Genomic DNA, 57,671 nt, shown 5'->3' on the forward strand with positions numbered 1-57,671 from the left:
ATGCAACGGGCATATCCGATTGGCTCGGGTGATGTATTGCTGCAGAAGACACCGTTTACCTTCGACGTCTCGCTCTGGGAACTACTGTGGGGCATAATGTATGGCGCACGTGTGATCATGCTGGAGCCTGGACGTGAACGGGAGCCAAAGGCGATCATTGAGGCAATAGAGCGTCATGAGGTAACGGTTGTTCATTATGTGCCGTCGATGTTGGGAGCTTTTCTAAGCTATGTTGATGTCCACAATGCTGCGACTCGCCTGCGCTCACTTCGATATGTGTTTGCTAGCGGGGAGCCGCTAAAGCCGAGTCATGTTGAATGCTTCTATTCTCTGCTGAATATTCAAGCGACAAAACTAATCAATTTGTACGACCCGACCGAGGCCACAATTGATGTAACAGCATATGAATGTCCCGAGCATATAACTTCTGTGTCAGTGCCAATTGGTAAGCCGATTGATAACACTACCCTATGGGTGTTAAGTGATGGCAAGCTCCAGCCTGTCGGCGTGAAGGGAGAACTGTATATTGGGGGAGTAGCCTTGGCGAAGGGCTATGTTGGTAGCAAGGAACTGACGGAAGAGAGGTTCATCCCCCATCCTTACAACCCGCAAGAACGCTTATACCGTACAGGTGATATGGGACGCTGGCTGCCTAATGGGGATATAGAGTATCTGGGACGGATCGATGAACAAGTGAAGGTTCGGGGGTATCGGATTGAGCCCGCCGAGATAGAGGCTTGCTTGTGCGAGATTGAATTTGTAAGAGAAGCAGTCGTGCTGGCGAAGGAGGAGCGGCTAATCGGCTTCATCGTAGCTGATATCGAGCCAGATGTAATGATGGTGAGGATGTTGCTCTCCTTCACGTTGCCCGATTACATGATACCGGATCAGATCCTATTCATCGAGTCGATCCCACTGAACGCTAACGGGAAGACAGATAAAAGCAAGCTCATTCAGCTTAGCCTACCGGTAGAAGACAGGGCAAGCTATGTGGCACCTGAGAGCGAGCTGGAGAAAACGCTCGTCCTCATCTGGCAACAGGTTCTTGGTGTATCACCGATTGGAGTCACAGACAACTTTTTCGAGTTAGGTGGAACTTCCATTCAGGCTGTCCTCTTGGAGGTTGAGATGGAGCAACATGACCTTGACCCAGAGGATTTGATCGTATTTCGCTTTCATACTATTCGTGAGATGGCACATTATTTGAGCCACAGAGAAATCGCTCACGGATAAACACATGGTGGAGGGCGGCCATGGTCTGCTAGTGCCGTCTTCCACCTTTATCTTGCATTGCAGGGGGGGCAAAGTCGCTTGAAAAAAAGTCACAAACCGGGAGTGTCAGCTACACTAACCAGATTACTACGCTCATCTAGATCCTACTGGCCTTGGTATCTGGGCATCGTACTACTGTCTGTTTTGTTATCACTAATGACGCCTGCCTATGCTGAGTTGATGCGTCGGATTGTGAATACGATTATTGATCAGCAGTTGTCCGCGATGACCGTAGCCTGCTTGCTATTGGGTGTTCTGGCGCTGGCGGAAGCTGGAGGCAACTTTTTAAACGGATATGTTAATACCAAACTGCAAAATCGCTCTACCTTGCATTATCAGGCGAGGCTATTGAATAAGACAATGAAGATCCGCCAGAAGGAGCTAAACAACTATCATAGTGGCGACCTACTCTCCCGCATCCATGATGCTGCGCCGGAGGCACAGGCGGCTATCAATAACAAGACGATGGACCTATTTCGCAACTGTATGCAGCTTTTCTTTTTGCTGGCTTATCTATCTATCGTTCATGTCGGCCTAGCGATGGGGAGTCTGATCATTACTCTCGTTATTCCACTTTTCGCCAATCCGCTGGCCCGAAAAATGCGCGACACGTATACGAAGCGGCAGGAAGCGAGGGCACAGCAGGATACCTTTCTAATGGACAGTATACAAGGAATTGAAGTGATCAAGAGCTTCTCGGTGCAAGACAAAATGACGGCACTACTACGAAAAAAGTGGGACCACTACCTTATGTATCATTTAAAAGCACTGGCACTGGAAGCTGTATTTTACCGGGTGAATATATTTGTATATATACTCGGTTTGATGTACATTCTCGGATACGGTGGCTACTTGATTGTGCAAGGTAGGCTGGATGTTGGAGCACTTGCGGCGTTTTTGGTAGTGTTCGAACGTCTGTCCGGACCGATCTCCAATCTGTCCTCACTCTGGCCTCAACTACAGGTGGCAATTTCCAGCGCAGCGAGAACCTTTGAGGTGATGGATCTGCCCAGCGAAAAGGAGGCGGAGGCTACAGGGATGAATCCAGGATCAAACCTGAAGAGTGATATCCGTTTCGAGAACGTTTCGTTCCGTTATGCAGAAGGAGCCGAGGCTGCACTAAATGACGTCAGTTTCACGATTGCTCGGGGCCAAGTAACCGCGATTGTCGGGGAAAGCGGATCGGGCAAATCCACACTCACCAGTCTTTTACTGGGTGTGCATCTGCCCGATAAAGGACAAATATGGGTAGGTGATCACAATCTGGCTGAGATAGACTTGAGATACTGGCGCGGATCACTTTCCTACGTCTCCCAAGAACCATATCTTTTCACAGGAACGATTGGGGAGAATATCCGGTTGGGGATGCCTGATGCGAGCCATGAGGAAGTCAAGCAAGCGGCAAAGGCGGTCAACCTTCATAATTGGATAAGCAAATTGTCCGGTGGCTACGAGACAGTTATTGGCGAGCGCGGAGCAACCTTGTCTGGAGGCGAGCGGCAGCGCATTTCCATCGCGCGGGCGCTCATCAAAGACCCGTCGCTTTTAATACTGGATGAGCCGACCTCTGCTCTTGACAGTGAAAATGAACGCATGATTCAGGAATCAATCCAGCAAGCTGCCAAAGGGAAGACCGTAGTTATTGTTGCCCACCGCTTGTCTACAATTAAGGGGGCGGATCGTATTCTCTGCATGCATCAAGGTCAAGTCGTAAGTGAAGGGACTCATGAGGAATTGATGGAAAGCAGCAACTATTATCGCGAGCTGTACGAGAGAGGCAACCTTGAGCGGAAGGGGGGAGCAGTTTGAGTACAGAAACGCAAACGGAGCCAAAGGCAGTCTCGTCATTTTTTTCAATTATGAAATATGCCAAGCCGTATAAAATCGCTTTTATCTTTTCCGTGTTGTTGCTCTCGGCAGATATTGTTTACGATGTAGGCTATGCGTGGGTTCAACAACTGTTCATTGATGCCGCTGGGCGACGAGATCTGGATACGTTGTTGTTTCTGACGGGAGCAAGTTTGGCTGCGGGCATTGGGATTATCTTGTTCTTCATGCTTCAATTTTACCTGCGTAACTCAGTTCAATCGTGGATGCAACGGGATTTCTCGACGGATGTATTCCGGCAGATCGCCTCGCTTCCGTATTCATCACTAATCCGGTTCCATTCGGGCGATCTGGTCTCCCGCACGACCCGAGATGTCCAGCAGTCCAATGGGATGGTCGCTAACATTGTGTACGAGCTTACTTACAATGTTGCGCTGTTTGCGGTTGCCTTTGCTTATCTAGCTACGATGAACTGGAAGCTGGCGCTATTGGTCGTTCTATCCGCCCCGATAGTCTTTGCGGTTGGTAGATGGTTTGATCGTAAGCTGCGGACATATGGGAACCGACTTCAGCAAAAGGACGCCGAGATTCGGGGGTTTCTTCAAGAAATGTTGCAAGGGCTTCATATTGTGCGTATATTCCAGATGGAGTCGTCCTTGCTGGCCAAGTATGAAGAGAAGCGGCAAGAACAGAATCGTCTGCATGTTTCCAATATGTTACAGCGAACCTCAATGAACCAAACCGTGTACCTTACCAACCAACTTGTGATGATCTTATGTGTGTATTTCACAGCCTATACAGCGATTCAGGGAGCGTTGACAGCCGGTCAGGTACTAGCGTTTCTCGTACTAATCAGCCGTGTACAAAACCCGTTGCTTAGCGTCATTAACACTTGGGGAAACCTGCAACAGGGACTAGGCGCTGCGGAACGTATTTTTGCTCTCTTCAAACCTTCGGAGGAACGTAGGCAAGAGGGACCGGGGCAACCTGAGCAGAAGGACACTCATGAGACAGAGGAAGCGGTCAACGTACTGCAGCAGGGTACAGTTAGGGCAGTTGAAGTGGAGAAGGAAAGCGGGAAGCCTCTCGTTGTATTGAAGGAAGCCACAGTGTCGTTAGAACTAAATGAGGAGGAGAAAAACGTTCTGCTCGACGGAGTGAATCTGACAGTGAATAGAGGAGAGTTCGTTGCCATTGTAGGTCCGAGCGGAGCCGGTAAGTCAACACTGCTTAGGTTATGTAGCGGCTTGATTTCTCCTACGACTGGTGGGGCGATGATACTTGATAACCAATTGAATGCTCATCCAGATGTAACCGAGAAGCTTCGAAAGCTGAGTTATGTTCCGCAGACGCCCTATCTCTTTACCGGGACATTGAAAGAAAATATTCAGCTGGGACTGGAAGAGGCGAGTGAGGAGGATATCATCTGGGCGGCCCAAGCTGCGGGTGCTCATTCCTTTATCAAGAAACTGGATGGAGGTTATGACGCACTGGTAGGGGAGCGGGGAGAAACGCTATCCGGCGGGCAACGACAACGGATTACGCTAGCACGTGCACTAATCAGACGTCCAAAGTTATTACTATTAGACGAGGCAACTTCTGCACTCGATACACTCACAGAGGCACAAGTATTGAAATCTATTCTGCAGGCCATGCCTGACATTACGGTGATTGCGGTCACACATAGAGCATCCGCAGTCCAGTACGCGAGCAGAGTCATCGCTATGAAGCAGGGGCAAATTGTAGAAGACGGCACACATGCGGAACTACTGCAACTTGACGGAGTCTATAACGCTTTATTTCCCCATACTGAGGAGGAAAGCAATGGCAAACAACTTGTAAGATAACGGTATTAATGAGGATCTCGGATCATTCCGAGACAGCCTAACTTAACAAAATGGAACCAACAGGAGAGAGGCATAGCAAGCCGATACTAAACGTACGGGAAATTCAGCTAATGGAGTATTGACCTTATTTAATTCTTACGACAATGAAGTTATGCGTGGATTATCACAGCAATTGAAAAAGTCGATATTTGGGTATGATCCCCTTTTAGTAGACAAGAGAAAAAAGACGTCTGTTAAGATGGACTTAATCTTGCCTACTGCAGGGGATTTTCTCATGGCTAAAATAGAACAAACTTTCCGGCGGTACCTGATATGATAGAATTGAGCACAACCCTTAAAGTGGATTTATAAACGACGTAAGTTGGATGGCTCCGAAATTTTCAGAGCAAATACTTCATGTTTTGACCATATTGTATATGTTCATACCAATTATTAAAGATAAAATAGTATGTACCAAGGTAAACTTGTTAATTTGAAAACGTTTTAGTCTGAATAGAACAACAAGGAGATCTGATTATGAACATTGTGAATCCTATACCTTCGAATATGAAAGAGTTACTTGCTCACTATGATGCAAATGGACATCTAACCATGCAAGCTTCCTTAATCGGTCAGCGTTCTGTGGTGTATAGAATTAAAGACTATAGCCTGAAAGTGTATAGTACACGTGGAAAAATAGATGGAGAGGTGGAGTGTGCGGCGATATTGGAAATGCAAAACTATGCATTCGTTCCTAAGCTATACGCATATTCTTCAGGAAAGTATGTGCTCACCCAATGGGTGGAGGCGCTTAATCTGAGAGAGTATCGAGATACGTATGGACACATTCCACCTCAATTATTGAATGATATCCTCACAACAGAAATCGGGCAGATCCGAGCAGGCTATCAGGATTGGGATGTCATCCAGTATGAAAACTTGCTGTGGACGAAGTGTGGTGAAGTGAAAAGAAATGATTTCTGGTTATGTGAGCCTATAGGTTCTAAGCGAGAAGATGAAGAAGAGAAGTTCAATCGCAAAGTACAGCAGATTTACAATCAGGATTGGAGTGGATTCGAGCATATTCACAACTATTTCAACCGACATGGACTTACGTCCAAGGATATGCGAGAGGCGCTAGACCAATTTCTATCTCATAGAAATGGTTTATCCCTGATTGGATAATCGGCAAAAGATATAAAACCCCCAACGGTTTACTTATCGTCGAGGGTGAATGGACACTTATAAATATTAAGTGATTATTATGTTATGAATATCTTTGATATGAAGCTTTACTTATTGGGCTGCTAATTCTAATATTTCGTCAGCTACTTGCTCTGGATGGTACTGATGAATATAATGCTCAGAATCTTTCACCGTCACGTGTTTGGCTTGTGTTGACCAAGATGTGAATTCAGCTTGAGTTTGGTCCCAGATCGGTTCACTAGCTCCCAAATAATCTGCAGTTAGAATTGTCAGTGGTACAGATAGAGGCTTGGTGTTATTCATTACGACTGTTGCATTGGCATTCATCTCACGTAATTCATCTACGGTGTTGGCATTCCCATAGTTAAGCAGCAGAGCCGTTGTATCGACTTGTTTCAACTCATCAGGTACAAATTTCAAGTTGTTACGATTAGCACGGGTTGCTTCCAAGACAGGTTCGGATTGTAGAGACAATCGGAACAGCCCCGTTTGTATACGGAATTGATTCATAAAGCCACCAATGACATCGGCTAAATTATCTTCGTCTTTTGCATAATGCTCCGGGCTACCCCCATCGATCATCACAATGCCTTTTACTTCATTCGGGTACTTCTGAGCATATCGCAGCGTTTCAAGCGACCCAAGGGAGTGCCCGACGAGTATATAAGGTGGTTGTTGTCCAGATGTCGTTAATAGCTCATGTAATTCCTCCGCAATGGTATCCACATCTCGCTTTTTGTCGGTTACATCACTATAACCATAACCGAAGCGGTCATACACCGCGAACTTGGTGTAGGGAGATAATTTATCATATAAAGGATAATAATCTACATAGGGATTAGCCGTACCCCAACCGGATGCCATGACCACTGTAACATCACCTTGACCACCCGTATAGAGGTGCATATTTTCTCCATGTACTTTGTAGAGCTTGCCTGGGGGTGTGAAATTGTTCAAATCTTTTCTTGTCTCTACCTGCTGATAAACCACGCCTGATCCCAGAAGAAGCAGAATCAACGCAAGTCCCGCAATGGCTGTAATTCGTAGTCGTTTTCTCCATTTTTTCATGTAATCACATACTCTCTCGCTGTATTTTCCTCAGTATAACTGCCCAAGCTTATGTATATAAAAACACAGTCTTAATTCTAGCTTAACTGGATAGTTTATTTGTACTATTGTGAATGTTTGTTTAATTTCACCTACACTGCCAGCGTAATTAATGCACAGTAAAAAATACGCTTAGCTATAGCCTTAAGCTATAGCTGGGTATAATTTTATGGAATTACATGGCGCAAGCCTTTCTGTGATAACTTTTGATATAACAAATCGAAGTGCAGAGGGGGAATCTCACATGGTGAAAAGTAGTGTTCTTGGATATCCGCGTATTGGAGCAGATCGTGAATGGAAGAAAGCATTGGAAGCATATTGGGCAGGCAAAATTGACACCGAAGCTTTTGAAAGCCAGCTGCAAGCAATTCGTTTGAATCATTTGCGTAAACAGCAAGCAAAAGGTATTGATTACATTCCTGTCAACGACTTCAGTTATTATGATCATATATTAGATACAGCTACGATGTTTGGTTTGATCCCTGAGCGCTTTGCATATGAGGGCGGCAAAGTACCTTTGTCTGTGTATTATGGGATTGCGCGTGGAACGAAGGATGCCGCTGCCAGCGAGATGACGAAATGGTTCAACACCAATTATCATTACATCGTACCGGAATTGTCAGGCCTCACACCCGTACTTACGGAGAATAAACCATTAGAGGCGTACCGTGAGGCGAAGGAGCAATTAGGGATTGAAGGGAAACCCGTACTAGTCGGCCCACTTACATTTGTGAAGCTATCAAAAGGGTACAGTGCCTCTGAGGCGGGGACGTGGCTTAATCGCCTCTTACCTCTATATGTTCAAATTCTTCAAGAATTGCAGCAGGAAGGTGTGCAGTGGGTACAGATTGATGAACCCATCCTTGTTACACAAGTGAGCGATGAAGATCTGCAACATCTGAGAACCATCTATGACACATTACATGCATCAGCACCTGCAATCAACATTATGTTACAGACATATTTTGAAGCTGTGGAGCGTTATCAAGATATTGTGGCGTTGCCTGTTCAAGGTATTGGACTCGATTTTGTACATGGACGGCTCGGGAACCAACAATCGCTCCAATCGTTTGCTTTTCCTCAGGACAAGGTACTGGGAGCTGGTATCATCGATGGTCGTGGGATCTGGAGATCTTCTCTGCAAGAAAAGCTGGATCTTCTGAATGAACTGTCTGCTATCGTATCACCAGATCGCCTCATCATCCAATCCTCATGTAGCCTATTGCATGTTCCGGTAACAACGTATTGTGAAACTAAGCTTACATCTGAACTGAAAAATGCATTGGCATTCGCGGATGAAAAGCTCGATGAATTGGTTCTCTTAACCCAAGCGCTAACGTCAGGTATTGGAGCTATTGCTACACAACTGGATACGAGTGCACGTGCGATTCTGGCTCTTCATCAGTCCAATGAGCGCAATCGTAGTGATGTTCAGCAAGCGGTGGAGAAGCTCCGGGTACAAGAGCCCGTACGTTCTGAGCCATTTGCCCAGAGACATCTAGCACAACAGGAAAAATGGCAGCTGCCTTTGCTACCAACGACAACGATTGGAAGTTTCCCTCAATCTGCTGAGGTTCGGAAAGCGCGTCAGAGCTGGCGCAAAGGGGAGTGGAATCAAGAGCGTTACACGGATTTCATTCATCAACATATCGATACTTGGATCGGGCTTCAGGAAGAGATTGGCTTAGACGTGCTGGTGCATGGGGAATTCGAGCGCACGGATATGGTTGAATTTTTCGGTGAGAAGCTGGCTGGGTTCGCCTTCACGCAGAATGGTTGGGTGCAATCATATGGATCACGCTGTGTGAAGCCACCTGTCATCTTCGGAGATGTGGCATTTGACGGAAACATGACGGTGGAAGAGACGGTATATGCTCAATCTCAGACGAAGAAGCCGGTGAAAGGCATGTTGACTGGCCCGATTACCATCATGAACTGGTCATTTGTCCGTGACGATATCCCGCGAGAACATATTGCATACCAGCTGGCTTATGCCCTCAGACAAGAAGTCGAGGCGCTGGAACAAGCAGGCATCGGCATGATTCAGGTGGATGAACCGGCTGTGCGTGAAGGGCTACCACTTAAGGTAAATGAGCAGGAGGCGTATCTTGCTTGGGCCGTGAAGGCATTCAAAATCACGACTTGTACGGTGCATGAAACGACACAAATTCACACGCATATGTGTTATTGCGAATTCCATGACATGATTGGTTCGATTGAAGCCATGGATGCAGATGTCATTTCGATTGAAACCTCACGGAGTCATGGTGAATTAATTCATAGCTTTGAGCTGAACACATACAAGCTTGGCATTGGACTCGGCGTATATGATATTCATAGTCCACGTGTACCTAGTGTGAAGGAAATGACGGATATGATTCAGCGGGCTTTGCGTGTGTTACCGGCACAATTGTTCTGGATTAACCCAGATTGCGGACTCAAAACACGTGGTTATGACGAAACGGTTGCATCATTGCAAAACATGGTTGAGGCAACACGACTTGCTCGTGATACGTATGCTACGCTTGTGTAAGTACTACTCATACGGTTAGAAAAAGAAAGACTGACGCATGATTACTCTGCAATCATGCAATAACAACAAAAGCAGGAACAAGAACAACTGTAGCTCTTAATTGATTAGGCTACAGTTGTTCTCTATTCAGGACAATAAAAGAGACCACATTCAAGTACCTAACCATTGAATGTGGTCTCTTTCGATTTATTTAAATTACCGGTTCAATTATTCTGGCCGTTCACCAGCTAAGCGTCGAACCTCTTTCGCAGTCAGTGCTTTATTATAAATGCTGACCTGATCCATCTTGCCCTTGAAATACGGATCGGCAGTATATCGGCTCTTGCCTAAGTATGCGTCAGTAACTTGTAAATCTTTGGGGTTATAGGTGATGTCGGTACTACTCGCCACAGATTGGCCATTCACATACAACGTTCCTGTGTCACCCTGGAGTGTAACAGCAACATGAACCCATTGGTTGGTGGGCAATGCTTGGGATGCGATCAGACTTTGATCCTTACCCTCATTATGAATGGTGAATTGTAGCGCTCCGTTATGTTGAGAAGGCGTTAGGAACATATGACGCGTCAAGCCATTGCCGAAATCGAAAATCCGTTGCCATGGGTTACCACCATCCCAGTAGACCCAGCTGCTGAATGTGAAGTCTGTCGTATCTGTGATAAGTCCAGGTAATTCAATATAGCTGTTTTGTCCATTAAAAGCAGCAGCGAGGGTTTTCTTGTTACCTACGACTGAACTCTCCACGTGAAAGGCTTGTCCATGATATCCATTTTTGCTGGAATCCTGTGCAATTTTGGCGAGCTTACTGCCATCAAATCTGTATTCACCAAGTAAAGGCCCTTTCGCTTGCTCGGGTACGGTGATGTTAAACTTTTGGGTAGTAGATGCATTTCCTTTTGTGATGTTAGCCGTTAATGTTACTTTGGCATCGCCTTTGCCTGCACGGGGACGATTCACAACCCCGGTATTGGAGATCACACCTAAATTGGACGAACTCCATGTGATCTTACTATCCCGTGCACCTGATGTGGGAAGGGATACATTGAAGAATATATTTTTGGTGTCGCCAATATTCAAATCCTTTTTAACCGCATCAACAACGGCTCGATCCGTAAGCTCAACATCTTGACTTCCCCAGATCGCAACGCCTGTAGAGGAGAGGGCACTGAAGGTCAGAATCTCGCGCTGAAGATTCGGTTCCCACTCATAGGTAAGTACCCCTTTGTAAGTTACACCTTCTGTCGTGATGGTAATCTGATTGCGATGATCATCTGTAACACTCCATGTGCCTGTCACTGCGCCGCTAATCTGACCATTAGGAGAAAGGACAACATTTTGAGATGTTTTGATTGCAGATGAGATATCTTTTCCATGATTAATCCACTTATACTGACCAGCCACCGAATGACTTGGCATAACATTAGAAGCTTCGTCCAATCCGGCATAACGATACGGAGACACTGTTGGCCATCCATCGGCATTCATGTGCATTTCATGTACACGGACTTCATGCTGTTCCCCGCGTCCTGGGAAGCGAGAATGGAAGATCAAGAAGTGCTTGCCACTCTCAGGATCGACATAGGCAGAGTTGTGACCGGGTGATACGTAACCGATACCCTGACCTGTACCCGGATCACCGATCTGTCTTTGGAACAGGTAATTACCCATCAGCTTAACGCCGAATGGCTCAATAGATGCGTCATCGAAGAGAGGTTTGTCCTTATCTGCCTTAACTTGAATCATATCGTTCCCCGCAGCATCGTAAAATGGACCGTCCGGTGTCTTCGAGCGTGCTACCCGAATATTGTATCCTCCAACAGCGTCAAGTCCACCATAGGAGAGGAACAGATAATAATAGTCCGTCTCTGGGCTATATTGCATATAAGGTGCTTCAATGCGGCTGTGATTACCACCTGTCAGTTTTTTGCCATAACCTTGATTCGGCAGAGGTTTACCTGTCGTTTCGTCCATCTCCAGAATGAAAATTCCTCCGGAATATGAGCCATACACCATCCATAACTTGCCGTCTTTATCAAAAAACACATCGGGATCAACAACGTTGGGATGTTTCGTTGCATCATATATGGTACCATCCTCGCTAATCTGATCCCACATACCCGATTTCAGCAATATCCCCTGATCCTTATAAGGCCCTTCAATGTTATCAGCGACAGCAACGCCAAGTGCAGAACGAGGAGAGTCGCCTTTGCACGCATTGTAGTACATATAAAATTTGCCGTCAGCCAATTGAATAACATCGGCCGCCCATAGTGTATCCGTCTGCGCCCATGCTAGAGCTTCTCCAAACTCCTTCGTCACATTAGGAACGACTGGATTATTGTCCGTAACGCCTGATGCTACGGCCTCCCAGTTCATAAGATCTTTGGATTTAGCGACTTGTAAGTGTGAACCGAATACGTAATAGGTATCGCCAACCTTAATAACGGAAGGATCGTGAACAGAAACATCCGTAAATCCAGGTATCGAGTTAAGCGTAGATTGAGTAGTCAATTGTGGTTGGATCACGTCTGAGGTAGAGCTGTTCGCCATAGCTGAGCCTGGCAATAAACTTGGTGAAGTGAGTAGAGCAGCACTAAGTGCGATAGCCATATAACGCTTCATAAAATTCCCCTTTCATCAAACGCCGAATGATAGTTTATTTGTTCATTACCTATTGCCGAATACTTCAGCTACACCTCCTTGATAAAATTTACAATTAACCGCTTTCATTTGTTATAGTATCAATTAATTCATATATTTGTAAACTATAATGTTTATGACATATGGATTGAATATCCATCAAGAATTTAATCCCATTAATCGTTCAATATCCAGCTGAATGCGATATATTTTCATTTTATTATTGAAAAATGGGTTACAACTAGGTAGTATAACGTGTATGTATATTGTTTAGATGTTTATTAACTATTTTATATTTATATGAATTAAATTCCGGTTACATAGGAGGATTACCATGAGTACATTTAAGAATCAGATGATCGCACATTATACGTTTGATGAACCGACGAACATAGGTCAGGACGCCTCGGGCAATGGTCATGATGGAGTAGCTTTTGGAGATCAGAAGCCTAACATTTCTACCGTTCAAGGCAGAACTGCTGCTACGTTTGCAGGGGGAGCCAATGGATCATCTTATCTTCAGCTGCCTTCCAATCTACTCCAAGATGTAAGCGATAACACAGGGTTGACGGTTTCAACATGGGTTAACTTCGGCAAGGGTGCCAACGTGTGGGAACGAATTTTTGATTTTGGTAAAGGCGATCAAGGCCCATATGTATTTCTAACACGTCAGTTACGAAGCTCTCTGTATGCGGCTGACGATCTCGTGGCCGATCCAGGTCGTGGCTTCGTCAGTGGGGAATGGATGCATATTGCATTATCGATCTCGGGAACAGACAATGGCAAGCAGAGTAGTGCGGGGCCAATCGTTTATATGAATGGGGAGAAGGTTGCGGATGGCTCCATTAGCCAAACCTCTAGCGGGAATTATGCGAAGCTGCGTAAATGGTTTGATACCTTTAGCGATATTTCCAACTACAGCCAGAACTATATCGGACGTTCTCAATATGCGGCAGATGTTGACTTTGCTGGCTCGCTCTCCGATCTGCGTATATATCGCGCAGGCTTAACCATGGATGAAGTGATTGAGGTGATGTGTGAGTCACTGACAGATGAGGAGATTATCAAGCTCGCAGGGGATAAATATCTTTCGTTCCCGACCAGAATTATTACGAAGGATATTTCATTGCCCTTGAATCTACTGGGTGGCAAGGTGGATGTACAATGGCAGTCTAACCAGCCTGAGTTTCTATCGCATGATGGGAAGATCCAGACGGTTACTTCGCCGCAAGAAGTTCGTTTAAGCGCTTTGTTAACGAAGGGCAGCAGTACAATCAGCAAGCATTATGATGTTTCCGTTTTGCCTGAACATTTACCTCCATATTCCATCACCATTCATGGGGATCAGAAGGTCGCTGATATCAGTGAAGTGATGTATGGTTTGTTCTATGAGGACATCAACAATGCTGCTGATGGGGGCATTTACGCAGAACTGGTGCAGAATCGTTCGTTTGAATCGTTTGCCTTCGATACGTACTCACATGCATCTGGAGAGTGTGGTTGTTCGACGGGGCGTAATCGTGAGCCTTTGTTTGCTTGGTCCGGGGACACAGATCGTATGCTTGTACAGCACAACGGTGGATTGAATGAGCACTTTGGTGTAGATGATCCGGAGACGAATGCTTACTATGTGACTGTGCAAGATGGCGCTACCATTCGTAACCGTGGTTTCTCAGACTCCAATCAGCATTGCGCAATGTCGATCCAACAAGGGGAGCGCTATAACTTCACAATCTGGGCCAAAGCGGATGCTCCAGGCACGATAACCGTGCAGTTGCAGGACGCAGATCAACACTCCATCAGTGAACCCGTCGTTTTGCATGTAGAAGGGGGAGGTACGTGGAAGAAATATGGTGTAGGTGCGCAACAGGCTTCAGCCAACCTCGTCTTAACCGGAACGGCAACTGCGATGGGACAATTGGTACTGAGCTTTGCAGGTGAACTCTCCATCGACATGGTGTCTTTAATGCCACAGGATGTATGGGGAGCAGCTCCGAACGAACAAGGTGATTCCAGTTCTGCACATGCGAACTATAAGGGGAATCCAAACTACCGGCTTCGGAAAGATCTCATTCAGGCGCTTGTGGATCTGCATCCGACATTTCTACGTTTTCCGGGAGGCTGTATCTCAGAAGGCTCATTTATATGGGAGAATGTCTATGATTGGAAGGACTCCGTAGGTGAAGTTGAGCTACGCAAAGAGAACTACAATGTCTGGGGATATATGATGACCATGGGTCTCGGTTATATGGAGTATTTCCAACTAGCGGAGGACTTGAATGCTTTGCCAGTGCCGGTGATGGCTTGTGGTGTCCTTTGTCAGGCGCGTTCGGACTATGCTCATCCAGCTGGTGGTGCACTGCGGGAATATTATATCAAGAACTTTACGGATCTTATTGATTTTGCGCTAAGTGTTGATGTGGAGAATAATGAATGGGCTTCGCTACGTGCGCAGATGGGACATCCTGAGCCGTTCGATCTTCGTTACCTGGGGGTAGGTAATGAAAACTGGGGAACCGAGTTTTTTGCTAATTTTGAAGTGTTCAAAACATCCATTGATGCGTACATGAAGCTTCACTATCCAGAACATGAGCTGCATATCATTTCAACGGTTGGTGCTCAAGCGGATGATGATGCGTATCAGGAGGGATGGAAATTCCTAAGTGGAAATCTCACCGGGTCGGCACAAGTTGCATTTGCAGATGGTTCGGAAGTAATTACAGAGACAGTGAATTGGTATGAACATCAGCAGGATTACATGGATACGATTGCAGATGAGCACTACTATCGTTCGAATGAATATTTGCTGAACAATGCGGATCGCTATAATTACTATGATCGAGCTTACCATGCGGATGGTCGTATCGACTGGAAACAGACGTCCAAGGTGTTTGTAGGTGAATATGCATCGACAGATAAAAATACACTTGCTGGCGCTGTTGCTGAAGCTGCAGTGATGACCGGATTCGAAAATAATGCGGATGTCGTTCGCTTGGCAGCCTATGCGCCGTTATTTAATAAAGTGTTAACCGATGGAACCTATCGCTGGACACCGGACTGCATTTGGTTTGATGACGAGACGGTATGGTTCACACCCAATTATTATGTGCAGCAGCTCTTTGCGAAGCATGTAGGAAAAGAAGTGCTGGGTACTTCATTCAGAACGTACAACAAAGGCAAACAGCTAGAGCTGATCCCGCGTGGAGGAATTGAGATTGCGACGGGTAATGCTGATATCGTAGTTAAGAGCATTAAAGTCACTTCCAATCAAGATGGCAGCGTTCTGCTCGAAGAGGACTTTAGAGAACAGAACGAGCTTAGCGAAGTATGGTCACTTATTCCTGGATCGGTAGGATATACGCTGGAACCAGGTAACGGATTACGATTAGAGGCGCAGGAAAGCGGCCTAAACGGAATTTATTTGCTCAATGAGGAATGGACCAATTACCAAGTACAGGTGCAGGCTCGGCGAGTATCGGGTGAGGATGGTTTCTATGTTGGTGTAGGTCTAACCGATATCACACCTGAGAACAAAGATGTCACAGAGTATGCTATTGCGTATGATGGGCGTGCAACCGGAGTTAAAGTGTACAAACAGGGGATCGAAGGCTACACACTGGGCGATTATTCTTCCAGCTCGGCAGCAGGCAATCTCAGAGCTGCGAACTATGAACCACTAACGGATGACACACTGTATACGATCACAGTCAATTATGGTGGTGAGACGGGTGATCGACTCCTCTGCTCCTATACAGACGGACATACATCCAGCAAGACGCTCGACTACAAGTTAGAGGCGTATAATCGCGAGGTGTTCCACTCTGTTACGAGAGATGATGAGCATGTGTATGTGAAAATGGTTAATGCTGATCCTGTAGAGAAAGCAACGCAGCTTCAGCTCGAACACCTTCAAGTAGCATCAGAGGCAACATGGATTACAGTCAGTGGGGACGAGAGTTTAGTTCACATCCCGAATGTTAACCAAAAGAATGATGAGAAGGTCATCCCGGTCGAACAGAAAGTTAATCTACAGGGAGAGACCACCGTACTTCGCTTACCGGCGAATTCAGTGAACGTATTAGTTATGAAGCTCGTATAAACAGCTAAAACATAAGGCGATTCAACGTTAAATTATACCTCCATCGTGTAGAGAATAGGTTGTTCTTCTACGGATGGGGGTGTTTTTTATTTGTAAGTGATGAGTCAACAAAAGATACCTAAAGTCAATAGCCTACACTATGGTTCGATTCTGCCTACTCCTATAATTAAGCTGAAGGAGGAGACAGCATATGCGTTCCAACTACAGACAATTTATACGAAACATTCCGCTTCATCTTATGATTCTTCCGGGTCTGATCATTATTATTGTATTCGGTTACATTCCGATGGCAGGCCTGTCCATTGCATTCCAAAACTTTTCACCGATCGGTGGCTTCAAAAACACGAGTTGGGTTGGACTGGACAATTTCAGATATTTATTTGATCTGCCAGGTTTCAGTCAAGTGGTATGGAATACGGTATTTATTTCAGTGATGAAGATTGTGTCTGGTCTTGTCATTCCCGTCCTGGTTGCTTTATTACTGAATGAAGTACGGAAAACGGGCTTCAAACGAACAATTCAAACGGTGATCTACATGCCTCACTTTTTTTCGTGGGTTATCTTAGCAGGGATCATTGTTGATGTGCTGTCACCGAGCAGTGGTATCGTTAACATGTTACTGCGAGCGATCGGTGTAGAACCGATCCAATTCTTGGCCAGCAACGAATGGTTTCCCTACATACTCGTCATCACGGATCAGTGGAAAGAATTCGGGTTTGGTACAATCATCTATTTAGCAGCACTTACCAATATAGATAAGTCACTTTACGAGGCTTCTGTTATGGACGGTGCCGGGCGATGGAAACAGACATGGCATATCACGCTACCTGGGATTCGTCCAATTGTAATCCTGATGGTCACCCTTAGTCTTGGCAACGTGCTTAATGGTGGTTTCGACCAAGTGTTCAACCTGTACAATCCGCTAGTTTATGAATCAGGGGATATCCTGGATACGATGATCTATCGAATCGGCTTACAAGATGCGCAATATTCAGTTTCCACTGCATTAGGACTCATTAAATCCGTTGTATCTTTCATTTTTATCGGGCTTGGTTATTTCTTGGCTTACCGCTTAGCGAATTATCGGATTTTCTAGAAAGGAGGCAAGAACATGCATCATGCATCGAGAGCTTATCGCTGGTTTCTGGGATTCAATTACGTCATTCTTACGATTCTTGCCTTGCTATGTCTATTTCCGATCGTGAATATACTAGCTATTTCGTTTAGCTCTAGCGATGCGGTAAAAGCAGGCAGTGTGACCTTCTGGCCTGTGGATTTCACTCTATCATCGTATAAATACATTTTGGAAAATCAACAATTCCTTAATTCCTTCGGTACAAGTCTACTTCGCGTCGTGTTGGGTGTTTCCGTCAACCTGATCTTTACGATTCTGGTAGCTTATCCACTCTCTAAGGAAGCAACTAAATTTAGGGCAAGAACGGCATATGCTTGGATATTTGTCTTCACGATGTTATTCAGTGGAGGGCTTATCCCAGGATATCTCGTTGTGAAGGAAGCCGGGTTGCTCGATTCTATCTGGGCATTGATTTTGCCAGGTGCAGTTCCGATCTTTAATGTATTGCTAATGCTGAATTTTTTCAGAGGTTTGCCGAAGGAATTGGAAGAAGCCTCATGGATGGATGGAGCGGGACATGCACGAACGCTATGGAGTATCTATCTGCCTATTTCACTGCCAAGTATTGCAACCATTACGTTGTTCGGGATGGTCGGCCACTGGAATGCATGGTTTGATGGCATGATCTATATGAAGAGCCCGGAACATTACCCATTAGCTACGTATCTACAATCCATGCTGCAGCAAGTGACCATGATACAGAGTGAGATGATGACTTTGGAAGATGCAACCTTGCTCAGTCAAGTGTCGGATAGAACAACCCAAGCATCACAGATCTTCTTGTCTGTCATTCCCATCTTGCTTGTGTATCCATTTTTACAGAGATATTTTGTTCATGGGCTTGTTGTTGGAAGTGTGAAGGGATAAGATTTGTGAAGAGGAACACTGATGTGGAGGAGCCGATTGTCGGCTCCTTTTTTTCCTTGGAGGAAAGGAGAGAAGAAACATGCGAATCTTCAGTGGCAGATGGAAAAACCAATCCATTGTTGTCAAACTTATCGTGGCATTTGTGCTTGTTATTCTTCCGTTATACGGAATGAGCATCATGATTACACATTACAGCTCTACTCAGATGCAATCTGAAGTGGAGCGTGCTCATGAATCGAAGTTACACTTTTACCACAATCACTTACAGTTTGAGTTAGAACGTATGAGTGGCTTAGTCAATGAATTTTCATTTGATGAATTGATGTCTACACTAAGCACCCGTGCAGCCATTATGAGCAGGTATGAAGTAACGTCTAGTTTGAACGACATTCATCAGAAGCTCAGTCAGATTATGGTGACAAGCCCATACATAAGCGATGTTGTCTATTACGTGCCCACCTTACACAAGCGTGTAAGTGCCGTTGATGGTATTCGAAATGTAGAGGATCAGGAATGGCAGAACCTACTGACAACCATGGGTAACCTGAATGGGGAGTTGTCCTATTCGGGCAGCGATCTTTTTTTTCTCAAAAGCAATCCATACAACATGAATTATGAGGAAGCTCCCAATTTCATATTAGGCATTCGTTTATCGTCTGGAGAACTGAAGCAGAGATTGCAGCAACTCTCTGAAACGGGTGGCAGTGATATTACGCTGAGTTTTGGAGATAAACAGCAGGTTGTGATTTCCTCCTCCGACCAAGCGGCATCCGTTCAGAAACGACCATCACAGATAGGACCTACCTCTGAATCATCACAGATTACGAGATATCACTCAGACGATTTTTTGCATTATGCTCTATATGACGCAGATCATTCGTTCACCCTAACGTCCAGCATTGCTGAAGATGTGCTGGAAGCACCGCTTGAACAATATAAGTTATGGTTGTGGATCTCGACCCTTATATCCATTGTCATCATAATGATCTTCTCATTTTCCATATATCGATCAATTCACAAGCCCTTATCTGCTCTAGTTAAGGGATTTCGAATGACAGAGCAGGGGCACACCCTAACGCGGATTCCGCATTCAAGAGGGGATGAATTTGGGTATTTGTACTCTCGCTTCAATCACATGATAGAACGCTTACATGTACTGATTGAAGAGAATTATGTTGCTCGAATTCGAACCAGTGAGGCTGAGTTGAAGCATCTTCAATCACAGATCCAGCCCCACTTTCTGTATAACAGCCTGTTTAGTATTAAACAGATGGCAGAGGTTGAACATGTTGAATTAATTCAGGAATTCACCGACTATCTAGGCCAGTATTTCAGATATATGACACGAGATTCACAATCCGAGGTTTCTCTTGGTGCTGAAATTGAACATGCGATGATCTATGCTTCTATTCAACAGATCCGATTCGGTTCAAGGATACAGTTGGAGGTGGAGCCTATGAATGCAGCTTATAATGCGATTGTAATTCCGCGGGTGATCATTCAGCCGATTGTTGAAAATGCTTTTGAGTATGCGCTATCCAAGCGCAGCCGCGGGGGATTACTGAAATTATCATATCATTCCGAGCAGGACAGGCTTGCTATCCGAATTGAAGACGATGGGGATCAGTTGACCGATGGCGCTCTGCACGATCTGCAACATTCCTTAGAGAGCACTTTTCAAGAATCCGTTCTACGTCATGAACATGAAGAGATTACGGGTCTGATTAATGTGCATCAACGATTACAAATTAAGTTTGGTGCAGACTATGGCCTCGCTGCCGAGCGCAGTCGTTTGGGTGGTCTATGCATCATTATAAATCTGCCGTGGAGAGGTGAATGAATATATGCAGCGGATGCTTATAGTGGATGATGAACCTGTTATTCTGGATGGATTATATGCATTCTTTCAGAAAGCGAATTTGCATGATATGGAGATCATTAAGGCCTATTCAGCTTATGAAGCAATCGAATGGTTGAATTCGGTCAAAATTGATCTTGTGCTGAGTGACATTTGCATGCCTGGTATGGATGGCATGGAGCTTATCGATAAAATTGTAGATCGCTGGCCGAGATGCAAGGTGTTACTGCTCACAGGTCACAATGAATTTGATTATGCGCACCAAGCCATTCGTAATCCTTGTGTGGTAGATTACCTACTGAAAACGGAAGGTATGAGTCATATTCGTGCTGCTGTAGACCGGGCTTTGCAGCAAATTGCAGAAGAAAATGACTTTCGCTATCAGAATGCTTGGTTCCGCAGTAAGTTGCCAAGAGCTTTACCTCAATTGCAACGCCAACTGTTACTTGATGTTATGAAACGAACGGAAAGGTACGAACTGGCTTCGCTTCAAGAAGAATTGGATGCCGTGCAGCTTCCTTTCCGATCGGAAGAGCCTGTTATTCCTATCATTATACGTGTTGAAGAGTGGAACACTTATCAATCTCATGCGGATCGGAGCCTGATTCGTTATGCAGTGGCTAACGTCGCAGAGGAGTTGCTCCAGGACAAAACGATTGTAAAGTCCGTTGATCTCGATCTACAAGTAATTGCCTGCATCATTCAGCCATCCGTTCAGGATGCACACTTTGCGAACAACCAGCAAGAGAAACGAGAGCAGACACTCCGTTTCGTATATGGAACCCTGGAATCTGTACAGCAGTCTTGTGCAGATTGCTTGAATCTGTCGGTATCCATTATGGTCAGTGATCAGGTGGTGGACTGGATGGATCTCAATACGGCGATCGCTCAGTTACGCTTGTCGGTGCATGCTGGCCCTGGACTTGGTATGGAAAAATTATTACGTGTGCAGGTGCAGCATGCACTTAATTACACACCCAATGTCGTAAACCGTCAGGCAGTTGCAGCACTGCATATGGATCAGATCAAAGCTCGGATTGTAGCAGGGGAGCAGGAGTGGATGGATTCATTCGAGAAGTGGACGGAGGTATCCATCGAGGGACTACAAGATCCGTTCTTCCGCATGAAGCTTTATACCGGAGCAGCGAATGCATTAATTGAAGTGCTGCAAGAGATGGGACTGTATGAATCCGCGATGGAGGAAATGGAGTTGACTCAAATGTTGCATTTTGATATCCAAACGCCTTGGCACGAATTAGTTATCTTCTATCGCTCGGCATTCGAATGGATTATTTCTAAAAGGAGCAATACACGTCTACATGATCAGTCTCAGATTCTAACGACCATTCATCTGTATATCAAGCATCATCTAGCAGACGATCTATCCCTGACTCGAATCGCACAAGAAGTTTCATTAAATCCTTCCTATCTATCACGGTGGTACAAACGGGTTACAGGTAAGGGGATATCGGACTATATCCATGAACGGCGAATTGAGCTTAGTAAGGAACTGCTGCTAGGTTCTGCGTGTAAAATGCATGAAATATCCGCCAAAGTGGGCTTCAGTGATCAGCATTATTTCTACCGGTTCTTCAAAAAAGCTACGGGTTGTACGCCTCAGGAGTTTCGAGACCAAAAAAACTAGTATATCCCTATCAAGTAGTCAATTAAAGATACCAGATGTAAACGGCGTCCACTCGAAGTGATAGCGCTTTCTTAATAAAATGAACATATACCTCACGGAGGAGAAAAAGGGGGATTCGCATGAAAGTGTCATTCAAAAGATTCTCATTACTTACTTTATCCATGGTTTTGGCGGCAACACTCGCTGCGTGCTCATCGGGTGCAGGTAGCGGGGAGGAAGAGGCCAAGCCAAGTAATCAGCAAGATGCTGGAGGGCCGCTTACCAAATATGATCCACCGATTAAGCTCACCTCTACCATGAATGAGACAGGCAAAGAATCATTAGCTTCTGGAGATACACATGCCAAGAACATCTGGACGAGAGGCTACATGGATGAACTAGGCATTGACGTATCGTACGAATGGATTGTTCCTGATGCTAACTACAATGATAAAATGAACGTTACGCTCGCTAGTGGTGATTTACCCGATGTGTTGAAAGTTAGTGCTGTGCAATTCGAGCAATTGTATGAAGCAGGTATGATTGAGGATCTCACAGAGGTGTATGATAAATATGCATCAGATCTGGTTAAAGAATTTATGTCCGCTGAGGATGGAGCGGGATTAAAGCCGGTAACCAAAGATGGCAAAATATACGCCATGGTCAGTTTCCCAGGGTCACTTGATTCTTCCGATATGATCTGGATTCGTCAAGACTGGCTCAATAACGTAGGGTTGGAAGCTCCAAAATCAATGCAAGATGTGATTAAGATTGCAGAGGCATTTACGTTTGAAGATCCGGATGGTAATGGGAAGGACGATACTTTCGGTATCGCATTGAACAAAGATTTACCGATTAACGCATTCTTGCTGGGGTATCACGGATATCTGGAAACGTGGATTAAGGATAGTTCAGGTCAAGTCGTGAATGGAACCATTCAACCAGAAGTGAAAGAAGGATTGCGTGAACTGCAAAATCTATATCAAAAAGGTGTAATTGACCCTGAATTCGGGGTTAAGGATTTTGCGAAGATGATGGAGGATGTGAACGCAGGCAAGTCAGGCATGTTCTTCCTGCCTCAATGGGCTCCGTTCCAGGTCAGCAGTATGATCAAGAAGGATAAGAACGTCGATTGGCTGCCGTATCCAGTGCAATCCATTGATACAGAACCTGCAAAGACACAAAATCACCTGAGTCTTGGTGGAATCTTTGCTGTCCGCAAAGGATATGAGCATCCTGAGGCAGTCGTTAAGCTGTTGAATTTTCAAGCAGAGAAGATGTTTGGCGAGTCTGCCAAGACCGAGCGTGAAAAATACCTGAATGGTCTAACCGGACTTGGTTTCCATAATGCAACGGTATCTAATCTGCCGGCAAACAAAAATGTAAAAGCTCAAGATGAAGTAGAGCAAGCGCTAGAATCAGGCGATACATCCGGATTAGAGCTGGAAGCCAAACTCTTCTATGATGATATTATGGATTACCGTAATGGCAATCTGGATAAATGGCATATGGAACGAATCTTTGGTCCAGAGAGCTCCCAGGCAGTCATTAAACATTATCGTGACAACGATCTGATTGTCATGAATGAGTTCATTTACGCACCGACAAGAACGATGAACACGAAACAGGCAACCTTGGATAAATTAAGAGCGGAAACGTTCTTGAAGATTATTTATGGTAATCTGTCCATCGACGAGTTTGAAAATTTTGTTGCCAATTGGAAAAAGCTTGGTGGCGACCAAATTACACAGGAAGTTAATGAAATTATTAATGCGAATAAATAATACATGCGTTAAAAAGGATCTCTAGACAGAGATCCTTTTTTGTTTTTTTGATATGGTAAACCGGATTGAATCTTCATGTGCAGTAGATCTAACCTGTTTATTTATTCGTGCTGTGTTGCTTATTAGGCAGTTTGTCACCCGGCGTACCTTTGCCATTGTTTTTGTTATGACGCGCTTTCTCGGCATTCTCATTCACTTTTTTAACAAATTCCTTCGTGCTTTCCATGAATCAGATCAGCTCCTTAGGTATAAGGGAAATGTGCAACCTGGTGTTTAATATAACCAATGAGCCTGCATAATATGAGGATTCTACTGGTAATATGCCCATGGCAGGAACTGGACAGAGGAAGGTTGGGCGACTAAACTGAAAGTAAGACTAAACTTGAGAAAGTGCTATCATTCATGCTGTACTTTGTCTGAAGAGAAAGGATGCGAGAGATCGGTCCATGTTACAAAAATTCGGATTTACCCAATACGAAAGCCAAGTCTACGAGGCAATATTTGCTCAAAATGAACCCCTTGATGCGACATCCATTGTTAACCACTCGAATGTACCTAAAGCGAAAATATATGAGGTATTGAATCGATTGATTGATAAAGGGGCAGTTCTCACAACCATGAACGGAAAGAAAAAGTTGTATTTGGCTGTGGATCTCCAGTCAATCATTCTCAAGATCAGAGCAGATTTTGAGAAGGATATTGAAGAGCTGAAGAGTTATAAAATTAAGCGAACGTATTCGGACGAACACATCTGGACGTTAAAGGACGAAACCTCTATATCCTCCAATATAGAGCAGCTGATTGAAGAGGCTGATTCATCTATTTTATTGCTTGCCTGGAGTGAACAGATGGAGAAGTATCGTCCAATATTAGAGCAAAAAGAGCAGCAGGGAGTATACGTAGAGGTGCTTGCGGTCGGTGGATTGGAGACGTCGCTTTCCCGCAGATATTCCTTAATTCCGATGCTGGAGGGAAACCATCTCGAACCTTCTCAGTTGCTGATTGTGGATCATGCGTATTTACTCTTTGCAGGGATTGAGAATGAGGCATGGAAAGCCATCAAGACGACCTCTAAACCGATCGTTAAAGCGCTAACAGATTATTTCTATCATGATATTGCGCTCACACAAATTACGAAAAAGTATGGCGATCAGCTCTTACAGGATGAAGAGATTTCCAAGTTACTTGCCCGACTGATTTATTAAAAATGAATGACTTAACGAAGACTAAAGATCAGTTTGCAAACTAACAACTGTGAACATGATTGTGAAATAACTCTTGAACCAAGCAAGTGATCCAAGGCGTCAATGTCATTTCTAAACTATTCTATTGCAGAATAGTTTTTTTTATTGAAATCTTTTCTCTCATGGGTTACTATCGTAGTTGTAACTTTTGAGGAGGATTCGGAACATGAATAAAAAAGTATATGTTTTAGCGATTGCGGCCTTTGTTGTCGGAACCGTTGAACTTATTTTGGGTGGAATTCTAGATTTGATTGCAACAGATTTACACCTGAGCTACGCAAAAGCGGGATATTTGATCTCTATATTTTCATTAGTTTATGCGATATCTGCACCTATTCTGTTGAATGTAACAGCCCGATTTGAACGTAAAAAGGTGTATTTATGCACATTAGTTGTGTTTCTAATGAGTAATTTAATCTCCGCGTTCAGTGTGAACTTTTACATGCTGATGGCAGGCAGGGCACTTGGTGCTGCAACGGGTTCATTAATCTTTGTTCTTTCTCTGACTCTTGCTGCTCGTATTGTGGAACCACAATATAAAGGGCGAGCCGTTGGAATCATTACAATGGGGGGGAGTGCATCACTCATTCTGGGTGTACCGCTCGGCATCTTCGTAGGTAATCTGGCTGGATGGCGGGAAGTGTTTATCTTTATTGCTATTTTGACAGCCCTTGTGATCGTTGCGATTAGTATTGCGATGGAACGTGTACAGCCGATTCCAGTCGTACCGCTCAAGAAACAATTGTCTGCACTATGGAATCCGCGTATGTTGGCAATTCATGCCACGACATTATTAGTGCTTGCAGGTCACTTAACGCTGTATGCGTACTTCACACCTTTCCTTCAGGCGACGATTGGAGCTAGTTCTACGATGGTGACATTCATCTATGTCATGTTTGGTATTGCTGCAGTTGCTGGAGGAGGTATTGGAGGTTTGTTATCCGATCGGCTACATCCAGCCAAAGCAATCATTATTGTATTAGTTCCGTTTATGATTACGATGGCACTGATTCCAGTCAGTGTGGGGTTGCCTCTAATAGCTTTCTTACTGCTGTTGAGTGTATGGAGTGCTCTGAGCTGGACGGTTACACCTGTGCAGAATAGTCTAATTATCAAAACTTCGCCCGAGACAGCAGATACGTTGATCAGTACCAATTCTGGTATTGCCCATGCGGGTATTGCGCTAGGAACTTACATTGGTGGCATGGTCATTGATCATTCAGCCATTCAACACACAGGCTGGGTTGGATCAATTCTAATTCTTCTTGGACTTGTTACAGCAATATATGCGATCACTCGCAAAGAGCATAGCGTTCAGGCTGTAGCCCAATAAGCGATATAGCTATAGCCATGCCCATGTAGTGCGGTATACAGCAAACGTTATGGTACAAAGCAGACGTTAAGGTACAAAGCAAAATCAAATGTCAAAAGGGACAACACATCTCGTTACGGATGGTTGTCCCTCGTTTTTGTTTTATGATGATGTTGCTTAACTGCTAATGTCTATGAGACTCTGTTATTCTGTTATTCTTTGAGTGCACCGATCATAACTCCGTGTACGAAGTATTTTTGCAGAAACGGATAAAGAACCAAGATGGGTAACGTCGATACAATGATTGTTGCGTACTTAATCGTAATGCCTATATCCATCCGATCACCGGTAGCTGCACCTGTCATCATATTGTCTGTGCTATTAGAGATGAGGATCTCTCTGAGCACGAGTTGCAGTGGGAACAGTTCACGGTCACGTAAGTAGATTAGAGCATTAAAATAAGAGTTCCAGTGCCCTACAGCGTACCATAGAATCATGACGGCAATAACTGGCATCGAGAGCGGAATAATAATTCGGGTCATAATGACCCAGTCATTCGCTCCATCAATGCGTGCGGATTCCTCTAAACTTGCAGGGATGGTCTGAAACGCGGTTCGCATAATAATTAAATTAAATGAATTAATCGCTCCCGGCAAGAGTAGAGCCCAAGGTGTATTTAACATGCCTAGATTATTAATGAGAAGGAAAGAGGGAATAAGTCCACCACTGAACACCATGGTAATCACAATATAGAGCATAATATGGTTTCTGAAATAAACGTTACGACGGGAAAGAGCATAAGCGCCGAGGGTGGTCATAATTAGATTGATGGCTGTACCCGCTATGACATAGAAGAGCGTATTCCGATATCCTGTGAGCACCATAGGATTTTGTAGTACGGCTGTGTAAGCATCCATGCTAAATCCCTTTGGATAGAGGAGCATCCCGCGAAACCTGGATATCTCGGTTGGGTCGCTTATGGAAGCTAAGAGGATATAAATAAAGGGATATAGCGTAGCAAAACATAGCAAAAGCATAAAGGAGATATTAAACCATGAGAATATAGTTTCACCCAGAGAACGTTTATATTGCATTCTTCACGACCTCCTTATCACCAAAGTCTATGTTCACTTACTCGCTTGCTGACGGTATTGGCGAGTATAAGTAAAATGAAGCTGACGACTGAATTGAACAGGCCTACTGCAGCGGAATATCCAAAATCGGCACCAAGAATACCTTTTCTATATACATAGGTAGAGATGACATCAGCTGTTTCGTAAGTGAGCGGGTTGTATAGCAAAATGATTTTTTCACTTCCGACAGCAAGCATCGCACCTACATTCAGAATGAACAGAATTACGATCGTAGGCATAATGCCTGGAATCGTAATATGCAGCGTTTGCTTCCAGCGCCCTGCACCATCAATACGAGCTGCATCATACAGTGTTGGATCAATGGAAGACATTGCAGCGAGATAGATAATGGAACCCCATCCTATACCTTGCCAGATTCCAGAGGATACATAAATGGAGCGGAACCATTCCGACTCTTGTAGGAATGCCGTGGGTTCTAAACCAAAAAAACCGAGGGAATTATTAATCAAGCCATCGCGTGCAAAAAAGTCGACCATCATACCAGCCACAACCACAATGGATATAAAGTGTGGGAGATAACTAATCGTCTGCACAACGCGTTTGAAGATCATGACACGAATTTCATTCAGTAACAGTGCTAGAATGATCGGGGCAGGGAAGGCAAACAGTAATTCATACAGACTGATCATTAACGTGTTGCGCAGAAGTCTCCAGAAGTAAGGGCTCTCAAAGAAATTCTGAAAATGAGCCAGACCAACCCAAGGACTGTTCCATACTCCATCTGCTATACCGTAATCCTTGAACGCAATCAACAGACCATACATTGGCCCGTAATGAAAAATGGCATAATAAATCAAGACAGGAACAAGCATCAAATAGATAAAACGATTGCGAACAAGATCCTTTTTGATAAGGCTTTTTTTACTTTCATTAGGTATTGTGCTTGTTTGCACAGGGTTACTGTTTAATTCAGGCATGAAATTGTCCCTCCCGGATGCCCGAAATAAGGCAGACGATCGTCCGCCATATTCCGGATGGTTAGCCATACCTATCGATTGTTGTATCTTTCCAAAGCGGATTGCTGAATTTGAATCGCTTCTTCGATGCCCAAGCCTTTTAACATCTCCACGTAGTTATCAAAGTTGTCGAGCGACTCTGAACCCATGATGAATTTCAGCACCATTTCGTCTTTGAACGTATTAATATCGGTCATGATGGAGGAGTAGCGGCTACTGTCTTCCACAGAGATGCTAACGGGAGGCATTCGTTTGACCTGTGTTGTGTCTGACCACAATGCCATTGCTTCTTTTTGTTGTGGTTTCGTTGTGGTACTGCTCCGTGTGATGTACATCCTGTACGAATGGCCCGGAGGTAGCACCCATAATATGCTTTCGGAAGGCTTGAGAAATGGGAAGTCCGTCAGGATTTTTCAAAATAACATCCGTATACTTGGGCGTGCCATCCACCAGTGTATAGGTTTCACCTTCTTTACCAAAGTTCATGATGCGTTTGCCTTCCTCACTGTACAGGTAGTCCAGGAATTTCACAGTGCCAATCACATTTTGATTACTACCTGTGATGGCTGCAAAGATACCCGTGACGGGATTATCCATATGTCCGAATACAGGCTTTTCCCCTGGATTTAGCGTTGGGTAGGGGGTTCCGACGATTTGAAAATCAGGCTGGCTCTTCGCCATTAAGTCCATATATTTTCCGATTCCGCCATTGAGAAATAGCACCGCCGATCCCACCTGATCGCCTGTGATCTTAGCATCTGTCATTTTGGCATCATTGGTTGCAAAATCCTTGTCGAGTAAACCTTCGTTATACCATTGATTCATAGTGGTCAAGTATTCCTTGTAGCCAGGTTCAATCGGGCCGTATTTGACAGTCCCATTATCCTGGAAGAAATCATTAGGGGCGCCAAATGCACCTGCAAAAGCTAGCTCGCCTGCCGGCATAAGGATTGGAATCTCGTCGGCTTTGCCATTACCGTTAGGATCTTGTTCCTTGAACGCTTTCAAAACGGTATACCATTCGTCAATGGTCGTTGGTGTGTCGAGATTCAATTTATCCAGCCAATCTTGACGGATCGCAGGCCCGAGGAACACTTGTTGGGTGACATCTTCACGGATGAAAGGGAAGCCAATGATGTCCCCATTGTCAGTAGAAGCCATTTTTCTCCACTCAGGATTATCTTCAAGAAGTTTCTTCAGATTTGGGGCATATTCCAAGTAATCATTTAAAGGGACAAGCTTCTTATCTCTGATCGCCTTCTGCGCTCCACCAGGGTATGCATTCCAACCATAATCAACAACATCAGGCAGCTTGTTTGATGCAACCATTAAGTTGAATTGCTCTCCAAGTTGGCCTTGCGCGGGGTGTTGGAATTCGACCTCTACGCCGGTTTTGGTTTGAATTTCTTTCCAAGCCGTCACTTCTCCATAACTTTTCATAATCGCAGCGGCATCGGGGAACAAGTCAACCCAATACGTTAGTTTGGTTAAGGGTTGGTCTGGATCTGTTTGCTTGGTTAAATCGGTTTGTTGACCACTACACGCGGCTAAAGTCGTTGTGAATAGTACTGTGATAATGAATACAGCAGTATACCTGTTGAACTTTTTTGTGTGCTTGATCATAAACCCATCGCCCTCCTGATTATCCTTAATGATGTTTATATCATTGGAATGACGGTATCTAGTTCAGTGTAGAACCCCAGTTGTACGGATCGTTATGGTCGGTGTAAATCCCCTTAACCACACGATAAGCAAGTTTGGGTTTTCGATATTCGTTAACCAGCCCCTTGTTATTGAAGGAGCGTGCCCTGTCTCTAAAGTGCGGTTGATGGCTTAGGAGTTGGCCACGCGTATCAGCGAACTGCCACACATAAGTTCCGCTAATCTTAGGATCGCTTCGGAAGAGCTTCAGCGACTTGCCGAGTAGATCAGCCTGATAGTCTTCGCTAAATAAGCGTGGTTCCCAACCAGAATCTCCATAGACTCCCGCTCCGCCGAATTCAGTCATGAGCACCGGGGTATGTTCAGCTCCATATTCGTTGCAACGTTCATGAAAGACTTGGAGCATTTCTTCAAACTCAACATGACCGAAATACCATCCACCATAATAGTTAATTCCAATAACATCGAATAGTCCAAGACAGATATCAGTCATAGGGTGCATCGTGGCAAAAGCGACAAGTCTAGATGAATCTTTTTTCCGAACCAGCTCAGTCATTTTGACGGATAGATCATAAGCCTGCTGAGAGCGTGTATCGATCTCGTTATGAACAGACCAGAACAGGATTGAAGGGTGGTGGAAATCTCGCTCGATCATCTCATCCATCATGGTTAATGCGCGTTCCACGAAGAGAGGATCATCCGTTTCCTTGGCGGGAAAAGCAGCACCCCATATCGGTATTTCACTCCAGAACAGGATGCCTTGCTCATCAAGCAGGTCGATCCAGTATTCACTCTGAGGATAATGTGACCCACGTACTGTGTTACATCCCATCTGGCGGATGATATCCAGTTCCTTGGTCATCAATTTGTTAGGAAAAGCGAACCCCCACTCGGGATGCTCTTCATGCCGGTTAACACCCTGTAAGTATAGCTCCTTGCCATTTAGTATAATCTTCTTGTCACGGGTCTCTATCGTGCGGAAACCAATGCGATCAGTCAGATCGTCCTGTCCAACGACTGCTCGAAATAGGTACAGGGTAGGGTCTTCGGGTTCCCAACGTTGAATGTCTGACCATTCTTGTTCCAGCAAAAGTTCCGTGCTTCCCTTTGCTGGCAAGTAAGCGTTCTCATTTTGGAAAATATCATTGTTCCGATAGAGTGAAACAGGGACTTCAAGGGGTTTATCAGATAATGAATTAAGCTTAAGTAAGATTCGGACATTTGCGCTAGAATCGCCTGTCATTTCATAGGTAATGCGCATACCCTCAACCCATACCTCTGACAAACGTTGTATCTCTACTGGACGAATGATCCCCCCGTAGTGAAACCAATCTACAATATGATAGGGCAACGTGTTCGTTCCAAGTGTACTGTCTGTGCGGACAATAAGTTCGTGTACACCCGGAGTAACGTTAGGAATTGTAAAGTCAAACGGAGTGAACCCACCATAGTGATAGCCTAAATGCTGTCCATTCCAATAGACATCGGCATGTCCCATTACAGCGTGAAACAGCAGACGCAGGTGACTAGGATTGTCAAGGGTTACCCAGGTACGGTACCATGCCACACCTTCGTATTCGTATTTACCGAGCTCGTTATTCCAACAACCTGGTACAGGTACACGATCAGGATTGGCAGGGAAATTCGTATTCCACCCTTCAGTTAATCCGACATCGTCCTTGTCAAAAACGAAATCCCATAATCCATCAAGCTGTTGCGAATCCCTAAGTCGATGCTGCTGAAACGTTCGAATCATAATCATCATCTCCATTATATTTTTGCAATAGAACATCTTGGATGGTCTGTATGTTGGGAGTGTAGCATTCGAACCAAGGTAGCGACAATGGTAAAAACAATCTTCATCATTTGTCAAAAATGATACTATTATAGAAAGGGGGGATGTTATGGACTACGCTTTGGGAAATATGGTAGTACACATTCATTGGGTACTTGCCAAGCCGCCACTGCCAGGATGGGAAGATATAAGGCAGACGGTAACGGGGCATACCTTTTATTACATTTACAGTGGGAAGGGAACATTTCGTTGTGAGGAGAGAGATATCGAGGTTGGCGGAGGAACATTAGTATACCTATGGCCGGGCTTGCCTCTTTACATGAAATCGTCTGCTGCACATCCACTTCGTATGACAATGATTCTGTTCGATTGTGCCTCGCTTATTAAAAATGAAAATGAATGGGATAAACCTACGCCGATTGAGCGGCTGAGACTTCCATTTCTGATGCCTCTGCAAAGTGAGCGTACGAGCAGGATAGGGGAACAATTCCGGGAAGCAGAGAGGGAATGGGTGCCTGGAGATCTGGTGCGAGAGGCTAGAGTAAAGTCAGTCTGGTATCGATTGATACAAGAGATCCATGAAGCCGCTGAAGCAGGAGGAAAGCACAGTGATGAGGACGGAATAATAGAGGCACTACGAGATTTCAAAGCGAAGTTAGATACAGAATTTGCTACCGAGTTACGGATCACCGAATTGGCTGAGCAGAAGGGATTCTCACCTGTTTATTTACGGAGAACTTTTGCAGCCCGGTACGGGTGCAGCCCCAAGGAGTATCTGAATCAGCTTCGTAATGAGCATGCAGTTCGCCGGCTCCGGTTCACCAGTGATTCCATCTCCGATATCGCTAGAGCATGCGGTTATTCGGACGTCTACCAGTTTAGTAAAACGTTCAAGAAACGCAACGGGTTGTCTCCAACCGAATACCGAAGCGAGCATGAAAACTAAGGTTGACGACGAAGAATCTGAGGAAATTATATGGCTGAGTATGCGGATAAGTGAAAAAGTAGTCCCAATTCAATTGAAACTACTTTTTCACTACGTATCATGTTGTAACTATTCAGTTCTAACGCTGACAATAAGATCACTGTTCATCATCCATTGAGATGTCTAACGGTAATCGAGCGGTTACTTTTGTGCCAACACCGACTGTACTGCTGACACTAAGCCCATATGGATATCCAAACATTACTTCCAAGCGATGATGAATGTTCTTCATGCCGTAACCACCATATGCTTTCGACGATGGTTTGCTCAGAATGGTTTGAGTGGTCTGATGATTCATACCAATCCCATCGTCTTCTACATATAACTCCAGATGTGTAGAGAGTATCCTACCACTCACCGTAATTCGGCCGTTCTGCGTATCCTTCTCCAAAATGCCATGTAAAATCGCATTCTCAACCAATGGTTGAAGAATGAGTTTCAGCGTACGTTGCTCCTTAACTTCCTCTGGAACGTCCATCACTAGCTCAATGGGGTTGCGAAATCGCATATTTTGAATATCCACATAGGCTTTGATATGTTCTAATTCAGAACGAATATTAATGATATCTTCGCCATTACTAAGACTGATTTTATAAAAGTCCGATAGTGCTGTAATTAACTTAGATATATCTTTTGCGTCATACTTTAACGCGAGCCAGTTAATCATATCCAGCGTGTTGTATAGAAAGTGAGGGTTAATCTGCGCCTGGAGTGCTCGCAGTTCCATGGTTTTCATATCTTGCCCGAGTTTGAACTTATCTTCAGCCAAAGTTTCGATGCGGTGTAGCATGAGATTGAAAGAGCGGGTGAGTTCACCGATTTCATCATTATTCATTGGATTAAGTTTGATTTTCACATCGTCATGCCCTACCTTAAGCATCATTTTGCTTAACCGACGAATCCGTAGTGTACCAGAAGTCGAGACAACATAAGCGAGTGGAAAGGCGAGTAACGCTACAAGAAGAAACACCCAGAACAGCTGACTTCGCGCCTTTTGAGCTATCTCTACGATATCTTGGTAGGGCACCGCTAATATCAACTTCCAATCTGTATTTTCAACAGGAATGGCTGCCATCAGAGCTTTATCATCGCCGAGTGTTATGGTCGTGTAACCCGTTGTTAATTGTCCATGATGAGACGCTTGAATAAGCTCTTGTGGGTCGATGCTCGTGTCATGACTACTTGTCGTAACTAATTCATCGTGGCTGTTAGATAATACAGCTATGGTTTTCTCGGTATACATTGCCTGATCCAATACGTGCTGCAACGCTTTGATTGGAATTTCCGCACGTAACATACCCGATATTGGAACGTCGTTCAGCGGATCATCAATCTTTCGTATGAACGTAACTGTTTCGCCAGAAGAGTTACGATCCGCCATGCCTGGGGGCAACCAGAGATAGGGAGTACGGTTTTGCTCGACGCGCCGCATCCAAGAAGGGTCAACATCTTGAATTAACTTAAATTGATCTGTCGATTGAATAGCCGCCATGCCATTCGTCATATAGAGACTAATATTTTGGATATCTGGATTGGTCTGTACGTTGAAAATAAGCTGATTGAAATAATACTCATCAAGGAGCCAGTTTCCAATATTCTGTTGATAAGGCTCCGTGTCCTTAGTTAATATCGTCTGAATAGTATCGTGAGTCACCATAATATCAATTATTTTGCGGATGGAGCTTGTTTTATAATTCAGGAAAGAACCCGTCTGTTGCATCATTGAATCCAGCGAATATCTAGCTTGTTTTTCTGTATTCCTGGAGGTGATATATGAGTTTACGGAAATAAATATAGTGAACGATACAATCAGCAAGAGTAGATAAGTAATGAACAGCTTTTGGCGGATGCTGAGGTCTCGGAATTTACTTGTTAGCTTCTTCCATCCAGTCATAACTTCTCCCGATACTGCGTGGGAGTAAGCCCGGTTGCTTTCTTAAACATAGAAGAAAAGTAATTAGAATCGGTTAATCCGATCGAAGTAGCAATTTCATACAGTTTCATGCGGCGATCTTGTAGCAACTCCTTGGCTTTAGTAATACGAACCTCGGTAATATACTCGTTAATGGTTTTGCCCGTTTCCTTCTTAAAGAGAGCACACATGTACGTTTTGCTTAAATAAGCATGATCTGAGATCATACGTGTCGTCAGATGGCTTAGGTGGTAATGATCCTGAATAAATTGGTACACCTCCGATATCCGCGCATTAACAGCATGTTTCGCTTTCCATTGTGCAAACACCGCTTTTACGTTATCTACCACATAAGCGTTTAGTCCTTCTAGGCTTGTAATCTTATCAATCTCTTTCCAAATATATATTCGTTCTTGATGACGATCCGTTAGAGCTAATCCTTTATCCATTGCAAATTCATGAAGAGCAAGCAGATAGTGAAAGTAGATGCCAGCCACCCTTTGCGTGTTACAATCCATAAGTCGTCTAAGGTTGATGGTTTGCTGCTCGATAATCTGGCACGCTTTGTCCTCTTGTTCACTTCGTAAATGAATACGATAGGTGTTGAAGAGGTCCTCGTCAAGCACAGAGATTGCAGTATCATTTAACATTTCATAGTTTCCAGTAAATACTCTTCGGTAACCTTTGTAGAATGCCAAGTGTGATAACTCAATCGATTTTTGTATAGATTCAACAAAACCAGATTCTCTATCGATAACGCTTCCAATTCCAATGGAAAAATCAAATGTTGACCCGTATATATGTTGTAACTCTTGCAAGATCCATGCTGCCCGCTCCGCGTGAGTTTCCATTGATGAATCATCTGCAGGCAATATGGCCATAATCGTTCGGGAGTCTACAATGCCTGTTATTGAACAATGTGCTGCATGATCCCGCATCCAATGAACAATGCCATGTAACGTTTGATCCATTTCTTCTATTTCATCTCCTAATGGCGCTGCTAATACAGTGATAGGCAGAATTCTATTGTTCATAAATGCGTAGGAGGGAGAGTTGGTGATATTTACAAAAGTGGGTGTGTTGGATTGCGTCTGAGTCCAATTCGAAATCCATTGCTGCTCCATATAGTCTTTGGTTACGTATCGCGTCTGTTGCTCTAGTTTATACTGAGAGATACTTTCGCGTAAGGCGAGAGTTAATTCATCTAACTTAACGGGTTTTTCCACGTATCGAACCGCTTTTAATTCAATGGCTGACTTCAAATATTCTTTATCCGAATAACCACTCAAAAATATGATTTTAGAATCAGGATAGGTCTCTTTGAGTCGTGTGGCAAATTCGATCCCGTTCATACGAGGCATACGAACATCGCTCACAACAATTTGTGGTTTGAAATGTTTCGCTAATTCGAGTGCTTCTTTTCCGTTACTCGCACTTTCTAACTCATCGATTCCAAGTTCGTCCCACGTAATATACTTCCGCAGACTTTCAATTGTAAGTGGCTCGTCATCAACAAGTAATGCTTTCATTGAATTTCCTCCTCTAACGTCTCGACAGTTAACTCCATATTAAAATAGGGGTGTCTCCTTAGCAATAAACATTCTTAAGTAATTCATGACTCCATAATCTAACCAAGAAAATCATAATTCTACATTCTGTTGATACATCAGACTCTCACCTATAATTCAATTAGATCCAAATTGTAAACGGATACAAAATAGAGAAAAGAGGGAGAGTATGGCGACTGAAATGAAAGTTGCTGCTAAAAAGGCGGGCAGTAATACGAGAACGAGTCATCGAGTTACTGATTTCTTCCGGGAGATATTTCGGAACAAAGTTCTGTATCTCATGTTTCTACCGATTGCACTGTACTTCATTATTTTTAACTATGTTCCGATGGCAGGGCTGGTTGTTGCTTTCAAAAGTTTTAATTATCGTGACGGCATGTTCGGTAGTCCATGGGTTGGATGGGCGAATTTCGAATATTTCTTCACATCTGGAAAAGCGTGGCTCGTTACGAAAAATACATTCTTATACAATAGTGTTTTCTTAATTGCTTATCTATTCTTTTCCATTATGCTAGCGGTATTAATTGCTGAAATGGCAGGAAAAATTTTCAAAAAAACGGCTCAAACGTTTTTGTTTTTACCATACTTTTTGTCTTGGGTTGCCGTATCAGCTATTGTGTATAACCTGTTCAGCTTTGATTTTGGGCTAGTTAACACACTACTTAAGAGTTTAGGTTTTAATGCAGTCGATATCTATTCTGTTCCTTCGTATTGGTATGTTATTCTTCCTCTCTTTTATGTATGGAAATGGGTTGGATTTGGTAGCGTTCTTTATTTGTCAGCCATCATGGGTCTAGATCAATCTGCATATGAAGCTGCCAAAATTGATGGTGCTAACGTATTTCAACGCATTCGCTATCTCACCATACCTCTCCTGAAACCAACAACGATCATTCTTTTATTGCTTGGTATTGGTCGGATCATGCGCGGGGAGTTTGATATGTTTTATCAACTTGTTGGTAACAACGGCATCCTAATGGATACAACCGACATTATTGATACGCTAGTCTTCCGATCGCTCATTGTAAGCCAAGATTTCGGAATGGCTTCAGCTGGTGGTTTATATCAGTCCGTATTATGTTTCGTCATTATTATCATTGCAAATGGAATTGTTAAGCGGTACGACCGGGATCAAGCACTATTTTAGAAAAAACGAGGTGATAAGAGATGGGAAAAGGAAAAAGTATTCGCACGCCCGATATGGTACTCCTGAATATTATTGCTTATATCGTTGTAGGTTTGTTTGCCATTGTGGCGGTTGTACCATTTTTTATTGTGTTGGTGAACTCCTTCGCTTCCGAACACAGCATTATATATAACGGATATGCGTTCTTTCCTAAAGAATTTTCATTGGAAGCGTACAAGATGGTTTTTCAAAATCCTGATAAGATGATTCGCGCTTATGGAATAACCATTTTTGTAACTGTCGTAGGAACAGCGAGCTCGTTGTTCTTGTCTATGATGGCTGCATACGTCATGTTTCGAAAGGATGTAAAGTATAGAAACTCATTATCCTTCTTCTTATACTTCACAACATTATTTAATGGAGGACTTGTTCCTTTTTACCTGTTAGTCGTACAACAATTGCACCTGAAAAATAATATTCTCATTCTTCTACTAGCAGGCATGTTCAGCGTATTTAACATCTTGATTCTCCGCAATTTCTTGAATGGCTCTGTCCCCGATGCGCTTATTGAATCAGCAAAAATCGACGGTTCAGGAGACGTTCGGATCTTCTTGCAAATCGTCCTTCCATTATGCAAGCCGGCGATGGCTGCGATTGGTATGTTTACAGCGCTAGCTTATTGGAACGATTGGTGGACGCCAATGATGTTCATTGAGAAACAGGAACTGTATCCATTGCAATACACACTTTATCAAATTCTATCCAGTGCCAACTTCTCTTCCCAAATGGTCAACAGCATCCCACGGGTAGACATGCCTAAAGAGTCATTAAAGTTAGCACTGACCATCGTTGCGACAGGACCGATTGTTCTGTTATATCCATTTGTACAAAAATACTTCGTTTCTGGAATTACGGTTGGAGCAGTAAAAGGATAATTACGTGGTTAACGATCGAGGGAGGTGATGGGGGCTATCGTTTGATGTAACAAGATTGAACGGTCATTTTCCGAAAAACAAAAGGGAGGTTGTATCCATGCAAAATGTAAAGAAAACTCGTTGGTTGCGAATGTTGACATGCTTGTTATTAATAACTGTAATTGTCTCAGGATGTACTAGTGGGAATGGGGAACAGGCAGGCGGTTCCACTGCAGGAAATGATGGTGATACGTCAAGTCATGTTAAGCTTGTAGGTTATTTGCTGGGAGATGCTCCGCCAGGAATGAATGCAGTTGTGGAAGAACTTAATAAAAAACTAACAGAAGATATTAACGCTGAAATTGAGTTCCGTTACATTGGCTGGGGGGATCTTGCATCCAAATATCCTCTCGTGCTTGCAGCAGGTGATGACGTAGACTTTATTTTTACAGCTAACTGGGCTTACTATAACCAGGAAGCAGCCAAAGGCGCATTCCGTGAAATAACGATGGAAGAAATTGAGAAATTCATGCCTAAACATTATGAAGCGACCAATCCAGTTGCATGGGATGAAGCGAAGATTGGCGATAAAGTCTATATGATTCCAACTTCTTCACCGGATCAAAAGGTACCTGTGACAATTATTAGAGGAGATCTTCGTAAGAAATATGGCATTCCGGAAATTAAACGTTTTCAGGATCTTGAGCCTTACCTAGCAGCTATTAAAGCAAATGAACCAGCTATAATCCCTATTAATGCAGATAGTCAGTACGATTTCGCCAAGACATTCTATAACCTCCAGTGGGAAATGGGTCCTGCTACTGTAGATACGATGCTGATTACCAATGGTTGGTCTGGAACACATACGGAATGGGATGACCCAGATGGAAAAGTGTATTCCCAGTTCGATCCTCATATCAAGGATCAGCAGATCCAAATTGCTAAGATCGTAAAAGACTGGTATGACAAAGGCTATATTAACAAAAATGCCATGTCAAACAAAGTACGAAGCAAAGATGCCTTTGAACAAGGCACATCGGCTGTAGCATACGGTAATACAACGGATATTCAGACGACGCTAGCCAAAGCTCAAGGGCAGGGATGGGAAGTCGAAATTATACCGAATCTATCTCCAACAGGTACTTACCTGCAAGACCCTTACATTAATAACGGGATTGCCATTGCGGCTGGAACCAAAAATCCAGACCGTGCGATGATGGCCTTGGACTTAATCATGGAGGAACCATCGTATAACAAGTTAGTTTACTTCGGTATTGAAGGGGTTAACTATGTGGAGAAGGATGGCAAAATTGATCTTCCAGATGGAGTGACAGCAGATAACAACACATATGCACCCGATGCAGCTGGTTTCTGGTTTACGAATAAATCCCAATTTCCACCGATGGCAAATTGGACTGAACAATATACTACTCTTAAAGATTCGCTAGATGATATGTTAGTCCCTTATATATACAATGCCTTCTCGGCAGATACCTCAACGATCAAAACGGAACTAGCGAATCTGAATACGGTTGCTACGCAGTATCAATTACCAATCCAAGGTGGCGTTGTCAAGGATGTTGAACAGGCTTATGCAGAACTTGAAGCAAAAGCCAAAGCAGCCGGCTTTGATAGAGTCCTTGCCGAAGCGGAACAGCAGACACAACAGTTCCATGAAAAAAAGAAATAACTCAGCACAGCATTCGCTGCACGTTCGATCAGACCAAAGAAACTCTTCATTCGTCTTTGAAGGGTTTCTTTTTTTCTTGCGCAAGACTCCATAATCTAACCAAGGAAATCATAATCCAGCATTATTCTGCATCGTTAGAAGCTACATTATAATGAAACGAACAACTTGAAAACGCATACATTCATTCGTTTGAAATTGATTTTCTAGGAGGTGTAGCTTATCCTGTGTAGTTTGCCATTTTGTTTTTAGTATAGCAACTAAAAAAGGTATTTCCCCTTCATGGACAGAAAGCATGTAACATGACCAGGGAGGGATTTTCTAGTGAAGACATTCAAATGGGTTCTAGCAAGTATGATTGCGGGCGTTACTTTGGCTCTCATCTTTTTCATAGTTCTTCGTAACAACGATATGGAACGAAAAGACCAGTTTAACAATGAAGTTACAACCATCACTGGCTATCTAATAGGAAGCCCACCAGCCGGTCTGAATGATGTCTTGCAGGAACTGAATCAACGCTTGCGACAAGATCTCCAAGTGAACATTCGTCTGAAGTATATTGCTTGGAATGAGCTTATAACCAAGTACCCGATGGTGCTCTCCTCGGATGAGAGTGTGGATTTCATTTTTGCTAGTAACTGGACCTATTACAACCGCGAAGTAGCACAGGGAAGTTTTCTCGAGATTAGTAAACCTATGATCCAAAAGAATATGCCACTATATTACGCGGTGCAAAAAGAAAAGGCTTGGAAGGAAGCCGAAATTGGCGGGAAGATGTACATGATTCCCTCATCCGCTCCTGATGTAAAGGTTCCAGTGACATTAATTCGAGGTGACTTGAGAAAGAAGTACAATGTTCCTGCAATAAATACGTTCTCTGAGATTGAACCCTATCTAAAAGCCATTAAGCAGAGTGAAACGTCGATGACGCCTATCCGAGTGGACAAACAATATGATTTAACGAAAATTCATTCCAATCTGCAGTGGGAATTCGGGCCAGCAGTCGCAGATGCGATTACAACCACCAACGGTTTCTCTGGTGTTTTTACAAGTTGGGATGATCCTCAAGGAACAATCTTGTCTGTATTTGAAGAACCATTACAGAGTAGTTTCCTGAAATCAGCTCAAATTGTGAAGTCTTGGTATGACAAAGGATATATCAATCAAGATGCAATCGTGAATAAGGAACGTAGCAAAGATGCATTTGAAGCAGGTCGTTCCGCCGTTGCCTTTGGTAATACCAATGATATTCAAACTACGTTGATAAAAGCTGAGAAAAATGGTTGGGAGGTTGAGATTATTCCGAATCTCTCCTCAAAGGGCACCTATCTGATGGATCCTTACTCCAATAACGGTGTAGCTATCCCAGCTAATTCACGGCACGCAGGGCTTACGATGCAAGTGCTGGATTTAATTATGGAAGACCCAGATTACAGCCGGTTAGTTTATTTTGGGATTGAGAGTAAGAACTACGTTATACGTGATGGATTAATAACGCTCCCAGAAGGGATCACTCCGGAAGCCAATGATTACCCTCCGGATGCATCTGGTTTTTGGTTTACTAATAAGAGTACATTTCCCCCTAACGCAGAATGGAGTCAAGCTTACAAGGCTCATAAGGCTAATCTCCAAGATAAACTGGTGTCCAATCGTTACGCAGGATTTAATTTTAACGCTACAACCGTTAGAGGTCAGCTGGAACAGATGAATCGAGTTGCAATTCAATGGTTAACGCCGATTCAGAGCGGAATGGTACACGACGTGGACGAGTCTTTTCAGAAGTTTAAATCGGAAGCATTAAAAGCAGGCTACCATGAAATATTGCAAGAAGCTAAGAGGCAGGCTGATGAATATAGGGCAACGGAGTAAATCATCACTAGCATATCGACTGGAGGGTGAAACTGTGTCAATAAGGCAACTAAACTTGGTGAAATACAGTCTGAAATTAGGTTTGATTTTTGGAATTGCTTTCGGAATTTGGGGAGAAGCAGCTTCTGCTGCTCAAGATGAATCTAGCGAACCAAAGGTACTTACTCATCAATTGATAAATCCTGATTTTGAATCTGTTGACTCGTCAGAAGGGATTGATGGGTGGAGTCACGCTGGGAATGAGGAGGCCTCCCGAATCACTGAGACGGGATATGAAAGCGGGCATAGCCTACAACATGCTTCTAATGAAGCTTATGTCGTGGAAACCTTTCAGACAGTTGCGAACCTAGAGGAGGGCTATTACGTTCTCACAGCTTGGACACAGAACAGCAGCGGAGAAAAGCCGAACTATATTTTTGCCCGAGATCACGGGGCATCGGAAGAAAGGACAGCATTACCTGTATCTGAAGCGTGGACCAAAGTTACAATTAGAGGTATTCATGTAACTAGCGGTACGCTTACTATTGGATTACATTCCGAAGGAGATTCCAATCAATGGTCACGTCTAGATCACATCGAGCTTGTGAAAGATGACAACCCGTACCAATTTCTAAAAGGAGGCGATGTATCCCAGCTTACCTATATGGAATCTAATGGGGCACGGTACTTTGATCAGCAAGGAAAGGAAAAGGATGTTTTCCAGATTATCAAAGAAAATGGTCAGGATATTGTACGGCTTCGTGTGTATAACAATCCCGGCAAAGGGCGGGGAGATGGGAAATATTATGTCCCCGAAGGAATTATGGATAAAGCAGATATGTTAAAGCTAGCCAAACGTGCCAAAAACGCTGGGCTCCAAATTCAACTAACCTTTCATTATAGTGATTATTGGTCGAATGGTGAACATCAGATCATTCCAGAAGAGTGGAGAGATCAGATCAATTCATTACCGGACGAAAATGCGAAGATTGAAGCTTTAGATCGGTTACTGTTCGATTACACAACAGAAGTGATGCAGGCAATGAAAGACCAAGGTACTACACCAGAATTCGTTTCATTGGGGAATGAAATGCATGGTGGATTACTGTTTCCGTATGGTAAGGCAGGAAGTACGACTTGGCCAACACTGGCAAAGTTCCTCACTTCTGGCTCCAATGCCGTGAAAGCGGTTGCTCCTAATGCAAAAGTGATATTGCATCTTGATGATGCTGGAAACTACGATAAATATGAAGCTTTCTTCGATCGTGTAGAAAGTTATGATGTTCCATATGACATTATAGGATCTTCATATTATCCGTTTTGGACAAAAAAGAAAATAGAACCTATTCTCGAATTTACGGAACGAATTAGTGAAAAGTACGATAAAGATATCATGATTATGGAGTCAGGATACAACTGGAATCCTACTCTCCCTAATGGTGAAACGGGTCAGCTAACCGATATTGGGCCGTATCCTATTGAATTGAGTACGCCAGAAGGTCAACGAGACTTTATGATTGAGCTATTTAATGGATTGAAGTCTGTCGACAAAGGTCGAGTAATCGGCAACTTGTACTGGGATCCCATTATGATTGATGTACCAGGGATCGGCTGGGCGTTAAAAGAAAGTGATGATCAGCCTGACATAAATGCTGTATCCAATACGACACTGTTTGATTTTGACGGCAAAGCACTGCCTGTTCATGATGCCTACCGTTATAACATCAGTGGAACAACTGTTGGTATGATTTCTGGAGTGGTGACAGGCAGCGAGGGAAAACCACTGGAGGGCGTGGAGGTTGAAGTCCAAATTGAAGGTGAATGGAAATCAGGTATAACTGATCGATACGGGCATTACTTCATTCCAGATGTTCTCCCTGGTGAAGAGTACAACATTAGAGCCTACAAACCGGGTTACACTGAGGCATCGAATAGCGTTATTGAAATTGTCTATGGTGAGATGGCCACAAGTGATTTTACTCTTGAAGGAGGAGCAGTGTCAGGCACTGTGGTTGATGAGGAAGGCCGACCGTTAGAACAGGTAAACGTGTTTTTCATGGAAAACGGCATCAAACATACAGTCGAAACGAATAGCAATGGAGAATATAGACTGGCTGATCTGCCAGAAGGTCTTAATTATACTTTGAAGGCAGAGAAAATCGGCTACGCGCTTGACGAGCGCTCCGGAGTTAACGTCGTTATTGGAGAGACATCTACAGGTGTAGACTTTGTCGTGCGTTTGAATTCGGGCAGTATTCATGGTGTGGTACGAGATTCGAATAATGCGCCATTAGCATCTGCTGATGTACGAGTTAAAGTGGGGAGTACAGTATACTCTGCTCTTACAGATGAACACGGCAAATACACTATTTTACATGTTCCTGAAGGATCGGATCACACCGTCATTGTCTCTAAAGAAAAATACGTGACAGCCGAAAAATCTTCAGTGAGTGTGCGTATTGGAGAAACAACAACTGAAGTTAATTTTGAACTTGTCGAGAACATCGGTAGTATAGCCGGTGAAGTAAGTGAACCTGAGGGTAAATCCGTTGCTGGTGCTACTGTCGTTGCAGTATTGGATAATCAAAAGTATGAAACCATATCTGATGCCAATGGACGCTACCGTTTAGATGGAGTTCCTACGGGTGCTTCATACATTCTAAAAGCGACAAAAAATGGATATATGAGTGCAGAAGTGAATGATATCAAAGTCACCCTACAACAGACAACCGAGCGTATCAATCTACGGCTTGCAACAGAAGTTCAGATTGTAAACAACGGTTTTGAGGAGCAAGGTGCAGATTCTTATGATGTTCCTGGATGGACATTAACTGGAACACCGTATGCTTCCTATGCCCAGGCGCATAGTGCGGTGAAAGAAGGGCAGTATGTATTGACAAGTTGGATGGATGATCCATATAAGACCCAAATTACCCAAACCATATCTGATATTCCTGCAGGTGAGTATGTCGTTAGCGCTTGGATTTATAATGGGGGCGGGCAAAACGAGTACTATATGTTCATGCAGGACGGTGATTCTGAGCCAGTGAAGATGGATATACCTAGCACTCATGGTATGAGTCAGGTAAGTCTGAATACAAGTGTAACGAAAGGCAAACTGACCATAGGCTTTTATAGCGATGCACGAGCCGGAAATTGGTCACTTATTGACGATGTCAAACTTGGTTATAAGGGAAGTGAAGACGCGGGGGAGACACCGTCAAATCCGTCAAACCCATCGAACCCATCGAACCCGGCGAATCCTGGTCAGGAAACTCCACCTGTATCCAATCCCGGATCTAACGGGGGTACAAGCGCCGGAGGAGCCGCACCTTCTGCGCCAAATAATGTGGCAGATGGACCAGATGCAGCAATCTCAGGAAATACGCTCTCTATTGAAGCGGAAGCAGATCGAAATGGCCTGATCAAAGCCAGTATTAAAGCGGCTGACATTGTGTCGGCAGTACAGTCCAGTCGGCAGCAAACCATTATCATTCAAATGAAATCTAAGACAGCGATACAAAAGGCTGAACTCGAACTACCTATAAAAAGTCTACTTGATAGTAAAATCCAGTCTTTTTCCATTGTGACACCCATTTCATCTATTCACATTCCTATAAGCGTGTTAACACAATTGAGCGATGATGATGCGTCATCCCCACTTCTAGTTTCAATTGCGAAAGAGTCCTTACCTGAGAGATGGGCAATTCAAAAGGCCACATCTCAACATGGAGCATATCACGTACAATTATTTATCGCTGGAAAGCAACTACCGCTACCAGATCAATCTGAAGTTCAGCTCACGTTTCCGTTTGCACTTCAGGAAGGGGAGCGTGAACATACGATGGTAGCTTATGTTCAAAATGAAATGCAAGCTCCGCAAGTAATCAAACGTGTCAACTACAATCCGGAGCGAGCTCGGTTGGAACTTGTTACTCATAAGCTTGGTCTTATTGTACCTGCTAGTGTTGAGCACTCTTATAGGGATATCGAAGGTATCACTTGGGCGAAACCAAGCATTGAAGGCTTATCCGCGAGAAATATGATTCATGGATTACCTAATGGGGAATTCGCACCGAACAAAACGGTGACTCGGGCAGAGTTTGTTCAGATGCTTGTGAGTGCATTTGAACTTCCAGCGGTCTCCTCGAATTCAGCTTTTAGCGATGTTAGTCTTGGAAAATGGTATAGCCAAGCTATCGTTTCAGCGGAGCAGGCTCGTGTGATTACTGGACGTGGAGATGGCACTTTCGGCGTTCACGATCAGTTAACAAGGCAGGATGCAGCTGTGATGTTGTACAACATGCTCCAAACAAGTGGAACAAGTTTTGAAAATTTCGATGTTAACAGCAAATTTAGTGATGAAAAAGACATTAGTGGTTATGCACTCGAATCTGTTCATCAGTTAAAATCTACTGGAATACTACAAGGTATGGGGGATGGTAAATTTGCTCCGAAATTGAGCTTAACCCGGGCTCAAGCGGCAGTTATGGTCTACGAGCTGATTCAACAGCGTAGCCAGATCTTATCACTGCAGTAAAAATAAAGATGCCCATGGACACAGATGTCATGTAGTCCATGGGCATGTTTATTATTTAAGATGTGAGAACATAACACAAACGGGATGAAGCAATAAGCGTTCACCCCGTTGAATGCTGTATGTGTTCATCCCGTTTATTGTCTAGCTGGGAATAGAGAAAGCTCGTATTGTGGGATGGCTTCAATTCGGTGGAATTCGGCTATCTCAACTCCCTCGAACCGTTCTACTTGAGCCTGGTTGACGAAGGTATGAACAGTGCCCTTGCGAACAGGAGTAATGGCCAAGTGAAGGGTGGAAGCCTCGAGCTTGGTGTAAAATTCCTTTAAACCAATCGACCATGTGTTACCGTATTGAATATGGTCAGTAATTAATTCTCCGTTGAGAAAGGCCTCTGCCACATCACCTTCGTAATCCATTTCGAGCCAGACGTCTTGTACGTGAGCAGGCCAATCTCCTGTAAATTCTAATACGGCTGATTTTTCCACGGGCTTAGTAATCGAAATACCTGGAGTATACTCAGGTAATTCAATTAAATACGTTTCCAGTTTCCCTGCTTTTTGAGAAGATATCGTGTCAGTTCCTAAGGTTTGAAGACCCTGTTTAGGCGCAGGGTACAGAGAAAGTTCGAAACGAGATAATCCCTTAGAGCTGCAACGAAGCTGATGGTTGCTATAAGTAACCTGACAATCGCTAATCACAAGTGTATCTTGTCCCCACAATTGGAATCGATATGCTTTCTGTGACTCATCTCTAGACAAGGTGACAAACTTTATAGAAGTACCGTCGGCAGTAATGAATGTAATCGCGTCATGCTTATTCACCGTGGGAGTTATCACATAGTACGTTTCTTTATCGAGTAGCGTACCTTCACCAACGTGTACATCGGTTAGGTTCTCTTTGCGAACCACATACTCTGGCTTTAATCCTTCATGAGCATAGAAGAAAATCGTTCTTTCATTGTCTGCTTCAATTTCAGTTAATAACTGCGCAGTAGCGCTTTGAAGTGAAACTCCATGTAGATCTAGATTAAATGGCAGCATGAGTCCAAGTCCCGCGGGGAGATCTAATTCTCCACTGTCAGGGAAAGCAATACTTCCCTCATGCGTTTCCAGTTCGATCCGTACAGGACGCTGTGGAAGCTCAACTTGATCTTGAAAGTTGTTCAAAAAGACAAATCCGGAATTCTTTCCATATCTAACACACCAACGTAACGAATCCTTGTCTGTTGGGTCCATCGTAGATTGACCTTCAGGTAATACCGTTCTCATCGGTGCAAGGAGAGAGCCGAAAGATTCTAGGAATAATGAAATTGAGCGGATTCGGTCATAGGAAGCTCCGACTCTGCCGAACTCACCGAGTGGAGACTGATAATCATACGTGATTTTAGGAAGGAACTGTTCGTTGAGATAACTTTTCTTCCCTACGGGATTGGAGCCACCGTGATACATGTAGTATCCGAGTAAGTTACTTCCACTTGCCAGCTTCACGAGTGTCATAGCTTCAATACTGTCAGCCGGAACATACGGGCGTGCGTTGTAGCTCACTTGCATCCCACCAGCCATCTCGCAATAGGCTACAGGGTATTGTGAGATCTCAAAATCTACGGGTTCTGCAGGGTGAGCATGTAGGTCACGATAAAGAAACTCGGTGCTCGGTGGTTGATTCGGAATCCATGACGTATAGGCATAACCTGCCAGCATGGGCAGGAATTTCTCATTGGGAACTGCCGCTCCGCCCCAAGCTGTTGAAGTAAAGAATAGTGGGCTGATTCCAGTTTCCTCTGCAATCCGTTGCAATTCAGCTAGGTGCGCTTTGCCGCCTGTTCCTGAAGACAGAAACTTGCCAGCTTTGTACCCCCAAGCATCATTAGGTGCACCACAATGCATGAACTCATTCTCTAGCTGCACAGCAATAATGGGTCCACCTTCTTGGAAAAAACTACCTTTTATCTGACTATATATCTCTCGATATAAACGACGAGCCAGCTTCAAATATTCAGGGTCGTTGGATCTAATTTCAAGCGGTTTCCCAAATACCCAATCGGGAATACCGCCGTTGCGGACTTCGCCATGACAAAACGGGCCAATTCTGATCATTAAGGGAAAATCAAGCTTAGCGCATAAATCAATGAAATGCCGAAGATTGCGATTTCCCTCCCAATTAAATTTACCTTCTTCTTCCTCATGGTGATTCCAGAATACGTAAGTGGCTACGATATGAATACCACCTGCTTTCATCTTTAACAATTCTTCTTCCCAATGAAGGTAGGAGAATCTAGAAAAGTGGAACTCGCCAACAATAGGGATGAAGGGCTGCTCGTTACGTGTCATATAGAAGTTTGTAAAACCGAATGAATCTCCTGCAGGGTTAAAGCCACCATGGATACCTAACTTTCCTTGGTGAATCTCTTTTTGGGCTATGTTTGTTAAATCTAGCTTGGAGAGGGTGCTCATTGTTGAATCTTCCTCCTTGTGATATGTTCTGTACAATTTATGAGTTTTGAGATACATCTATAATTTACAAAAAATGAATACGGTGAGGTAGTGTTCCAATGGCTGAAAAACATGTGGATTATGCTATAAACGATATCCGCCCTTACGGCATATTAATCTCGGGGCATTATCATAAACAGAAGGATTATGAGATTTATCGGCCATCAGGAAGTCGTGATTGGTTGTTGATCTATACCATATCTGGGGAAGGGGTTCTACATACTGTCAACAGAAAGATTACTTGTACAAAGGGAGATGTGGCGATCATCATGCCAGGTCATCCGCATCATTACGGTACTAAAAATGAATATTGGGAATTTGTATGGGTTCACTTTATCCCTGACCCGAATTGGAGTACTTGGCTTCGATTGCCTGAATTGGAGGAAAGATTTGTTTATTCTCAGCTGACTTCTGACGAAGCTAAAGCGCAGGTAGAGGAAGCATTGGGACGGCTGATTCGACACGAACTGCCCGGTGCAAGCTCCGAAATCTATCGTCGTTTGGCAGAGTTGGCTTTGGAGGAGACGTTAATTCATATCAAACAAACCTTCCCCTCAGAAACACCTAACTCTATGGATCCTAGAATCGTGGACATATTACATGAACTACAGACCTATCCTGCTCAGAAGGTTAGTATTCCGGAGCTTGCAAGTCGAAGCTGCTTATCAACGTCAAGGCTGTTGCATTTGTTTAAGGAAGAGGTTGGCGACACCATTTTGAATACGCTCCATAAATTTAGACTTGAAAAAGCAGCACAGCTTCTAACAGGTACGAATCGGCAAATTTCCGAGATTGCAGCAGATGTAGGTTATGATTGTGGAATTCATTTTACAAGAAAGTTTCGCGAAGCATTTGGAGAGACCCCGTCTGCATTTCGCAAGCGAAAAAAATGAGTTTTCTGCGAGAATCTGCAAAGTAAAGAATATATCTCGAATACTGTGATTTCATTTCTCGGTTTAGATTAACCTTTTGGGATGCTCCGATACTCGGTCGGGGAGCATCCCATTATTTTTTTGAACAATCTCGAGAAATAATAAGGATCCTTGATCCCTACAGTTCCGGATATTTCCTTTACACTTTTATCTGATAACGACAACATTTGCCCAGCTCGTTGCATTTTGAGTCTGAGATAGAACTCAATAGGAGGAACGCCCATTTCTTTATTAAATAAGTAAATCAAATGCTGCTTCGATAAACCTAAATGGCTTGCCAAATCTACAAGCGAAAGAGAATCCGTAATTCGATCAGTCATGTATTGCACAGCCTGGTCCATGTATCGTTCACCCTTAATATCTTGAAGAGAATGGATCAAACTCAAACCGACGTGGCTAATAAGGTGCCGGATACATTGTGATACATAAATCTGATTGTTCATAGCGTACGGTTTATCGGACAACATGCCATAACATTGTTCAAAATCATCTATCCATCTAGCGTGTAAGTTTAATGTAAAAGGCAGGGGTCCTGAGTCCAAGGCGTATGTGCGGATCAGCGATTCTGCATCCTTTCCAGTAAGGTGCATCCAGTAAATGGTCCAGGGATTTTCGTTAGATGCACCGTATCGATGTGGCATTTCAGCAGGAATAACAATAAGTTGCCTAGCTTGAATGTGAACTAATTTATGGGTCTCCACCCAGCCTTCACCTTGGACACAATACATGAGGATATGCGTAGGGCAACCGTTAGGTCTTTCTCTGTAATGAAATTTAGCTGCTGGAAATAAGCCGATATCACTAACATGGAATTGACTTGTTAATGCTTCATTCTGTAATTCTCTGAGCATGAATTCAGGTTGGATAAATATTTTTTCTTCTTCAAACCCATCTGGTTTCAAATTCCAATCCTTCTCGATCTCAAACATCCTCCATTCTTAAGAATATTTTATGATGTTATCATATAATCCCTGATTAAATACGGATCGCTTGAAACTTTTTATAAGAATATAATCCATTAACTACCGACTTTCGTTAATTGTATAACGGCTAGAAAGGCATTAAATTAAAGCTATAAATACGAAGGAGGATCACATATGAGTACAAATGATTCATCATCGGCTGTATCTAATCAGGTTCGTGTTTGGGAGGAAAAAGTTGAAATCCCTACCTACGGAACAGGTAAACCCGACAAGAATCCCATGTTTCTGGAGAAGCGAGTATACCAGGGCAGCTCTGGACGAGTATACCCACTTCCGGTTATTGATAAGATTCTGGATGAAAAAGTATCTCAGACCTATTTAATGGCTATTCTCGAAAATGAATATGTTCGAATCGAGATCATGCCGGAAATTGGTGGTCGAATCTACCGTGCATTAGATAAAACAAACAATTATGATTTCGTTTACTATAATCGTGTCATTAAACCGGCACTTGTTGGACTTGCTGGTCCATGGATTTCAGGAGGCATCGAGTTTAACTGGCCGCAGCATCACCGACCTAATACATTTGGAGCTGTACAACACACGGTTACGGAGAACCAAGATGGTAGCGCTACGGTGTGGGTTAGTGAGATCGATCGAATGTACGGTACTAAAGTAACGACAGGTTTCACATTGTATCCAGGCAAAGCCTATATCGAAATTACTGCACAGATGTACAATCGTACGTCTGAACCGCAAACGTTCTTATGGTGGGCAAATCCTGCCGTAGCAGTGAATGACCATACTCAAACGGTATTTCCTCCAGATGTGACAGCTGTATTTGATCACGGCAAACGAGATGTGTCGAAATTCCCTATTGCTACAGGTACGTATTACAAAATGGATTATTCTGAGGGTGTCGATATCTCTAGATACAAAAATATACCGGTTCCTACTTCATACATGGCGTACAAGTCTGACTATAATTTTGTGGGAGGTTATGACCATAGTGTCCAGGCAGGACTGCTGCATGTAGCCAATCATCATGTTTCTCCAGGTAAGAAGCAATGGACATGGGGGAATGGCGAATTCGGTCAAGCTTGGGATCGAAGTTTAACGGATGAAGATGGACCTTACATTGAGTTGATGACTGGTGTATTCACCGACAACCAACCTGATTTTACATGGCTCCAGCCATATGAAGAAAAATCGTTTACCCAGTATTTCATGCCTTACAAAAATATTGGAGTCGTTAAGAACGCTTCCATCGATGCTGCAGTAAATTTGGAAGTGGATGAAGCACTTCGAGTTGCGACAGTCATGGCCTATGCTACATCTGTATTTGAAGGCGCGACAGTCGAATTAAAGGGACATAAACGTACGTATGTGAAGGAAAATGTAACCTTATCTCCAGAGTTAACTTATAAATCGGTCATTACGTTGGATGATAGAGACCAGCCTTATGATTTACTTTTAACAGTACGTGATTCTGAACAGAACTTACTCATCAGCTATAGACCAGCCAAGCCATCCATTGAACAGATTCCAGATGCCGCGAAGCCGCTGCCTCTTCCAGAAGAACTGAAAAGCACAGAACAATTGTATCTTGCCGGACTTCATTTGGAGCAATATCGACATGCTACCTTCGAACCGGAAGACTACTATCAGGAAGGCTTAAGAAGAGATCGTACTGACATCCGTCTGAATGTCGCTTATGGTACGCTGTTGCTTCGAAGAGGAGAACTGGAAGAGGCGGAAACCCATTTCCGTACGGCTATCCAATCATTGACCTGGCGCAACCCTAATCCATACGATAGTGAAGCTTACTACCAACTTGGCTTAACGCTTCGACTTCAAGAACGAAATGAAGAAGCCTTCAAGGCATTTTATAAGGCAGTGTGGTCTTCGGCTTATCAGGATAGTGGTTACTATGCATTAAGCCAGATTGCATCCGAGCGGGGAGCCTATCTGGAAGCGCTAGATCTGGTAGAACGTTCACTGGTTCGTAATGCTAGAAACTACAAATCAAGATTGGTGAAAACGGCGCTGCTTCGCAAATTAGGCCGTCACGAAGAGGCCATTGCTTTTGCCGATGAAACGCTAACGATGGATATTGCCGATTTCGGTGCAAGATACGAAAAATTCATGAATCTTGAAGCAAAAGCTAAAAGCGAGGAGGCTCATGCCGTACAAACTGAGCTATACCAGTTCATGCGAGATGATGCACATAACTTCTTGAATCTGGCTTGGGATTATGCAGGAAGTGGCTTTTTCGAGGAAGCAGCTCATGTGTTAGAAGAAATACGCTCGTTACAGGGTGGATCGACATATCCGATGGTTCATTACACACTAGCTTATGTCTATGACAAGTTGGGACAGAGCGATAAAGCAGGGCAAGAACGTAACCTTGGAGAGAAGGCTGCTCCGGATTATTGTTTCCCGAATAGCCTGTTCGATCTGAGCGTATTGCTGCATACGGTTAACCAAAATCCATCAGATAGTAAAGCGCATTATTATCTAGCAAACCTTTATTATGATAAAAAACGAGCAGAAGACGCCATTCATCATTGGGAAATCTCTATTCGTCTTGACAGTACATTCGCAACAGCACACCGCAATCTTGCGTTGGCTTATTACAATAAACAAAATGATGCAGTTGCTTCATTGAAATCGCTTAACCAAGCATTTGAATGTGATCAACAAGATGCCCGCGTTTTTTATGAGCTAGATCAGTTATATAAAAAGACTGGCGTTTCTGCACAGGAACGGTTGACGAAACTTCAGAAACATATGTATCTTGTCGAACATCGTGACGACCTTTATCTCGAATATATTACGTTGCTGAATACTTTGGGCAACTATAATGAAGCCTTGTCATTGTTGTTAGGTCGACGTTTCCATCCTTGGGAAGGGGGAGAAGGGAAAACGACAGGACAATATACGCTTGCGCTAGTTGAGCTTGCGAAGCAGGAGAACAAACGAGAATCGTATCAAGATGCTATTTCACTTCTACAGCGGGCATTCCATTATCCTGAGAATCTGGGCGAAGGGAAGCTCGAAGGCGCACAAGAAAACAATGTGCACTATGAACTGGGTCTCGCCTATCAGGGACTTGGCAAGCAAGAAGAGGCCATCGTCCATTGGCAACTTGCCTCAGAGGGGTTAGAAGAACCTGCTAGTGCGATGTATTATAATGATCAGCCGCCAGAGATGATATTCTATCAAGGGCTAGCGTGGGATCAACTGAACAATTCAAAAGAAGCAAAGCGTCGCTTCAACAAGCTGATTGATTATGCAGAAAGACATCTGTTTGATGATGTTAAAATTGATTACTTTGCCGTATCGTTACCTGATTTTCTGGTATTTGAAGACGATCTGAACAAGCGTAATCAAACCCACTGCCTGTTCATGCTTGGTCTTGGATTACTGGGTCTCGGTAAAAAAGAAGAGGCCAAAAAACGATTCAATGAAGCGATACAGTTGGAACCTAACCACCAGGGAGCCAGAATTCACTTGGAATTATGCTAAAGCATTAATGTTTCAAGGCAGCACAACGTGATTGAAAGCTATTGTAGCTAGAATCGTTAAATGGAGTGAACTCCGGGACAACCAGTTCCGGAGTTTCATTTGTATTGCGGTTCTAGGAGGAATCGATGAAATCGTGATCAGATGAATGTGTAGACTACTACGTTGTCAAAAGGAGAAACTTTATGCCGTTAATCGATATGCCCTTAGAACAGCTATACCAGTATCAAGGTAGAAATCCTCTTCCGACTGATTTTGATGAATACTGGGAGCAAGGTTTGCATGAAATGAAATTAACGAACGCACAAGTGGAACTGGTGCCGAGTTCCTTCCAGGTTCCCCATGCGGAATGTTTCCACCTGTATTACACAGGTGTACGTGGGGCTCGCATTCATGCGAAGTATGTGCGTCCGAAACATGTTCAACGTCCGCATCCGGCTATCATTAGCTTCCACGGTTATACAGGGCGTAGCAGCGATTGGTCGGAGCTGTTGAGTTATGCTTCACTTGGCATAGCCGTTTTTGCTATGGATTGCAGGGGGCAGGGTGGATTATCAGAAGATGTAGGTAATGTAAAGGGGACAACGCATAACGGACACATCATCCGTGGACTAGACTCAAAGCCAGAAGATTTGCTTTTCCGTCATATCTTTCTGGATGCTGTTCAACTGGCTGGATTAGCCATGAATCGAACTGAAATTGACCCGAATCGTATAGGCGTTATTGGAGGTTCACAAGGTGGAGGCTTGGCACTTGCATGTGCTGCACTGGAACCACGAATTCGACGTGTTTCGTCCTATTATCCATTCCTCAGTGATTATCAAAGAGTGTGGGAGATGGATCTAGCAAAGGATGCCTATCAGGAGCTTCGGAGCTATTTTCGGCAATTCGATCCACAGCATACACGCAAAGAAGCTATTTTTACACGTCTAGGTTACATTGATATCCAGCATCTTGCACCACGAATTGAAGCAGAAGTACTTATGGCTGTAGGCTTAATGGATACCATTTGTCCTCCCTCTACACAATTTGCGGCATACAACAAAATCAAGGCTCCAAAATCCTTGGAGTTATATCCTGACTTTGGGCATGAGCACCTTCCTTGTTTTCAGGACAAAACGATGCAGTTTCTGCTCAAAATGTAGTTGTGAAAAGGGATCACGCCAAACAAGTTCACTCCTAAATTTGTATGGCTAAAACCCACGTTGAACGAATCAACGTGGGTTTTTTAAGATATTTATTTTGCTTCTCTTTTACGATAAATTTAATAACATCATTGATTACATCGTTTGATTGCTTGAGAGGGTAAAGACCACTACTCCCAGCTTTCAATTCCTAACGCATCCTTGTACGCACCTGGGTAAGAGTCCGGAATTTCAACTGCACCAACAGACTTTTGATAGAATGCAGCATTCTTTTCGGCAACCATTCCAATAATGCTGTATGCATAGCCCTGCTCTCTAACAGCATACAGCGTGCGTAGCAGCAGTTCTTTCCCTAAACCATATCCTCGATATTCTTCCTTAACACCAATCGGTCCGAAGAAATTTCTGCCGCTTGCGTCATAACAAGAGAAACCAATGATCTCCTGATTATCCTTAACAGCAACAAAACACGAGAACGGTGTGTTCGTAAACGTGACGTCGCACTCATTGGCCCAAATCGTGCTAAAGTTGGTTTTGATGAAATGGATGACCTTGTCTTTATCAAGCGCCATTGGCCTGCGAATTATAATTCCGTTAGCCTGGAGTGAAGGGTTCTCGGTATGGAGTTGGGGTAATTCATACAGTTTGACGAGCATATCAAATTTTTTCATTATATATTCTCCTTGATCAAATTATTGACTTTCTGTCTGATGTTAAGCAACCATTGCAGATCCTGCGGATATTTCTCAAAAGTTATGGATCCGGAATCTTCTTCGAGCAGCTGAAGCACCTTCTCTTTTCCGATCCATTGTTCAAGAAGCTGCAAAGCACGCAAATCTTGCAGCGCTTCGAGGAAAACTTCTGAACGGATGGAATCGATCGGACCGTCTTCACCAGGATACACCAGAAATGCATCACCAGAAGGGAAGCAATACCCAGCATCGGTATTCAAATAAGGATTGATTTTCTTAACAGAGAGGCCTGTATACCAATGATTGTAACCCCAGTGAAGGAACCCTTTAATATCATATTTGTAAAGCTGCAAGCCTATGATTCTGTTGCGATTGGAGGGCATATTGAAGAATCGGTTGGAAAGATAATCTTCCCCTTGCATGCAACAATAGTATGTCCATAGATTTTCGGTCTTGTTTTCAAGGAAATCATTGATTTCATCATTAGAAGGCACCGGATTATTCATTGCGCTTGCTTCTAAAACTTCCAAGTCTGAAATGGCATCCATAATGGGATAGCCATCAATCAAATCACTTACCAAATGGCTGAGACTTGCATATTCCTGAAGCCGGTCGGGCTTGGGTTCGTCTGAAATGTGGAATTATACACGCCCTTGCAAGTTTTTCTCATCCAGATATTGCACAAGTGCTGGCAAAAATTGCTTTAGAAAATGGGTATAGTCGCTGCCTTGAGAATCGGTATGCCAACCGAATAACTGGTTCAGTGTACCATTTTCTGTTACTAGGATTTTGGGTGCGTGATGTGCTCCCCATTGGGTGAACAGATGCGCCATTTCAAGATATGGTATGCCATGCGATTTACATTTTTCAATCCAAACATCGAGCATACTGAAATCAAAATGGTAGTTATCACCTTCCTTTTGAATTCCCACCAGTTGTGTGGTCAATCGCTCGTTTCCTATTCTAGTTTCGATCGGCGGTGTAAAGAGCGGTGTTAACAGCATGTTAATGCCGTGTTTCGCTGCATTATCCATATAACGGTCGATCAACTTCCAATGCTCGGGGCTAAAGACATCTACTTCATACCATGTTGCCAGACAGTCGGTGTAAAACCATTCCGTATGGATTAATTTTTGATCAGGTAACTTGTGAGCGATAACCTCAAGCGTAAAAGATTCCATACTGCTGTATGTTTTCTCATCGTCCTGAATGGACACCGAAATGGAGTAATGTCCGGCTTCGCAGTTTTCCGGAATGAAGATGGTGACCCAGAGGGAACGCCACTGTCCCGGAAAAGCAATGATGTCTTCACCTTCCACCAAAGGATACAGTGGATCGGGAAATAGACCAGGCGTGTCTCGCAAGATAAAGTCATCATGATTGTGATAGCAGGGAAGCTCTGAAGGGACGAGACCGACTTGTCTAACTACAACATTATTAAGCGCGCCAGAATCAACAGTAACTTTAAGTCCCTTCACTAA

Annotated in this window: 35 protein-coding genes and 1 pseudogene (1 of these 36 running past the window's edge); 22 read left to right on the plus strand and 14 right to left on the minus strand. The window is 43.7% G+C overall.

The window, feature by feature from the left end; genetic code table 11:
- From V6W81_RS13305 to V6W81_RS13320, 4 genes are all read left to right on the plus strand, one after another.
- On the plus strand, positions 1–1,233 hold the 3' portion of the coding sequence (locus tag V6W81_RS13305) for an amino acid adenylation domain-containing protein (protein ID WP_338544001.1). 4,206 nt of this gene lie to the left of the window's left edge; 1,233 of the gene's 5,439 nt are visible here — the last part of the coding sequence; the start codon falls outside the window, past its left edge; its stop codon occupies positions 1,231–1,233.
- Between the two features lie 78 nt (positions 1,234–1,311).
- The gene (locus V6W81_RS13310) at positions 1,312–3,081 is read left to right on the plus strand and encodes an ABC transporter ATP-binding protein (protein WP_338543655.1); all 1,770 of its coding nucleotides are present in this window, start codon (positions 1,312–1,314) and stop codon (positions 3,079–3,081) included.
- Complete coding sequence (locus V6W81_RS13315) at positions 3,078–4,946, plus strand: ABC transporter ATP-binding protein (protein ID WP_338543656.1); 1,869 nt, start codon at positions 3,078–3,080, stop codon at positions 4,944–4,946. The genes V6W81_RS13310 and V6W81_RS13315 overlap by 4 nt, the downstream gene beginning before the upstream one ends.
- Before the next feature lie 516 nt (positions 4,947–5,462).
- A complete protein-coding gene (locus V6W81_RS13320) occupies positions 5,463–6,110 on the plus strand; it encodes a hypothetical protein (RefSeq protein WP_338543657.1) in 648 nt (215 codons plus the stop codon).
- A 111-nt stretch (positions 6,111–6,221) separates the two neighbouring features.
- On the opposite strand, the gene V6W81_RS13325 is transcribed toward V6W81_RS13320, so the two are convergent.
- Positions 6,222–7,199 (minus strand): alpha/beta fold hydrolase, encoded by a 978-nt coding sequence (locus V6W81_RS13325; RefSeq protein ID WP_338543659.1) that lies wholly within the window; start codon positions 7,197–7,199, stop codon positions 6,222–6,224.
- A 283-nt stretch (positions 7,200–7,482) separates the two neighbouring features.
- On the opposite strand from V6W81_RS13325, the gene metE reads away from it, so the two are divergent.
- Complete coding sequence (metE, locus tag V6W81_RS13330; protein WP_338543661.1) at positions 7,483–9,771, plus strand: 5-methyltetrahydropteroyltriglutamate--homocysteine S-methyltransferase; 2,289 nt, start codon at positions 7,483–7,485, stop codon at positions 9,769–9,771.
- 207 nt (positions 9,772–9,978) lie between these two features.
- Here metE and V6W81_RS13335 read toward each other — a convergent pair whose 3' ends face one another.
- Complete coding sequence (locus V6W81_RS13335; protein WP_338543663.1) at positions 9,979–12,393, minus strand: family 43 glycosylhydrolase; 2,415 nt, start codon at positions 12,391–12,393, stop codon at positions 9,979–9,981.
- Between the two features lie 352 nt (positions 12,394–12,745).
- Here V6W81_RS13335 and V6W81_RS13340 point away from each other — a divergent pair, with 352 nt between their 5' ends.
- From V6W81_RS13340 to V6W81_RS13365, 6 genes are all read left to right on the plus strand, one after another.
- Entirely contained in the window at positions 12,746–16,510 is a 3,765-nt protein-coding gene (locus tag V6W81_RS13340) for an alpha-L-arabinofuranosidase C-terminal domain-containing protein (protein ID WP_338543665.1), read from the plus strand.
- Between the two features lie 190 nt (positions 16,511–16,700).
- A complete protein-coding gene (locus V6W81_RS13345) occupies positions 16,701–17,606 on the plus strand; it encodes an ABC transporter permease (RefSeq protein ID WP_056692019.1) in 906 nt (301 codons plus the stop codon).
- A gap of 15 nt (positions 17,607–17,621) precedes the next feature.
- Complete coding sequence (locus V6W81_RS13350) at positions 17,622–18,512, plus strand: carbohydrate ABC transporter permease (RefSeq protein ID WP_338543667.1); 891 nt, start codon at positions 17,622–17,624, stop codon at positions 18,510–18,512.
- Positions 18,513–18,591: 79 nt separating this feature from the next.
- Positions 18,592–20,352 carry a sensor histidine kinase gene (locus V6W81_RS13355; RefSeq protein ID WP_338543668.1) on the plus strand — a complete coding sequence of 587 codons (1,761 nt, stop codon included), beginning with the start codon at positions 18,592–18,594 and terminating at the stop codon, positions 20,350–20,352.
- 4 nt (positions 20,353–20,356) lie between these two features.
- Positions 20,357–22,015, plus strand: a complete 1,659-nt coding sequence (locus tag V6W81_RS13360) for a response regulator transcription factor (protein WP_338543670.1) — start codon at positions 20,357–20,359, stop codon at positions 22,013–22,015.
- Positions 22,016–22,134: 119 nt separating this feature from the next.
- Positions 22,135–23,778, plus strand: a complete 1,644-nt coding sequence (locus V6W81_RS13365) for an extracellular solute-binding protein (protein ID WP_338543671.1) — start codon at positions 22,135–22,137, stop codon at positions 23,776–23,778.
- A 97-nt stretch (positions 23,779–23,875) separates the two neighbouring features.
- Here V6W81_RS13365 and V6W81_RS13370 read toward each other — a convergent pair whose 3' ends face one another.
- Positions 23,876–24,004: a DUF4023 family protein gene (locus V6W81_RS13370; protein WP_082560262.1), complete on the minus strand. Its 129-nt coding sequence runs from the start codon at positions 24,002–24,004 to the stop codon at positions 23,876–23,878.
- Between the two features lie 220 nt (positions 24,005–24,224).
- On the opposite strand from V6W81_RS13370, the gene V6W81_RS13375 reads away from it, so the two are divergent.
- Both V6W81_RS13375 and V6W81_RS13380 read left to right on the plus strand, forming a co-directional pair.
- Positions 24,225–24,983 carry a TrmB family transcriptional regulator gene (locus V6W81_RS13375; protein WP_338543674.1) on the plus strand — a complete coding sequence of 253 codons (759 nt, stop codon included), beginning with the start codon at positions 24,225–24,227 and terminating at the stop codon, positions 24,981–24,983.
- Between the two features lie 205 nt (positions 24,984–25,188).
- A complete protein-coding gene (locus V6W81_RS13380) occupies positions 25,189–26,355 on the plus strand; it encodes an MFS transporter (protein ID WP_338543675.1) in 1,167 nt (388 codons plus the stop codon).
- Between the two features lie 191 nt (positions 26,356–26,546).
- Here the strand turns inward: V6W81_RS13380 and V6W81_RS13385 are convergent, their stop codons facing one another.
- The 5 genes from V6W81_RS13385 to V6W81_RS13405 form a co-directional block, all read right to left on the minus strand.
- The gene (locus tag V6W81_RS13385) at positions 26,547–27,428 is read right to left on the minus strand and encodes a carbohydrate ABC transporter permease (RefSeq protein WP_056692000.1); all 882 of its coding nucleotides are present in this window, start codon (positions 27,426–27,428) and stop codon (positions 26,547–26,549) included.
- Between the two features lie 17 nt (positions 27,429–27,445).
- Positions 27,446–28,405, minus strand: a complete 960-nt coding sequence (locus tag V6W81_RS13390) for an ABC transporter permease (RefSeq protein ID WP_338543677.1) — start codon at positions 28,403–28,405, stop codon at positions 27,446–27,448.
- Between the two features lie 71 nt (positions 28,406–28,476).
- A complete protein-coding gene (locus tag V6W81_RS13395) occupies positions 28,477–28,722 on the minus strand; it encodes a hypothetical protein (protein ID WP_338543679.1) in 246 nt (81 codons plus the stop codon).
- Entirely contained in the window at positions 28,679–30,067 is a 1,389-nt protein-coding gene (locus tag V6W81_RS13400) for an extracellular solute-binding protein (protein WP_338543681.1), read from the minus strand. The genes V6W81_RS13395 and V6W81_RS13400 overlap by 44 nt, the downstream gene beginning before the upstream one ends.
- Positions 30,068–30,125: 58 nt before the next feature.
- Entirely contained in the window at positions 30,126–31,862 is a 1,737-nt protein-coding gene (locus V6W81_RS13405; protein ID WP_338543682.1) for a glycoside hydrolase family 2 protein, read from the minus strand.
- Positions 31,863–32,010: 148 nt separating this feature from the next.
- Between V6W81_RS13405 and V6W81_RS13410 the strand changes: the two genes are divergently transcribed.
- Entirely contained in the window at positions 32,011–32,847 is an 837-nt protein-coding gene (locus tag V6W81_RS13410) for an AraC family transcriptional regulator (protein ID WP_338543684.1), read from the plus strand.
- A 136-nt stretch (positions 32,848–32,983) separates the two neighbouring features.
- Here V6W81_RS13410 and V6W81_RS13415 read toward each other — a convergent pair whose 3' ends face one another.
- Both V6W81_RS13415 and V6W81_RS13420 read right to left on the minus strand, forming a co-directional pair.
- Positions 32,984–34,780, minus strand: a complete 1,797-nt coding sequence (locus tag V6W81_RS13415; RefSeq protein WP_338543686.1) for a cache domain-containing sensor histidine kinase — start codon at positions 34,778–34,780, stop codon at positions 32,984–32,986.
- Entirely contained in the window at positions 34,777–36,327 is a 1,551-nt protein-coding gene (locus V6W81_RS13420; protein ID WP_338543688.1) for a response regulator, read from the minus strand. Before V6W81_RS13420 ends, V6W81_RS13415 begins: the two co-directional genes overlap by 4 nt.
- A 319-nt stretch (positions 36,328–36,646) precedes the next feature.
- Here V6W81_RS13420 and V6W81_RS13425 point away from each other — a divergent pair, with 319 nt between their 5' ends.
- The 5 genes from V6W81_RS13425 to V6W81_RS13445 all read left to right on the plus strand — a co-directional run bounded on the left by V6W81_RS13425 (position 36,647) and on the right by V6W81_RS13445 (position 46,481).
- Positions 36,647–37,513 carry an ABC transporter permease gene (locus V6W81_RS13425; protein ID WP_430701355.1) on the plus strand — a complete coding sequence of 289 codons (867 nt, stop codon included), beginning with the start codon at positions 36,647–36,649 and terminating at the stop codon, positions 37,511–37,513.
- Positions 37,514–37,533: 20 nt separating this feature from the next.
- The gene (locus tag V6W81_RS13430; protein WP_338543690.1) at positions 37,534–38,427 is read left to right on the plus strand and encodes a carbohydrate ABC transporter permease; all 894 of its coding nucleotides are present in this window, start codon (positions 37,534–37,536) and stop codon (positions 38,425–38,427) included.
- Between the two features lie 97 nt (positions 38,428–38,524).
- Entirely contained in the window at positions 38,525–40,096 is a 1,572-nt protein-coding gene (locus tag V6W81_RS13435) for a DUF3502 domain-containing protein (RefSeq protein WP_338543692.1), read from the plus strand.
- Positions 40,097–40,417: 321 nt separating this feature from the next.
- Positions 40,418–41,962, plus strand: coding sequence for a DUF3502 domain-containing protein (locus V6W81_RS13440; RefSeq protein ID WP_338543693.1), 1,545 nt, complete (start codon positions 40,418–40,420; stop codon positions 41,960–41,962).
- 34 nt (positions 41,963–41,996) lie between these two features.
- Positions 41,997–46,481, plus strand: a complete 4,485-nt coding sequence (locus tag V6W81_RS13445; RefSeq protein WP_338543694.1) for a glycosyl hydrolase 53 family protein — start codon at positions 41,997–41,999, stop codon at positions 46,479–46,481.
- A 134-nt stretch (positions 46,482–46,615) separates the two neighbouring features.
- Here the strand turns inward: V6W81_RS13445 and V6W81_RS13450 are convergent, their stop codons facing one another.
- Positions 46,616–48,934, minus strand: coding sequence for a beta-galactosidase (locus V6W81_RS13450; RefSeq protein ID WP_338543696.1), 2,319 nt, complete (start codon positions 48,932–48,934; stop codon positions 46,616–46,618).
- A 98-nt stretch (positions 48,935–49,032) separates the two neighbouring features.
- Here V6W81_RS13450 and V6W81_RS13455 point away from each other — a divergent pair, with 98 nt between their 5' ends.
- Entirely contained in the window at positions 49,033–49,866 is an 834-nt protein-coding gene (locus V6W81_RS13455; RefSeq protein WP_338543698.1) for a helix-turn-helix domain-containing protein, read from the plus strand.
- Positions 49,867–49,934: 68 nt separating this feature from the next.
- Here V6W81_RS13455 and V6W81_RS13460 read toward each other — a convergent pair whose 3' ends face one another.
- On the minus strand, positions 49,935–50,834 hold the full coding sequence (locus V6W81_RS13460; protein WP_338543699.1) for an AraC family transcriptional regulator: 900 nt from the start codon (positions 50,832–50,834) through the stop codon (positions 49,935–49,937).
- 168 nt (positions 50,835–51,002) lie between these two features.
- On the opposite strand from V6W81_RS13460, the gene V6W81_RS13465 reads away from it, so the two are divergent.
- On the plus strand, positions 51,003–54,356 hold the full coding sequence (locus V6W81_RS13465; protein WP_338543700.1) for a DUF5107 domain-containing protein: 3,354 nt from the start codon (positions 51,003–51,005) through the stop codon (positions 54,354–54,356).
- Positions 54,357–54,538: 182 nt separating this feature from the next.
- Positions 54,539–55,498 carry an alpha/beta fold hydrolase gene (locus tag V6W81_RS13470; protein WP_338543701.1) on the plus strand — a complete coding sequence of 320 codons (960 nt, stop codon included), beginning with the start codon at positions 54,539–54,541 and terminating at the stop codon, positions 55,496–55,498.
- Between the two features lie 170 nt (positions 55,499–55,668).
- Here V6W81_RS13470 and V6W81_RS13475 read toward each other — a convergent pair whose 3' ends face one another.
- Positions 55,669–56,169, minus strand: a complete 501-nt coding sequence (locus V6W81_RS13475; protein WP_338543703.1) for a GNAT family N-acetyltransferase — start codon at positions 56,167–56,169, stop codon at positions 55,669–55,671.
- A pseudogene (locus V6W81_RS13480) lies at positions 56,169–57,371 on the minus strand (DUF4091 domain-containing protein). The gene V6W81_RS13475 and the pseudogene V6W81_RS13480 overlap by 1 nt, the downstream one beginning before the upstream one ends.
- Between the last annotated feature and the right edge of the window lie 300 nt (positions 57,372–57,671).

The organism is Paenibacillus tundrae, assembly GCF_036884255.1.
GTDB lineage: Bacteria > Bacillota > Bacilli > Paenibacillales > Paenibacillaceae > Paenibacillus.

Coding starts and splice junctions, on each gene's coding strand:
- V6W81_RS13355 (WP_338543668.1), top strand. CDS start 18,592: ATGCGAATCTTCAGTGGCAGATGGAAAAACCAATCCATTGTTGTCAAA.
- V6W81_RS13370 (WP_082560262.1), bottom strand. CDS start 24,004: ATGGAAAGCACGAAGGAATTTGTTAAAAAAGTGAATGAGAATGCCGAG.
- V6W81_RS13435 (WP_338543692.1), top strand. CDS start 38,525: ATGCAAAATGTAAAGAAAACTCGTTGGTTGCGAATGTTGACATGCTTG.
- V6W81_RS13365 (WP_338543671.1), top strand. CDS start 22,135: ATGAAAGTGTCATTCAAAAGATTCTCATTACTTACTTTATCCATGGTT.
- V6W81_RS13415 (WP_338543686.1), bottom strand. CDS start 34,780: ATGACTGGATGGAAGAAGCTAACAAGTAAATTCCGAGACCTCAGCATC.
- V6W81_RS13400 (WP_338543681.1), bottom strand. CDS start 30,067: ATGATCAAGCACACAAAAAAGTTCAACAGGTATACTGCTGTATTCATT.
- V6W81_RS13475 (WP_338543703.1), bottom strand. CDS start 56,169: ATGAAAAAATTTGATATGCTCGTCAAACTGTATGAATTACCCCAACTC.
- V6W81_RS13405 (WP_338543682.1), bottom strand. CDS start 31,862: ATGATTCGAACGTTTCAGCAGCATCGACTTAGGGATTCGCAACAGCTT.
- V6W81_RS13380 (WP_338543675.1), top strand. CDS start 25,189: ATGAATAAAAAAGTATATGTTTTAGCGATTGCGGCCTTTGTTGTCGGA.
- V6W81_RS13430 (WP_338543690.1), top strand. CDS start 37,534: ATGGGAAAAGGAAAAAGTATTCGCACGCCCGATATGGTACTCCTGAAT.
- V6W81_RS13465 (WP_338543700.1), top strand. CDS start 51,003: ATGAGTACAAATGATTCATCATCGGCTGTATCTAATCAGGTTCGTGTT.
- V6W81_RS13345 (WP_056692019.1), top strand. CDS start 16,701: ATGCGTTCCAACTACAGACAATTTATACGAAACATTCCGCTTCATCTT.
- V6W81_RS13470 (WP_338543701.1), top strand. CDS start 54,539: ATGCCGTTAATCGATATGCCCTTAGAACAGCTATACCAGTATCAAGGT.
- V6W81_RS13410 (WP_338543684.1), top strand. CDS start 32,011: ATGGACTACGCTTTGGGAAATATGGTAGTACACATTCATTGGGTACTT.
- V6W81_RS13375 (WP_338543674.1), top strand. CDS start 24,225: ATGTTACAAAAATTCGGATTTACCCAATACGAAAGCCAAGTCTACGAG.
- V6W81_RS13385 (WP_056692000.1), bottom strand. CDS start 27,428: ATGCAATATAAACGTTCTCTGGGTGAAACTATATTCTCATGGTTTAAT.
- V6W81_RS13340 (WP_338543665.1), top strand. CDS start 12,746: ATGAGTACATTTAAGAATCAGATGATCGCACATTATACGTTTGATGAA.
- V6W81_RS13320 (WP_338543657.1), top strand. CDS start 5,463: ATGAACATTGTGAATCCTATACCTTCGAATATGAAAGAGTTACTTGCT.
- V6W81_RS13450 (WP_338543696.1), bottom strand. CDS start 48,934: ATGAGCACCCTCTCCAAGCTAGATTTAACAAACATAGCCCAAAAAGAG.
- V6W81_RS13360 (WP_338543670.1), top strand. CDS start 20,357: ATGCAGCGGATGCTTATAGTGGATGATGAACCTGTTATTCTGGATGGA.
- V6W81_RS13350 (WP_338543667.1), top strand. CDS start 17,622: ATGCATCATGCATCGAGAGCTTATCGCTGGTTTCTGGGATTCAATTAC.
- V6W81_RS13390 (WP_338543677.1), bottom strand. CDS start 28,405: ATGCCTGAATTAAACAGTAACCCTGTGCAAACAAGCACAATACCTAAT.
- V6W81_RS13425 (WP_430701355.1), top strand. CDS start 36,647: ATGTTTCTACCGATTGCACTGTACTTCATTATTTTTAACTATGTTCCG.
- V6W81_RS13420 (WP_338543688.1), bottom strand. CDS start 36,327: ATGAAAGCATTACTTGTTGATGACGAGCCACTTACAATTGAAAGTCTG.
- V6W81_RS13325 (WP_338543659.1), bottom strand. CDS start 7,199: ATGAAAAAATGGAGAAAACGACTACGAATTACAGCCATTGCGGGACTT.
- V6W81_RS13335 (WP_338543663.1), bottom strand. CDS start 12,393: ATGAAGCGTTATATGGCTATCGCACTTAGTGCTGCTCTACTCACTTCA.
- V6W81_RS13455 (WP_338543698.1), top strand. CDS start 49,033: ATGGCTGAAAAACATGTGGATTATGCTATAAACGATATCCGCCCTTAC.
- V6W81_RS13460 (WP_338543699.1), bottom strand. CDS start 50,834: ATGTTTGAGATCGAGAAGGATTGGAATTTGAAACCAGATGGGTTTGAA.
- metE (WP_338543661.1), top strand. CDS start 7,483: ATGGTGAAAAGTAGTGTTCTTGGATATCCGCGTATTGGAGCAGATCGT.